The sequence below is a fragment of the Geobacillus sp. FSL W8-1251 genome (assembly GCF_038005945.1).
In the GTDB taxonomy this organism is placed as follows: domain Bacteria; phylum Bacillota; class Bacilli; order Bacillales; family Anoxybacillaceae; genus Geobacillus; species Geobacillus stearothermophilus.
On record NZ_JBBOUF010000001.1, the window covers coordinates 1,402,501 to 1,460,171 of the forward strand.

Genomic DNA, 57,671 nt, shown 5'->3' on the forward strand with positions numbered 1-57,671 from the left:
AACTACACCCGTATAGCAATTGATGAAGATATTCAAATCGGGAAGACAGGATTTGAACCTGCGACCCCATGGTCCCAAACCATGTGCTCTACCAAGCTGAGCTACTTCCCGATCATGGCGCGCTCGAGAGGATTCGAACCCCTAACCTTCTGATCCGTAGTCAGATGCTCTATCCAATTGAGCTACGAGCGCATTTTTAGCGACAAATTTTATTATAACAACTACTCATTCTTTTGTCAACATAATGTTTGGGTTTAGTGGAATGCGGTCGAGAGGACTTGAACCTCCACGGGGTCGCCCCCACTAGGCCCTCAACCTAGCGCGTCTGCCATTCCGCCACGACCGCATATGGACTAATCAGTGCGGGTGGAGGGACTTGAACCCCCACGCCGTGAGGCGCCAGATCCTAAGTCTGGTGCGTCTGCCAATTCCGCCACACCCGCTAATATGGTGAGCCATGGAGGACTCGAACCTCCGACCCTCTGATTAAAAGTCAGATGCTCTACCTACTGAGCTAATGGCTCATGGTTAGGTATACACTCACAGCGAACGATGTCCCTTCTTCTACTAGCATATTCAAAGACGCACGATGCGTCGGGACAACTCGTAGCAAACTCAGCGATGCAAAGCTCGTTGCTCTACCTACTGAGCTAATGGCTCATGGGTTCAATAACACTCCGAGACAACGATGCCCCTTCCTCTACAAGCTTATTCGAAGAAGTCAAGTGCGTCGGGGCAACTCGAAGCAAACTCGATGATGCATCGCTCGTTGCTCTACCTACTGAGCTAATAGCTCGTATTTAACACATAAAATGGCTGGGCCAGCTGGATTCGAACCAGCGCATCACGGAGTCAAAGTCCGTTGCCTTACCGCTTGGCTATGGCCCAGCGATTGGTGTAATGGCGGTCCCGACGGGACTCGAACCCGCGATCTCCTGCGTGACAGGCAGGCATGTTAACCACTACACTACGGGACCGCAATCCGCGGGAAACCCCCGCGCTGTAAGTGACCCGTACGGGATTCGAACCCGTGTTACCGCCGTGAAAGGGCGGTGTCTTAACCACTTGACCAACGGGCCATGCGACTATCGAAAGTGGCGGAGAAGGCGGGATTTGAACCCGCGCGCCGTTAAGTCACGACCTAACGGTTTAGCAAACCGTCCCCTTCAGCCACTTGGGTACTTCTCCAAACACTGGCTCCGCAAGTAGGATTCGAACCTACGACCTACCGGTTAACAGCCGGTTGCTCTACCGCTGAGCTATTGCGGAATGATGAAGAAATTATGCTATACTTTACGATGTGCTCGTTACCTCTTCCAGATAATTCAAGGAAGAAAGATGCGTCGAGACAACTTGTGGTGAATTCGATGATGCTAATGCTCGTCGTTGAACTATTGTGGAACGGCTCAGATTTCCTACACTTTCACAATCGACATTGTCTATTATATTGAGCTGTCGACTCTTTGTCAACATGTTTTTTGCTGTTTGTTTCATCGCCGTTTGGCGACGGCTTTTATAATTTAGCATATGGCCAATTTAATTGTCAACCACTTTTTTTGCAAAATGTGATACTGCTCTCTTTTCGAAGAGGACGTTCGCATATCCGGGCCGTGATACAAGAGCTCCATAAAAAGCTTCGTTTCCTTCGGGAAAGACACGGCGGATGTTCCTAATAGGGTTCGGCATAAGCAAGGAAGCGTTCAACGGCGTTGGTTCGCTAGTTTAAGCCGCCCGCGGCAGTTCCCGCAGACGTAGCGGGCGGTGTTCATGCGCTTTTTTCGAGTGTACGTCAGGCCGCAAGATGTGCAAATGTATGTATAGATCGTTTTCGACCTGTCTGTTTTTTGGCCGATTGGACGACAATAGCGAGGCGCCCCCACTTTTTGCAGCAGTTCGCGGAAGTCGCGGTCGCGATGGCGGTAGCCTTTTCCCTCAAGGTGCAAGTGGTAATGGCAAAGCTCATGTTTGATAATGGCGATCAATTCTTCCTCGCCGAACTGCTCGTAATGTTTTTGATTGAGCTCAATGTTATGCGTCTGCAACATGTAGCGCCCGCCGGTGGTGCGCAAACGAGGGTTGAAGAAAGCGGTATGGCGGAACGGCTTGCCAAATGTGCTTATGGAAATTTGTTCAACGAGCGCTTGCAAGCGTTTTTGATCCATGACAGGCGCCCCCCTTTTATGTTTTCAGCACAGGACAATGCGTAGCTACATACATTATATACTACCTTTCCGTATGTTAGGGAGGTGACTGTTTTGCCTACGTGGCTAAAAAATCAGATGAGACGAGCCTATTATGAGAAAAATCTTGATCAAATTAAGCTGTTAAACCAATGCTGGTTTTTTTATCAAAGGAAGCACTGTCCGTAACATATGTTTGAGGCTGTCCCTGCTGTTCATTGGGCAGTACGGGACAGCCTCTCCAGCTTATTCCGGCGGAAGCATCGATAATGAAATTCTTCCTTTCGCTGCATCAACCCTTTCCACCCACACTTTGACGACGTCGCCGACGGAGACGACATCAAGCGGATGGCGGACGTATTGTTTGCTTAGCTTGGAAATGTGCACGAGCCCGTCCTGTTTGACGCCGATGTCGACAAAGGCGCCGAAGTCGACGACGTTGCGCACCGTTCCTTCGAGCTCCATGCCTGGCTTTAAGTCTTCCATTTTCAAAACGTCTTTTCGCAATATCGGCTTGGGCAGCTCGTCGCGCGGGTCGCGCTCTGGGCGGCACAACGCGTCAATGATGTCGCGGAGCGTCAGTTCCCCGATGCCGAATTCGGATGCCGCTGCTTTCACATCGATGGCTTGCAGCGCTTGGCGAAGCTCATTGCTGCCGATGGCGGCGGTTGTAAATCCTAACTTTTGCAACAACTGCTTCACTTCCGCGTACCGTTCGGGATGAATCGGCGTGCGGTCAAGCGGCTCGTCGCCGTCGACAATGCGCAAAAACCCGATGCATTGCTCATACGTTTTCGCCCCAAGACGCGGGATCGTTTTCAGCTCCTCGCGGCTGCGGAATTTCCCTTGCTCTTCGCGGCGTTTGACAATGTTTTCGGAGACGGTTTTCGTCAGTCCCGAGACGTATTGGAGCAGCGAAACGGACGCCGTGTTGACGTTGACGCCGACTTGATTGACGACCGTCTCCACGACGAAACGGAGCGACTCCGCCAGCTTTTTTTGCGACACATCGTGCTGGTATTGGCCGACGCCAACCGATTTCGGGTCAATCTTCACCAGTTCGGCGAGCGGGTCTTGGACGCGGCGGGCGATTGAGACGGCGCTCCGCTCTTCAACTTGCAAGTCGGGAAACTCGGCGCGTGCAAGGTCGGAAGCCGAGTAGACGCTCGCTCCTGCTTCATTGACAATCAAATAAAAGATATCGCGTTGCACATGCTTCAGCGTGTCGGCGACAAACTGTTCAGTTTCCCGAGAGGCTGTTCCGTTGCCGATGGCGATCATATCCACATGATAGTCGTCAAGTAAACGAAGAATCTTTGTCCTCGCTTCATCCTTTTTCTCTTGCGGCGGGTGTGGGTAAATGACATCGATATGAAGCAGCTTCCCTGTTTCATCAACAACGGCAAGCTTGCATCCCGTTCGGTAGGCTGGGTCGATACCGAGCACCGTTTTTCCTTTCAATGGCGGCTGAAGAAGCAGTTTGCGTAAATTCTCGGCAAAAATATGGATCGCCCGCTCTTCCGCTTTCTCCGTCAACTCGTTGCGGATGTCGCGCTCAATGGCGGGCTCCATCAGCCGTTTGTATCCGTCTTCCACCGCTTCAGCCACGAGCCGGGCGGCCGGGGACGCCTCGTTGACGATCGTTTGCCGCTGCAAATAGCGGATGATTTCTTCGGCAGGGGCTTGGACCGAGACGCGCAGCACCTCCTCTTTTTCGCCGCGGTTCAGCGCCAAGACACGATGGGGGACGATTTTCGCCACAGGTTCTTCGTAGTCGTAATACATCTCGTATACGTTTTTTTCGTCCTTCTCCGACGCCTTCGCGGTGGACACGATCATCCCTTTCCGCCACGTCTGTTCCCGCGCCCATTGACGAAGAGCGGCATCGTCGGCCACCCGCTCGGCGATGATGTCCTTCGCCCCTTGCAGCGCCTCGTCTGCCGTTGCGACCCCTTTTTCTGTATCAATGAACGCCCGGGCCTGCTCTTCCGGAGTTGGGGCGGCAGGGCAGGAAAGAAGCCAATCGGCAAGCGGCTCAAGCCCTTTTTCTTTCGCAATCGTCGCCTTCGTGCGCCGCTTTTGCCGGTACGGGCGGTACAAATCTTCGACTTGCTGCAGTTTCGTGGCGCTGATAATCGCGTTTTTCAGCTCTTCGGTCAATTTCCCTTGCTCATCGATCAGCCGAATGACTTCTTCTTTCCGCTGCTCTAAATGCTGCAAATACTCCCAGCGCTCAAGCACCGCACGAATTTGCACTTCATCGAGCGCCCCCGTCATCTCTTTCCGGTAGCGGGCGATAAATGGAATCGTATTTCCTTCCTGATGCAGGGTGATGACGTTTTCAACTTGTTTGGCTGCCAGCCGTTGTTCATCAGCGATCGTTTGAATCAAACGCTGTTCAATCGCCAACACGTTCCCTCCTTATGCACAGCCTTGCACGTTCTCCCATCTACACTCGCTCCTGAAAATGAGCAATGTTTGCAAACAGCTGCCCGCTAGACCGTCTCTGCGTATTCCACACTTCGGCCGCCTTCCGAAGACGGCAAGCGACGTTTCTTCACGCAACATATTCCCGGCAGCACGATGTCCCAGCCGCAACCGCACCGCAATCCGGACGCACCCGCTGATCTTTTGTCCATTCGAAGCAAGAGGAAGCCATCATTCCCCGCCGGTTGCACCGAGCTTGGGCAGGGAGAGAGTTCCGGACCGGGGATGACAAAAAAAGAGCTACTTATTCGTAGCCTCTTTGTGAAAGAATACACATAAATGCCAATAGAGGGGACAGACCGTTCCATGAGCCGATCTGCCCGTTTGGCCGGTGAGCCGACATCGCTGCCATGAGACGTTGCGCACCCATGCTGCTTCCACGCGCATCGATTGATCTTCCCACAGCAACACTTGCTGTTTTGGCGTCCCTCACGCTGAAGCGGAAAGATTTCCTTGCGCTTGCTTCAAAAGTCGATCAGCCCTAAGCTGATTTGCAGCGCTTCATCGACTTTGTCCATCATCTCATCATCCAGATGGGTGATTTTGTCAGTCAGCCGCTGCTTATCAATCGTACGGATTTGTTCAAGCAAAATGACCGAGTCCCGCTCAAACCCGTAGCGCTTCGCATCGATCTCGACATGCGTCGGCAGCTTTGCCTTTTGGATTTGCGCCGTGATCGCCGCTACAATAACCGTTGGACTGAAGCGATTGCCGATATCGTTTTGGATCACCAACACGGGGCGGACGCCGCCCTGCTCTGAGCCAACAACCGGGGAAAGGTCCGCAAAATACACGTCGCCACGTTTGACAATCAAAGCATTACCCCCCGCTAACTAAGCGTTCAACGGTGTGATCGGCCTCGTATTCAGCATGAAACGCTTCAGAAGCAATAGATAAATTGATTTTCGCCATTTCCATGTAGCCACGTCTCATCGCTTCGCGAATTTGCCGCTTTTTCCGCTCCCGGATATACATTTTCGTCGCCTGGTAAATAAGTTCATTGCGATTGCCGTTCTCCTGTTTGACGAGGACGTCGAGCTCCGTCAGCAGCGACTGCGGCAAACGAACGATGATTTCCGTCGTTGCGCCAGATTCCGACACAAATATACACCTCCACGAACTGCAGCCATTCATTGCTTCCACTTCATGATACCATTAAACAACGGCGCTGCAAAGTCATTTCTCCATTTTCTATCCTTTGTCTTTTGAAGCAGATTATGCACTGCTTTCCCCGCGGCCAATGGCGTTTCTCACTTCCATTATACGCTTATGGCGGAAAAAAATACGGGGCACTCGATAACTGATCGTGCAAGGCACTTCGTAGTTGATCGTTTCCAAATGGCGAGCGACATCATCAATGGAAATTACCTCGTCCCCTTGGCGACCAATCAGTGTCACCTTCGTGCCGACCGGCAGCGGACCAGGCAGGCGGATCATGCACTGGTCCATGCAAATGCGGCCGACAATCGGCGCCTTTTGTCCGTCAACAAGGACATGAAAGTGCTGCAGGCGGCGGAGCCAGCCGTCCGCATAGCCGATCGGAATCGTCCCGATCCACTCCTCCGTCTGCGCAGTGTACGTCGCACCATAGCTCACCTTTTCGCCTGGTTGCAGTTTTTTGACGTGTACGAGGCGGCTATGGAGCGAAAATGCTTCTTTTAATGGATACGGCAGCAGCGGCTTGATGCCGGGCGACGGGGCAAGCCCATACATGGCAATGCCGAAGCGGACCATATTGAACGTCCGGTCAGGGAAACGGAGCGACGCTGCGCTGTTGGCGCAATGGACGAGCGGCGGGCGCGACGGCAGCCATTCGAGCATGTGCAAAAAACGGGTATACTGATAGGAAAAATAATCGGTGTTCACCTCATCCGCAGTCGCAAAATGCGTGTACACCCCTTCAAGCACAAAATGCGGATGGCGCTCAATCAGCGCTACGATTCGTTTCGTCTCTTCCTCGTCTTTCACTCCAAGCCGTCCCATGCCGGTGTCCATTTTCAAATGGAAATGAATAGGAAAAGGGCCGCTGTAAAGGGCGGACGCTTCTTCCAACCAGTCGGAGCGGAACACGGTCAGGGCAATGCGCTGCTGGGCGGCCAGCGCCGCATCAGCTGGACGGGAAGCCCCGAGAACTAGAATCGGCGCTTCGATTCCTTTTTCCCTTAAAGCGAGCGCCTCATCCAAAAAGGCAACCGCCAGGCGGGAGGCCCCCGCTTCGAGCGCTGTCCTTGCCACCTGCACATCCCCATGTCCATAGGCGTTCGCCTTCACGACCGCCATAATGTGCGTGTCGTCCGGCAGCAAACGGCGCAAATTCGCCACATTGTCGTAAATGGCGTCCAAATCCACTTCCGCCCACGTATCGCGATGAAAGTCGTTCATGGTTTCTCGCTGCCTTTCCTGTTGCGCAAACTTGAAAGCGCTCGAAATCATTTTTGTCCTTTTTTAGTTTACCATGCCATTGCGGAAGAAGGAATAGGGGAAAGCGTACAAAGACAGTGAAAAACGTTGGACGGGCGCTGCGGTTGGCTGCACCGGTGCGCAACTCCAATCGGGCAATAGAAAAAAGACGGCTCCCCTGCTTTCGGAAGCGGGGAGACACGCCTTTTTTTTCGGATGGCATCGTTATTTTGCCGCTTTTTCCTGCACTGTGCTGGCCACCATTATCATTTCTTGTGGAGTCAAATCGTCCGAGGCGAGCGTAAACTCCACCCCGTTGTACGACCATGTCAGCGTTCGATCGGTGAGAGCGCCGACGGTGAAGCCTAAATCGACGGGATCGCCGTTCACCAAGACGGGCATGCTCGTTGCCGGAAGCACTTCCGCTTTTTCTTGAACGAGCGTAAATGATTTTTTGCCGCCAAACGTCATAATCACTCGTTTGCCACTCTCACTTTTGACCTCTTTTTCCTCGAGCATTTTCACTCCTTCAGGCAGCCGGCTCAAATCAGGGTACATGACTTCCATCACTTGTTCTTTTCCTGCGGCCATCGTTGGCACCTCAAGACGCGCCCCGGTCATGTTTTTGGACGTGTCGAACGCATCGTCATCAAACTTTTTGTTAAATTCAACATTGGAGAATTCGACCGTCAACAATGCTTTCCGGTCGGTATCCATCACTTTGACCGAGACCGGCGCCAAATCTTTTTTGCGCAGTGTAATCTCCTGTGTTGGGACGACCTCACTGTTCGGGTAGTTCGTTTTTGTCTCGAACACGTAATAATTTTTCGTTTCCTTAAACTTTGCCTTTGGATCGCTCAAAATGTCTTTGACGAGCGATTCGTACAAATACGCTTGGCTGCTGTTTTTCGGCCAATCGCTGACAAACTTGAAGCTTTTGTTGAGGGCGGGTGTAAAGACGAATACCCCCTCATCATTGCGCAAAATCACTTGGCTTTGCCCTTTGTCGGCGTTTTTCAAGCTGACGCGGTAGTACGACGGCTGCTTATGCCACACTTCCACATGGTATACTTGCGGCTCGGCGCCGGTGTGGAACGTCATTTTCGTTTCCGCTTGGTAACCTGTCATCTCATCCATCTTTTCATTCAGCGCCTTGAACACTTCCTCCTGCGATTTGGATCCGCAGCCAGCTAACACAAATAGAAAGATGATGCCGACCAATGCCATAAGCACCTTTCTGCCCATCGCTTCAACCCCTTTGCCTCATATATCGGTTTCTGTCCATGCACTACAATATATGAGACAACACCCGGGAATATGCAGACTAGCTATGACAAAGATCGAACGGCTTGAATGGTTCCAACCGCTCGATGACGACTTGGGCAACCGCATAATCGCGGCTATGGGAAATGGAAAGATGAACGACTTCGCGGTCGCAGTCAGCAGCAATGCGCGGTTTCCCGTAGGCATCTGTGGCGATTTCAATATCCTGAAATGACAAATGCCGTCCAATTCCTGTCCCGAGCGCTTTGGCGTACGCTTCCTTCGCCGCAAACCGTCCGGCGAGAAATTCCACCTGCCGGGCAGGCGGCAACTCATCAAACTGCGCCTTCTCCCGCGGCGTTAAAATCCGCTCCGGGAGTTTGCGGCTGCGGGCAAGGATGGACCGAATGCGCTCCAATTCCACAATGTCAATGCCGATGCCGATGATCATCGCGTTCCCCCCCTGCTATCGGTTTGCCGGCCGCGGACAAATTTTTTCCGGCCGTCGCGCATAAGATGGCTTATAGCAATAACATATGTTTGGTTTCCTGCCAAGAAAGGAGGCTCGTTCATGTTTCACCGTACCGGGGACGGTCGGCCGCTGCCTCGCCTTTGCCCCGCCGTATTCATCCTGTTGCTCGTCCATGTTGGCTTATGGGGGTTGTTCACGCTTCCTCTTCCGGCGCTTGAGCCAGTCTGGCAGAGCATCGTCGGAACGAACGGCGCCATCCGCCATGGGGAGTATTGGCGGCTTGTCAGCTCGCTTTTATTGCACCTCGATTTCGATCATTTAGCCGCGAACAGCCTCTCCTTATGGTTGTTCGGCTCGTGGCTCGAGCAAGCGCTTGGGAAAAGGAAGTTTTTGCTTCTTTATATCGGGGGAGGCGTCGGCGCCAACCTTGCCACCGCCTTGCTTCTTCCGCCGATGTACAGCCATGTTGGGGCGTCGGGCGCCATTTTCTCCTTATTTGGCATGTACAGCTATCTCGCCCTTTTTCGCCGCGACCTCATCGCCCCCCGGCACGCCCAGTTGCTGTTGGCCGCTATGGCCATCAACCTGTTGCTCGGCTTGATGGAGCCGGACGGCAACCTCATCGCCCATCTGTTTGGCTTTGTCACCGGCGGGCTGCTCGCTCCGTTTTTGACCGTCCGCCCCGAGCCGCCGTCGTTTCATGTCGTCCGGCCATGAAAAAACGGCGCTTAATGCGCCGTAATCCGCCGTTTTTTCGTCCGTCCGCGCGCGGAGCCGTCCGGGCGGCCGCCCCGTTTTTTCTCCCGCTTGACCGCTAATGGCGGCTCTTCGGTCAGTTTTACCGGCGTAGTATCCGGCTCGCGCGTCAACATTTTCAAGCAGGCGGCGACAAGCGTCACCGAATCATGCTCTTCCAGCAGCTCCTCGGCGGCCCGCTTGTAAAACGACAAGTTTTCCGTTTCCGCCACATTGAGAAGCTTCTCAATGGCAATGCGCTGTTGGCCTTCCAGCGCCTCATCGAGCGTCGGCGGCTTCATCCGCTCCATTTTCCGCTTCGTCGTCCGCTCAATATGGTGAAGTTGGCCGATCTCCCTTGGCGTGACAAACGTCATCGCCACACCCATTTTCCCGGCGCGACCTGTCCGCCCGATCCGATGGACGTAGCTTTCCGGATCCTGCGGGATGTCGAAGTTATATACGTGCGTCACGCCGGAAATATCCAATCCGCGCGCGGCAACGTCGGTTGCGACTAAAATTTCGATCGATCCTTCTTTAAACTTGCGCAACACCGACAGGCGCTTCGCCTGGCTTAAATCGCCGTGGATGCCTTCCGCCGCATAACCGCGCAAGTTGAGCGCCTCGGCAAGTTCATCAACGCGCCGCTTCGTGCGGCCGAACACGATCGCAAGCTCCGGCGCCTGAATATCGAGAAGCCGCGTCAAAATGTCAAATTTCTTTTTCTCGTGCACTTCTAAGTAGTACTGTTGAATGTTCGGCACGGTCATCTCTTTCGCCTTGACCTTCACGAGCTCCGGTTCATTCATGAACCTCTCGGCGATGCGGCGGATCGGATCCGGCATCGTTGCGGAAAACAGGAGCGTCTGCCGACCGGTCGGCACATGGCTTAAAATCGCTTCAATGTCCTCGATAAACCCCATGTTGAGCATCTCGTCCGCCTCATCGAGCACGACGGTATGCACGTGCTCAAGACGCAGCGTGCCGCGGTTGATATGGTCAAGAATGCGGCCCGGCGTGCCGACGATGATGTGCGGATGTTTTTTCAAGGCGCGAATTTGCCGTTCAATATCTTGCCCTCCATAAATCGGCAGGACGCGCACCCGCTTCACCGCGCCGATTTTATACAGCTCTTCCGACACTTGAATGGCGAGCTCCCGCGTCGGCGCGACAACGAGTGCTTGAACGGCGCCGTTTTTTACGTCCACTTTTTCCACAATCGGAATACCAAACGCCGCCGTTTTCCCAGTTCCGGTTTGCGCTTGGCCAATGACATCTTTGTTTTGCAGGCTGAGCGGGATCGTTTTTGCCTGAATCGGGGTCGTTTCTTCAAATCCCATCCGCTCGACAGCTTTCATCACTTCTTGGCTTAATCCTAATTCTTGAAATGTCGTCAATGTTATCCAAACTCCTTAAATTCAAAATCGTCCCTGATTCGTGAGAAAGGTTTGACAGTTATCATACCATGTTATGCGGTGATTTGCAATGATGGGCATGGGCAGCGCGCAAAAATGTTTCCACCTCAGCAAACAGAACGTGCCGATCGATACTATGACAAACATGATGGAACGAATTGGGCAAAAGCAACAGCTTTTTTTCCGCCGATCCAATCTGCTCATATAAATAATAGGCGCTTTTTAGCGGCACGATCCCATCTTTTTCTCCTTGCACAATGAGCGCGGGTGCCGCGACGCGCGGAAGTCGGGGACGCACATCGCGGACGAGTTTGCGAAACTCCCTGACAGCTGAAAACGGCGTCGCCATCATTTTGTTTCGATAGCGGAGAAACAGTGGGTGCTCCCGCGCTCCTTTCCATCCATTGGCAAACATCTCGCGGATGTCGCGCCATAATTGGCGCGGGTTGACATAGTAAAACTCACATTTCGCACCTTGAATAAAAATTCAAAATAAACCTGATTTCATCGAATAAAAATTAGTTATTTTACAATATCTGTATAAAAGTTTATTTTTATGCGAATATTTTGGTCATTTTTTGTATATTATGCAAAGGTTGCGAAATATGAGGTAAAACGCAGCGCTTAGCAGCACGAGTTTGGCGACCGGGTATTTTTCCGCCAAGTAGACGGCGATCACTCCACCCATTGAAAACCCAATGACATACACCACACTGCAACGGTGATGGAGCGCTAAAAACGCTTGTTCCGCCGCTGCGATCCATTGGTCGTATGTAATTCCTTTCAACCGCAGTTCGCTTCCGTGGCCCGGCAAGGTCGGCGTTTCGATCATCCAATCGGTCCGCTCTCGCAAATAATCGGCCAGCGGCGCCACTTCTTCTGGACTTCCCGTAAACCCGTGAATACATAAACAGCCGATCATCATTTCCACCCCCGCCCGAATGAAAAGCGGCGCCTGTGACGCCGCTTTTAGTTTCTCTCGGGTTGCTTGATGTTACACCCAATATCGAAGCAACTCTTCCAATTTCATGCCGCGCGATGCTTTCAATAAAACAATGTCATCCGAAGTCGCGACGGAACGCACGGCCTCGGCCAACGCTGCTTTATCGTCGAACTCCCTCACCCGTCCATCATCAAAAAATGGGGCGGCCGCCGCGGCGATATGGTGCGAAAGCGGCCCGTAAGTGAACACATAGTCCACCATTCCCGGCCGCAGCACCTCCCCGATCTCTCGATGAAACGCCACTTCTTCGTCACCAAGCTCCAACATATCGCCCAATACGGCGATTTTTTGCCGGTAGCCGCCTAATTCCCCAAGCAGCGTCAAGGCGGCGCGCATCGATGTCGGGCTAGCATTGTAGGCGTCATTAATGACGGTAAAGCCATATTTCGTCTTGACGACTTCCGTACGCATGCGCGTCACTTGCAGGCGGGAGAGAGACGCATCAATGCCTTCCCAATCGACGCCAAAAAAGCGGGCTACCGCGATGGCTGCGAGCGCGTTGTATACGTGATGTTTTCCCAACACCGGCATAAAGAGCGTCCGACCCGGAAGCACGTTAATGGCAAATGACGTCCCCCCCGCTTCAATGCACACATCGGTCGGGTAGTAGTCGTTTTCCGCTCCCGCTCCAAATGTCACGACGTGGCGGGGAAGAGATAAATGCGGGACCCGCTCGGCCAACAGCGGTTCGTCGCCATGGTAGACGAACAAGCCATCGTGGTGCACCCCTTCCAAAATTTCCAATTTGGCTTTGGCGATGCCTTCCCGTGAACCAAGCTCTTGCAAATGTGATTCCCCGATGTTGGTAATGACGGCTGCATCCGGTTTGGCAATCAACGTGAGCCGCTCGATTTCGCCGAATCCGCTCATCCCCATTTCGACAACGGCAATCTCTGTGTCTTCCTCGAGCGAAAGCAGCGTCAACGGCACGCCGATATGATTGTTAAGGTTGCCTTCTGTTTTTTGCACGCGGTAGTTGGCCGCCAACAACGCAGCAATCATATCTTTTGTCGTCGTTTTGCCGTTGCTGCCGGTCACGCCAACCACTTTCAGCCCAAGCTGTTGGCGGTAACGGGCGGCAAGCCGCTGCAACGCCGAAAGGGTATCGTCAACGATAATCGCCGGAACACCTTCTGGCGGCGTCCCTTCCGCTTCCGCCCACAGCACTGCTGCCGCTCCTTTTTGCACCGCCTCGTTCACAAAGGCATGGCCGTTAAACTTCGCGCCAATAAGCGGAACGTACAAGTTGCCGGCTTGGATCGCTCTCGTGTCTGTCGATACGCCGCTGACGGCAATCGTCTCCCATTCCGACTTCACGCACCGACCGCCTGACATCTCCGCAATTTGCCGCACCGTCCGTTTCATCATCCGCTTTCACCCTCTTTATTTTTCAAATGTGTACGTGATCGTCTGCTTTTCTTGATGCCGTTCCAACGCCAGCGCAATGAGGCGCTCGATCAGTTCCGGATACGGCACGCCGCTGTGCTGCCAAAGAAGCGGAAACATGCTGTACGGGGTAAATCCCGGCATCGTATTGATTTCGTTAATATACACAGTGCCATCTTCAGCGAGGAAAAAGTCGGCACGCACGAGCCCGGACAAGTCAAGTGCTTTAAACGCGGCAATGGCCATTTCCTTAATCGTTTCATACTGCTCTGGCGTCACCTTAGCGGGAATAATCAGTTCCGTTTGTCCGTCTTCATATTTTGCCTCATAGTCGTAAAATTCCTTTTTTGGCACAATTTCTCCGACGACCGAACAAATCGGTTCATCATTGCCGATGACGCCGATCTCGATCTCCCGGCCGACGATCGCTTCTTCAATGATGATTTTCCGGTCATACTTAAACGCTTCGGCAAACGCCTTGTGCAAATCGCCGCGCTGTTTGCATTTCGAAATGCCGACGCTCGAACCGGCGTTGGCCGGCTTGACAAAGCACGGGTAGCCAAGCTCTTGTTCGATCCGGTCGTAAACGGCTTCCCCGCTTTTTTGCCAGTCATATTTGGTCACCGCCACATATTTCGCCTGGCGCAGCCCGGCTTGGGCAAACAAGTTTTTCATAATCACTTTATCCATGCCGACGGCCGAGGCAAGCACACCGTTGCCTACGTACGGGAGGTTTAACATTTCGAGCAGTCCTTGCACAGTTCCGTCTTCGCCGTTCGGCCCATGCAAAAGCGGGAAGATGACGTCAATCGTTTCCTCGCTGTCCGCAGACGACGATTCCGACGCCGGCACCTGGTTTAAAGATACCGGGATCATGGCCGTCGCTGTCGACGTGAACTGCAGCTGTTTCACTTCTTTGACCGGTCCGGTCAATCGCTTTCCTTTAATCCACTGCCCTTGTGGAGTAATGTAAATCGGAATCACATCAAACTTATGGGGATCGATGGCGTTCATCACTGCCATCGCCGTTGACAACGATACTTGATGCTCCGGCGACTTCCCGCCATACAACACTCCGACTCTCGTTTTCATCTTCGTTCCTCCTCTTTCCTTGGCCATCGTTCCTATTGTAACACGTTTCGCGCCCAACGGTCTGATATTTTATATGTACGGTGCAGCTTGTTTCGCTACTCTTGGGGCATCCACCCGGCACAAAAAAATGCTATCTAACGTCCGTTAGATGGCCCACGCTACGGGTGAAGCACACGCTGGGCGCGACGCCTCGGCATCGCCGCCACCATTTCGGCGAGCGCTTCCTGCCCCGTTTTCTCCACCCCGGCGAAATAGTCGGACACACGGCGGAAAAACCGGTTTTTCTCAACATCATCATTGAGCAGGCGCAACATGGCCCGCTCGCCGCGGTCTGGTTCAGCTAAATGGTAAATCAAGCCGTTCCGCTGCAAATATTGCAAATTGATGCGCTCCTGACCCGGCAGACAATCGATCGTAAACATCGGAATGCGTTTATGAAGCAGCTCGCTCACCGTCACTCCACCCGGCTTTGTCACCACCGCGTCCACCTCATCATACAGCCGGTTCATTTCTTCCGGGTCGGCAATGTACGGGAGCGGACGGATGTGCGGGAGATTCCAGCTGGAAATTTCGTCGTATAACTGGCGGTTGGCGCCGCATAGCACGGAATAGCGAAACAGCGTCGATGCCTGGGCCGCCCGCAAAAAGGCCATCATATTGCCAAGCCCTTGGCTTCCGCCGGCGACAAGTATATGGGCCGGCCACCTCTTTCGCCGCGTTTCCGTCGTGATCCGAAACGCATCATGAACCGGAATGCCTGTGACCACGATGCGCCCTTCGTCAATCCCGTATTTTGTGACCAGTTCCCATTTCGCCTCTGGATGGGGGACGAAGTGATAATCGATAAACCGTTTCCCCCAGACGCTGTTCATGAAAAAATCGGTATAGACGTTCACCACAGGAACAAACAACGCCTGTTTCCGCTTAAGCTGCTGCAAAATGCGAGACGGAAACGAGTGGGTGCAAACGATCAAATCCGGCCGTTCCTGCTCGAGCATTTTTTTCATTTTGCTTTCGAAATATGGCAGCCATGGCTCAAATGAAACAAACTCGAACCGCGGCGGCTCTTGATACATAAACGTTTTGTACACGCGATGATAGGAAGCGGGATGTGAACGAATCCAGCGCAAATACGCTTCTGACACCATTTTTTCCATCAGTTCATTGCAATAGCTCAAAAAATCGATTTTTTTGCTTTCGACCGCCGGAAACTGGCGCCGCAAAAAATCGATCAACGTATCCGCGACTTTATGGTGTCCCGTGTTCATTTGAAACAACGGCAAGAACAACACTTTCATCATCGATCGCACCCTTTAGCTTTCGAAAGATTTTTGCGCCTCCGCTGTCCGATCCACGCCGCAAGCAAAAACAGCAAAAACAACGCCAATCCGACAAGCGGGAAAGAAACGAGGGGAATATGGACATGCCGGCCGAGCAGCAGCCCAACGAACATCATCGGGGCGACCCATCCAGCCGTTCCAAGCGCTGCAAGCAGCAAAAACGGCCGAAACGGAAACCGGCTTACCCCCGCCATATACGGGAAGATTTGCCGGACGCCTGGCGCATAACAGCTGAACAAAATGCCCCATTTCCCATAACGGCGGAACCAAAGCTGAGCCCTCCCCCACCGCTCGTCCGTAATTCCCACGTATTTGCCGTACTTTTTCATAAACGGCGCCCCCCACCATCGTCCGGCGCCATACGCCGCCACCATGCCGGTCATCGCTCCTCCCCAGCATGACGCGAGCGACGGCCAAAGCAGCAGCTGCTCCTTGGCGACGATCAAACCGACGAAAAAAAGCAAACTTTCCTCCGGCGCTGGGATGCCGACAATGCCGCAAAATAAAAACAAAAACAGCGTCACATATCCGTACGACTGAACGTACGGCAACCATACACCTGTTTCCATGGCTCCCCCATCACATCGACGAGATTCGTTTGTTAGTTTGCGCGTTTCTCATTTCTGTAATCGTCACCCAGCGCATCTTTCTCGCTGCTTCATCTTTCAGCAGCAGCTCAAGCGCTGACAACATTTGCTCCGGCGCATGCCGGTCGGCCCCCAACGCATCGCCGTTGTCATGAAGAACAATCACAGCTCCGCCGCGCAACGCTCCTTTTAACCGGCGGAACAACTCCATTTCCCCCAGTTTGGCGTTCCAGTCGCCAACAATATGCGTCCATAACACGGTCGTATACCGTTTTTGTACGATCGGTGCCCATGCGTTAAAATGCCCCCACGGAGGGCGGTAATAAATCGGTCGTTGGCCCGTCGCCCGCTCAATCGCCGCAGCGGCGCGGCGCACCCCCCAATCGAGCCAAAACGGCGGCACAAGCCAGTTGCTTATATGGCGATAGTTGTGAATGCCGACTTCATGGCCTTCCTCCACCATGCGCCGCACAATGTCCGGATAACGTTCCGCTTTGCGGCCGACGACGAAAAACGTCGCCTTGACACCGTGTTTCTTTAATAAATCCAACAGTTTTGGCGTATAATACGGGTCAGGACCGTCATCAAACGTCAAAGCAAGGCAATCGGGCGCTGTTCCTTCCCGAAACAACAGTACCCGCTTTTTGCGAATGACGATCGTCGGCACAACCCCGTAAACGATGATTCCAGCGATCAGACAACCGAAAAGCCATGCCAACATCGTCCTCACCTCGCAATATTTTTTCCTTTAAAAAATCACAACGTGCGAACAGACTACTAAATTTATAATAAATAATATATAATACAGACTACTAAATTTATAATAATAATATTATAATTTCGATGAAAAAAAAATCAAAAGAAAAACAATGAAATTTTCATGTGACGCCCAAACGTTCCCTTTTTCTATACGAAACGTCCAGCCGATCGGTTTCCTCCATAAATGACATTGCATCTGCTATAATACATAATCGGTATGAAACTCTAGCCGCAAAGAGCAATTCATCGGCATATCCGTTCCGCCGGACGGCCGGAACGGCACGGCCGCATTGTACGTTATTCATCTTGCAAAAAGACAGGTGATCTGCATTGCGAAAGAAAATCGTCTTAACCGGCGGCGGCACGGCTGGCCATGTGATGGTCAACGTCGCCTTGATTCCGAAACTAAAAGCACAAGGCTGGGACATCATCTACATCGGCTCTCTCGAGGGAATTGAACGGGAGATCATCGGCCGCATCGACGGCGTACCGTACTATTCGGTTTCGACCGGAAAACTGCGACGCTATTTTGACTGGAAAAACTTTAAAGATCCGTTCAACGTGCTAAAAGGCGTTTGGCAGGCGTACCGCCTTATCCAAAAAGAAAGGCCGGACGTCGTGTTCTCCAAAGGCGGATTCGTCTCCGTTCCCGTCATTCTTGGCGCCTGGCTGAACGGTGTACCGTCGGTGATTCATGAATCCGACTTGACGCCCGGTCTTGCAAACAAAATCGCCATGCCCTTTGCGACGAAAATTTGCCTCACCTTTCCGGAAACGAAGCAACACGTCAGCGCCGATAAAGCGGTCTACATCGGCGCCGTCGTCCGCGAGGAACTGAAGCACGGCAGCGTTGCCCAAGGGCGGAGGATGTGCCAGTTCGACGGCAAAAAACCGGTGCTGCTGGCGATGGGCGGCAGCTTAGGCTCGAAAAGAATCAACGACGCCTTGCGCGCCAACTTATCAACGCTGCTTGCCGAATTTGACATCATCCACATTTGCGGCAAAGGAAACATCGACCCAAGCCTCGCAGACCAAAAAGGATACAAACAGTTCGAATACGTCAACGAAGAGCTGCCACACTTGTTGGCTTTGGCCGACATCGTCGTCTCTCGCGCGGGCGCAAACGCCATTTTCGAACTGCTCGCCTTGCGCAAGCCGATGCTGCTCATCCCGCTCTCGAAAGCGGCAAGCCGCGGCGACCAAATTCTCAACGCCCGCTCGTTTAAAAACGCGGGCTATGCGGAAGTGCTGATGGAAGAAGACTTGACAAACGAATCGTTCTATGCCGCCATTCGCCGCCTATATGAAAACAAAGAGCGCTACCGGAAAAACATGGAGAAAGCCGGCGGAAGCGATCCGCTGCAAACATTGCTTTCCATCATTCAAGACACCGCCCGCCGGTGAAAGCAGGCGATGCCTGACGCGGCTAACCACGGCCGTTTTTTCGGCATCGCCTTATTTTGCATAGGCATGGAAATAAGCAACTCGACTAAACGGCTTATCCGTATTATAATCCATAGTATAGAAAGCAACAACTATTTTTTTACTTTTCTTAACATTTTTTAGAAGACGGACTGGCGAAAAACAACGAATTCATGCGGTTTAGGGAGCTCGCCCAAAAGCAAATGATGATGTTTCAAGACTTTTCTATTTGAAAAACCTTGTTGAAGCACAACATTTCCCCTTAAATCCTTGGTCTTCTACAATCCATCATCTTTTGTTCCCCTAAGCGGAATGCATGCCAGCCAACAGAGTAAAAGTAGAAGATAACAAACAACCGCCCGGCGGAACACCTCCGCCAAGCGGCGCGACTAAAAGTATAACAAAGAAATAACAACGGCTAGCACGATCCGATATACCGCAAACGGCACGAGGCGGATGCGGTTGATGAGCTGCAAGAGGAAACGGATCGCCAGCAAGGCAAAGACGAAGGCGCTCAAAAAACCGGCGATGAAAAACGGGATGTCGGCAGCCGTGACGTATTGCCAGTTTTTCAACAGCGACAGCCCGCTCGCCCCAGCCATGATCGGAACAGCCATAATGAACGTGAAATCGGCGGCGGCGCGATGGCTCATGCCGACGAGCACCCCGCCGGCAATCGTCGAACCGGAGCGGGAAAAACCGGGCCATAACGATAAGCATTGCACCAATCCGACGAGAAACGCCTGTTTGTACGTAATTTCGTCGACCGTCTGCGCCCGCGCAGCTCTTTTCGCGAATTTGTCGGCGGCGATCATGAGCAGCGCGCCGAGCACAAGGCCGATGAGCACCGTTTTCGTAGAAAACAAATGTTCGTCGATGTAGTCTTCAAACAAGACGCCGAGCACCCCGGCTGGAAGCAGGCCGACGATGACGTGAAGAAGCGTCAGCCGCGGATGTCCGCCCGGATGGCGGCCGCGGAAACCAAGCAAATCGAGAAATCGGTCTTTAAACACCACAACAGCGGCCAAAATCGAGCCGAGCTGGATAACGACTTTAAACGTATTCGCCGCGTACTTGCCTAAAAACTCGGTCGATTTCAACCAAAGATCGTCCACAATGATCATATGCCCGGTCGAAGACACAGGGGCAAACTCGGTCAGCCCCTCGACCATCCCTAAAATAACCGCCTTCAACAGCTCGATCCAGTTCATTCGTTCCATCCTTTCTGCGCGGGGTCGTCCTTTTTATACATATGGGCCGGGCGGGCGAAATAACACCCTGCTTCGGCCGTGCCTGCTCTATTGTACTACAAATCATTCGTTTCTACTACCCGCACGTTTTTGGATGGGTGTGATGCCGGGAAGAGCGTCAGTCATCAGTCAGCGGGCGGAAATGGGCCTGCCCCCATCTCCCCACGCCGTTCTAGGTAGTGGTACAAAGCGCCGCACAGTTCGCATCATTTTCCAGCTCCACCGGCAGACCCGTCGCCCCGCCGAATACGTCTTTAAAGTTAGGGCCGTGAATGCACGGCAAGGCGCTGCTTCCGCCAATGACACCGATGTCGCTGTCGACGCTGCCTGCCGAACTGATCGCGATGCCAGAAAGTTCGTAACTCGCCTGCGCGTGGCGGACGACGCGAAGCAAGTCGTCGCGAAACCGTTGAAAGTCATGACGCTCCGAACGGTAGCGCCCCTTTTCCAAAAAATCACCGCGCTCGTTCATGACGGCATGTTTCACATACGTGCCGCCAATGTCGAAAACGATATAGCAACGCATCGATGGCGCCTCCTTCATTCTTTTCACTATTTCCTTGCTTTATTTTATGCTTTATGTATTCGTGATCCAATCGTCTGCACCTCCCTGCCGCAATGAAAGAAGCCGCTCCGTTGGCGGGAGCGGCTCGTTTCCATCATCGTTCATATCCCATTGACAACGCCTTTTGCGCATTACGGACATCATGATAAAGAAGCTGGGCGAGGTCGTACGCCGGATAGTAACCACGTTCATACATATAGTTGAACGCTTTTTCGTGCGTGTCAATGGCTTTGAGCAGATGTTTGACAAACGTTTTGCGCAACACCGGCGTCGCCGCCTCGGTAATGGCAGCAGCATAATTACGCACTGCCGTTTTTGAAAAGCCAAGCAAATCGCCAGCGTGCAAGGCCCGGTCGCCATCATCATGGTCGCGGCTTTCTTCCATCATCGGTGCCGCCGGAATGAAGGCAAGCAGCTCGCGCAAGTTCGTTTCCAATCCTTGAATCGTTTCCGTATAAAGCCCTTTCAACTCAGGACAGTCGATCTTGCCGACAGCCTTTTTCATTTTCATTAACGCGTTGGCCTGAAAAGCGATCAATTCATGCAGCTCCAACGTTTCATGCCATGCCAAATGGCGATGGCCGTGCATTTGCCCATGCATATGGTTCATCACGCTTCCCCCTCGTTTTTTATCAGTTCATTTCCATTTACTGTTATATGCCTATAAAAAGGAAACGGTCACCATTGTACGGGCCTTCCGTATCGGCAAAAAAGGCGTCTCGCCTCAGGCGAAACGCCTTCCTCCATCCTGTTTACAGCCAATCCCCGCCATCAAATCCATCGCCGCCGTCAAACCAGTCATCGACATCCAGACCGTCAGCCACATCATCAACTGCATCGTCGAGCAACTCCTCCGCTACCATTCCCGCCAACATGCCAGCCGCGAATCCGCCAATGGCTCCGGCCCATCCATGTCCGCCATGGTGCGAATGATGGACGGGTGAATAATGGCCTACGGGATGGCTATAGATTGGCGAATGTGGCGTTGCCAACGGATGCCCACTCAGCTGGCCGAACGCCCCAGCCGCCTGCACCGCCTCTTCGATGGCTTCTCGAAGCAGACGGGCTGCCGCCGCCGAATCGCGAAGCTGTTCGTGAGTAATCAACAGTTCCCGTTTCATTTCGCGTTCCCCGCCAAAGCCGTGGCGGACGTCGATCTCCATATACAAACGCACCCCTTCTCCCTCGACAAGGGCAAAAAACTCAACCTCCTGGACGATCCCTTGAAACTCACCCGTTGGGAAGAATGAAAATTCTTGTCCGTACGGTGTAATGCTCCCAGATGCCGGTTTCTCCCGGAATCCTAAGGCAGCCAATGCGGAAAACACTTGATCCAAGGCGGTCGGCGGCAAAATGTGAATGGCGTCTTGGTCATATGCATCCACCCCAGCGGCAATATCGAGCCGGGTGACGAACGTATAACGAACCGTGGGGCGGCTGATCGGCAAATGGTGCGGCAGTGTGTACGAAAACGGGAGCACTTTCCGCTCGCTAGGCTGAATCGTAAACGAAGACGCGACCGGGATCACCGCCGCGGTTTTGCGATATGCCTTCCCTTCCGCTTGCACTTCTAATTGCAATACGACATCTAAGTTCCGAATGTGTTGGGCGACTGAACCACCTTCCAGCAAAAATTCCCCTTCCAACGTTTCACCAAGGCGTACATGCGAGCGATGCAGCACGAGATCCACTTTGGCAGCGCTGATGCCGAGTCTCGATAAAAACTTTTTCCACATCGGACCTCTCTCCTTTTTTTCATCTTATTCACACTTGAATTACGAACAAGCCGCCAACATGGTGTCACCGAAATAATTTGATCAACCCCAAGACGATCAATACAACCCCAGGCAGCATGGTCGCCCTTTTCATGATTCTTGTTTTTGACACCATATACCCCAACGATAAGCCGAGTCTGATGAACACAAGATTGAACATACCAACCAGCAAGGCAAACGAAAGCGGCGGAAAATGCAAAAGCGACGAACTGATCCCGGCGCCAAAGGAATCCATCGAAAGAGCAATGCCGATTAATAACGCTTCTTTTTGACTGATCGTGCCTGAACGATCAAGATCGCCAAGTTCGGGGCGTTTCAATACTTGAACAGTGCCGCTGAAACGGTTAGCCCCCCCTGCTTCATCAGGCTCCATCGAAAACTCGCTCCCGTCTCCCTTTGGTTTATAGACGTTATAAATCGCCCAACCGCCAAGCGCCATGAGAATGACCGAAGCAAGCCCTCGCTCGACTTGCAACGGCAAAAAAAGCGCCAACAGGCGGCCGATGTTCATGGACGCAAACACCACCGCCCCGGACATGAATGCGATCAGCACCAACGAAACAAAGGAGAAACGGACACCTCTCATTCCATACGTCATGCCTACGCTCAAACTGTCCATGCTCACGCTGAAAGCGAGCAAAATCATGGACACCCATAACCACATAGGAATCCCCCCTGCCGTACGATATGCAATTCCGTACAGAGAGGGGACTTTCTTGCCATTCGACACGCATCGATTTCCGGGGAAATGTTTCCCCTTTTCTCGACATTATTCCCGCAAATGATACGGCAGCGTCGCAATGACCACATCTTTTTTCATGATCAAGAAAAAGCGCAAGATGATGGCGGTTTGGTTATGCAAAAATGTATGCCACCATTTTTTCACAATAAATTGCGGCAAGAGCACTGTCACCGGCGCGCGGTCTGCTTCTTTTTCCGCTTTCGTGATGTATTCTAATAATGGCGACAAAATGGTTCGGTACGGTGAATAGATGACTTCCAACGGAATGTCCGGATAAAACTTCTCCCACTTTTGCCGCAGCTTTTGTTCGTCTTTTTCGTCGAAAATAATCGACAGTGCCGTAATGTCGTCGGAAATGCTGCGAGCGTACTGAACGGATTGGGCGACCACTTTGCTGACGCCGGAAATGGGAATAATGACTTTTGGTTTCAACAGTTTCTCGCGCTGTTGCCACTCCCGTTCGTCAAGCCGCAATTGCTCGCCAATTTTTTTGTAATGCTCGTGAATTCGGATGAACATCCAGACGAACAGCGGAATCGCCACGATGACGCTCCAGGCCCCTTGCGTAAATTTAGCGATCATCGTGACGAGCGTGACGATCCCGGTGACCACCGCTCCCGTTTCGACGGTGAGCAGCACGCCGAATTTCCGTCCTTCTTCCCGATTCCATAATTTTTTAATCAACCCACTCTGACCGATCGTAAAGGAAAGAAAGACGCCAACCGCATAAAGCGGGATGAGCGAATGGGTTTTGGCATGAAACGCGATGATCAATGCGATCGCCAGCACGCTCAACAATATAATGCTATTGGAAAACACAAGGCGATCGCCCCGGGCCGCCAAGCTTCTCGGCAAAAAACCGTCCTTCGCCATAATCGACGTCAACTGCGGAAACCCGGCAAAACTCGTATTCGCCGCGAGCACTAAAATGACCATCGTCGCCAGCTGAAACAAGTAAAACAAAAGACCATTCCCAAACACATGGCGTCCGATTTGCGAAATGACCGTTTGATGCTCGGTCGGAGTAACGCCGAATCCCGCCGCCAACACGGTGATGCCTAAAAACATCACGCCAAGCAATGTGGACATCCATCCCATCGTAATGGCGGCGTTTTTTGAACTGTCTGGCCGGAACGCCGGCACGCCGTTGCTGATTGCTTCGACCCCAGTCATCGCCGAACATCCCGATGAAAAGGCGCGCAGCAAAATAAACAAACTGTAACCGGACGCAAACATGTGAGCTGTGGAAGCATGCTCATGCATCGTAAACCCATGCCATCCTTCCTGCCACAACTGACACCCGCCGACAGCGATCATCACAAGAACGAAGCCAATGAACACATACGTCGGGTAGGCGAAAACCGTTGCGGATTCGGTAATGCCGCGTAAATTGAGCACCATTAAAAGCAAGACAAGAGCGACAGCGAGCTCCACTTTCCACGGCAGCAGCCCCGGAAACGCCGATGTCAGCGCGGCGACGCCGGAGCTGATGCTGACGGCGACAGTTAAAATATAATCGATCATCAGCGCCGCCCCGGCCACTAAACTAATTTTCGTCCCCAAATGGTCGCGGGCGACGACATACGCCCCGCCGCCGGACGGAAACGCGTAAATGATTTGCCGATACGACAAGGTCACTAACAAAAGCAATACTAAAATCGCCACCGCGATCGGCAGCGAATAGAAAAAGACGCTTGTCCCTAATAAAGCAAGCACAAGCAAAATTTCTTCCGTCGCGTAGGCCACCGATGACAGGGCATCGGAAGAAAAAACGGCCAACGCTTTCCATTTCGGCAATTTTTCATGTTTGAGCCGTTTTGTCTCCATCGGTTTCCCAATCAACAAACGTTTTAACGAAGCCATGCTTCCGTTCCTCCCAAAGCATATTCGAGTTGATTCAAAAAGAAAAAACCGCTGAGGACGCGCTCAACGGCTACGTTTGGTTCAAAACCATACTCGTCCTCCCCAAAGCGCTTGCGAGGTTAGCTGTCGGGTTCGGGCTTGGAGAGATGCCCGTCCTTTCGGATTCACCCCTAGCAACGAGCGTTGCAACAAGTGGGTCCCCCGCTCCATGACGGATTCAGCGCTAAATATTCAGTTGTTTCTGCTTCCATATATTACTCCTCCTCCTTTTCTCCGTAAACAGTGAAAAAGCGGAAAAAACAACAATTTTCTGGCTCTTCACCACAAGTTGTACTTGATCATTGAAGATCGGTGTGCATAGAGAAAATAGAGGGTACAAAAAATGCGAATTTTCCTGTATGGTAAAGGTGTCCAAACCAAACCATTGGAGGAAAATTCGCATGTACGCTCAGTTTATCAAAGAACTCATCGATTTACCAGATGTTTTGATTCAAAAGGTGCGAAAAGAAGAAGAACGTTGGATTTTCGAACTTTCTCTTCCTGAACAATGCCCGTTATGTCCTGTTTGCTTGAAACGCACGATCAAAATGACAGGAAAAAAGAAGCAATGGATGCATGGGTATGCTCAACGGATCGGCATCTTTTGGGTGGAACTCCCTGTGGAGCGTAGACGTTGTTGTACATGTGGCATGACATTCAGCACGTCTTATCCCGGAATTTCCCCTCGAAGTGCAGCGACGGATGCGTTTCAGCAATGGGTGGCGCAATCTTGCATCGGAACATCCATTCAGGCGGTGGCTCGTATGCTCAAGCTTCCGTACACGACCGTTGAACGCTGGTTTTATACCCATGCCCCTTCCTTCCTATCGAATGACATCCAACCAAAGGCAGTTTGTGTCGATGAGTTTGCGTTTCGAAAAGGACATGATTACGGAGTGGCAGTCATGGATGCCGAAACGGGAGAAGTGTATGCCGTTGAAGCAGGAAAGAACGAGGAAGCCATTGGACGTGTGTTGGCTCCTGTGTCTGGTTCTGTTCAGTATGTCGTGAGTGATTTGGCTCCAGCGATGAAAAAAGCCATTCAAGAGGTGTGTCCGGAAGCGAAGCATGTGGTCGATTATTTTCATGTGATTCAATTGTTTACGGAAGCGTTGGATCGATGCCGCAAATCCTTCGGAAAAGGGAACAAGAAACATGGGCATGTTCGGCATGTTTGCCGCTTATTGACCCAGTGCCCCGAGAAACTCACCGAGGAGGAGCGCCAAACGGTGCGGGAGTGGCAGAAAGAGAGCGATTCCTTGCAGGCTGTCTATCAATCCCTTCAACATTTTCGTTATGTATCCAAAAGCCAAAGCGAGCGACAAGCGAAACGTCGTTTGAACGCCTGGGTTCATCGGTATTTGTTTTGTCCTTGTTCTGCTGTTCGCGCCATCGCAAAATCACTCGTCAAACGAACAGACGAAATCATATCGTGCATTTTATCCCCTTATTCAAATGGGAAAATGGAGGGAACAAATAACAAGATCAAGCTGATGAAACGTCGGGGATACGGATACAGAAATATCCAGCGTTTTGCATTGCGGGTTCGGCTAGAAACAGCTAACATACTTTCATGACAGGTGCAAGTACAACTTTTGGTGATGAACCAATTTTCTCTGCCTTTGAGCCGCTTTTTCGCATAAACCGTCCTTATCTTTACACTTTCTTTCTTTTTCCTGTCTTGCCTCTATCCAATCATAATTTTCCCTTTCGGATAGCGGAACGGATCAGGCTGACGGCGCAGCGTGACCGCGTACGCGATCGTCAGCGGACCGACGCGGCCGGCAAACATCGTCAAGATAATGACCGTCTTTCCAAGCGGAGACAACTCTGGAGTCAGTCCCATCGACAGTCCGACGGTCCCAAACGCCGACGTCGCTTCGAATAAAATCATGAGAAAGTCTTTTCCGCTTTCGGTGATCGTCAACACCATCGTTACAAACATGACGATAAACAGCCCGCTCATGGTCACGGTCAGCGACTTGTATACCGTATCATAGACAATTCGTTTTCGGAACAAAATGACGTCTTCCTTCCCGCGAATTTGCGACCAAACCGCGCCGAGCAACGTCGTAAAGGTCGTTGTTTTGATTCCGCCGCCCGTCGAACCCGGGGAAGCGCCGACAAACATGAGAAACACGATCAAAAACAGCGTCGGCTGCGTCAAATCCGGGATGTTAAGCGTATTCGAGCCCGCCGTTCTCGGAGTGACCGCCTGGTAAAACGCGGACAGAAACTTGCCTGAGAGCGACAGCGGCCCCATCGTCTTCGGATTGTTCCACTCCAGCAGCAATATCAGCGCCATGCTGGCTACTAGCAGCCATGCCGTCGTAATGGCGACGACCTTCGTATGAAGGGAAAGGCGGCGCATCTGCCTATACTCGTACACTTCATTCATGACAATAAAGCCGATTCCACCTAAAATAATCAAAATCGGCACAACAAGGCTGACGACCGGATCGTCCACATAGCCGGTCAAGCTGCGGAACTCACCCATTAAATCAAACCCGGCGTTGTTAAAATTCGAAATCGCATGGAAAAAGCCAAAGTAAATCGCCCGGCCGAGCGGCATGTCAAAGGCAAAGCGGATTGAGAGCAACACCCCGCCGATCCCTTCAATCACAACAGTAAAAAGGAAAATGCGTTTGACGAGCCGAACGATGCCCTCGATCGTCAAATTATTGAGCGCCTCTTGGAGGATGAGCCGTTCTTTCAACGAAATGCGTTTGCCAAACAAAAAGGCAAACAGCGTCGCAAACGTCATAAATCCGAGCCCACCGACTTGAATGAGCGCCAAAATGACAAGCTGGCCAAACAGGGTAAACGTCGTCCCGGTGTCGACGACAACAAGTCCAGTTACGCACGTCGCGGAAGTCGCTGTAAACAGCGCGTCTAAAAACGGCAACCCCTTTCCATCCACGGTCGCAACAGGAAGCATCAACAGCAGCGCTCCAATCAAAATAATGAGCGCAAATCCGGACACGAGAATTTTCGGCGGATCAAAAAATTTGCCTTTCGGATTCATTGGCATGGCTTACCTCTTTCCCTTCATCCAGTTCTTCCTTATAGTTTGTGGATAATGCATAGAAAAAATATACCAAAAACAAGCCGATTCCGGTACAGCCAATAATTTTTATCATAATGTCCTCGTTGTCTAATAAAATGGGTAAAGGGCATGGCCACGCGCATCGGGACGTTTTCAGAAGGGCAGTTGAAACCTTTTCGATTTCCATTCGTCATATATGAGTGGCAGTCCATCGCCATACAGGGAAACGAGGTGGCAAGGAGGGAGGCGCCCGTCAATCCTTAAAAAACATTCCATTGACTTTTGGCAAAAGACGTATTATGCTACTTGACATGGAGACGTTCCGATGTAAAATGATGTCAGGACAAAATGCTGGCTGCTATGCGCGGAAGCTGTTCATAGAAGAATAGAAATAGAAATGGATCTTTCGAGAATACGAGACAAAGGAGGAGAAGAGAACGTGAAAACGATTGGAAAGAAATTGTTGACAAAATGCCGTTCTCTCCCTAACCAATATATTGGTTTTTTTATTTTGGCGGTGCTCTTGTTTTGGCTGAAGACGTATGTCGCCTATCTAGCGGAATTTAACCTTGGCATCAGCAACTCCATGCAGGAGTTTTTGCTGTTGATCAATCCGATCAGCTCGGCGGTGTTTTTCTTTGGCTTAGCCCTATTGGGCAGAGAAACACGGGTATATAGGCGGCTCGTTACTATTAATCTCATTTTGTCGTTCATTTTATACGCCAATATCGTCTATTATCGCTTTTTCAGCGATTTTATTACATTGCCGACGTTGACGCAAACGAAAAACTTTGGCGATCTCGGCGGCAGCATTTTGGAATTGCTCAGATGGTATGACCCGCTTTATTTCTTGGACACGATCATTTTGGCAGTGATCGTGTTCTCGAAACGGTTCCCGCTTCCGCCGGTGCGGGCCGGTCGCGTCAAAAAAGGCGTTATTTTTGCTTCGGCCATTTTAATGTTCAGCGTCAACTTGGCGCTCGCGGAAGCCGACCGCCCGCAGCTGTTGACTAGAACGTTTGACCGCAACTATATCGTCAAATATTTAGGGGTATACAACTACTTGATCTATGACACGATCCAAAGCATGAAATCGTCGACACAACGGGCGTTCGCGAACAAAAGCGACATCACAACCGTATTGAACCATGTGCAGGCGACATATGCCGAGCCGAATCCGAAGTATTTCGGCGTCGCCAAAGGAATGAACGTCATCTATATTCACTTGGAGTCATTCCAAAACTTTTTAATCAACTACAAACTGAATGGCCAGGAAGTGACGCCGTTTTTAAACTCGCTCACCCGCGATCCGAACACATTCTATTTCGATAACTTCTTCCATCAAACGGGTCAAGGGAAAACATCGGACGCAGAGTTTATGCTCGAAAACTCGCTCTATGGCCTGCCGCAAGGGGCCGTCTTCACGACGAAAGGGCAAAATACGTACCATGCGGCTCCTGCCATTTTGCGCCAATACGGTTACACAAGCGCGGTTTTCCACGGCAACTACAAATCGTTCTGGAACCGCGATGAAATTTACAAATCGTTCGGGTTCGATCATTTCTTTGACGCCAGCTACTATGATATGAACGACGAGGACGTCTTGAACTACGGGTTGAAAGACAAACCGTTCTTCCGGGAGTCGATCCCGCTGTTGGAAACGTTGAAAGAGCCGTTCTATGTGAAATTTATTACACTGTCGAACCACTTCCCGTACCCGATCAGCGAGGAAGATGCCACAATCCCGCCGGCAACGACGGGAGACGGAACGGTCGACCGTTACTTCCAAACGGCCCGCTACTTGGATGAGGCCATCAAAGAGTTCTTTGATTACTTGAAAAAATCCGGTCTGTACGACCGCTCGGTCATTATTTTGTACGGCGACCATTATGGCATTTCGGAAAATCACAACAAGGCCATGTCGCAAATTTTAGGCAAGGAAATCACGCCGTATGAACACGCCCAGTTACAACGAGTGCCGCTGTTCATCCATGTCCCAGGCATAAAAGGCGGCGTCATTCATGAATTCGGCGGCCAAATCGACTTGTTGCCGACTTTGCTGCATTTGCTTGGCATCGACACGAAAAATTACGTCCACTTCGGAACGGACTTGTTGTCGCCGGACCATCAAGAAATCATCCCGTTCCGCAACGGTGACTTCGTAACGCCAACCGTGACAGCGGTCAACGGCAAGTACTATGATACGAAAACGGGCGAGCCGCTTGAAGAAACGCCGGAGATTCAACGTCTCGAACAAATCGTCCGCACGAAGCTCGACCTGTCGGATAAGGTTGTTTACGGCGATTTGCTCCGGTTCTATACCCCAAAAGGCTTCGAACCGGTCGATCCGTCGAAATACGATTACAACAAACGCGAAAATGAAGAGGGAAGCGCACAATAAGCGCTTCCCTCTTTTTTTCTAGAAGGCCGGTGAAAAACGGTGACTTTCGCTTAATCAGTGTTTGGGGACGCGAGAGAAGGCCTGGTTTTAAAAGGCTTCTCAACTTGAGAACACCGTGTTTTTCGTGTTTTTTTCACTCCATCACTACCCTTCTAGGACAAACGGACAAAAAAACGCTCGCCCAGCTGAAACTAGGCAAGCGTTCCCGTCATTCCCCGACTTGTTCAAGCACAATCCGCTTCGCTCTTCCTAAATAACGCTCCACTTGACGCAGCACATTTTCCTTCTCCGCAAATGCCTCGACTTGCGTTCCATCCACTGTCACACGCGTTAAAAAGAGGTTTGATTTTTTGTCAGATCCAATGCCCGTGCCATTCCATTCACATGCCCACGGGCGACTGTTCGCAAAAACTGGGTGTCATTCAATTTTTCTGCATCCTCTTTTCGATCAATAAATCCATTCTCCGTGAGCACCGCCGGCATCACTGTTTCGCGCAGCACATGGAAGTTTGCTTTCTTTTTCCCACGGTCGCGAAATCCTGTAGCCTTGACGACTTCTTCATGAATGGCATCGCGGATGCGGGCTGTTACCGAATCGTCATCAAGCCGATTATAAATATAATCTTCATACCCCGTGCCGCCACCGGCATTCACATGAATCGACACGTATAAATCCGCCCCCCATTGATTGGCCCGATCGGTCCGCTCCTCAAGCGGCACCGTTTCATCTTTTGTCCGACTCAGCTGCACCAACACTCCTTCATACTCATTTTGCAGCAGACGGTTGATTTCAAGAGCGATAAACAACGTAATGTCTTTCTCCAACAACCCGTTGCCGATCGCTCCGGTATCTCTTCCCCCATGACCGGGGTCAATAAAAATTTTCGGCATCGTCGTTTTCTCCCCTTCCTTACATGTCCGGCGTTTTTCACGAAGACAATATAGGGACATCCACTCCACATTTTTCCTTATTTTATTAATAGAATAAGCATTTGAAAGGAAAAGGTGACAGGCAAAGGACCAAAACAAGGAGAAACACTAGCCGCCAACATTTCCTCTATTTGTGGTATAATAGGACGAGGAAATAAATTCCAAAGGAGGAATACGCATGTCCCGCGCACAACAATGGGTGCAATATTTCCTTTCCCACCGCCATGTCACGATGGAATTGATCCACAAAATCGACGAGGCGCATTATGATTACAAACCGACGCCGACCTCGATGACAGCAAAGCAGCTGGCGACACATATGCTGTTCAGCTTCTACAATTTCGCCAACACGGCGAAACACGGCGATCCATCGCTGTTCCGGCAAAAAATCGAGGAATCGGAGACGAATTTGGCCAAGCTGGCGGAGTCGTATACGGAAAAAACGAAGCAGCTCATCGAATCGATGCGCGATGACGACTTCGACCGAACGCTCGATTTAACATCGATTTTCGGCATTCAAATTCCAACCAAACAGTTGTTGCAAATGGCAATGGATCATGAAATTCATCATAAAGGCCAGCTGTTCGTCTACGTCCGCGGCATGGGGCATACGGACTTGCCGCTGTTTGTGAAGCGCGGTTAATCTTCTCTCCCATTGTTTCATTATGGGGCTTCGCAAAAAAGCCGGCTAGGCATCCCTAACCGGCTTTTCCTTTTGATTTATTTTCTTAAATAGAGCACCCTTCGTCGGTGCACGTCCCGCCTTGATCAGTCGACAGCGGCTGCAGCGGCCGCGATTGTTCTTCCTCCCATACCTTCTCCAGCGCCCGCCGGAACACCTCAACCGGCTGGGCGCCGGAAATCGCATACTTCCGGTTCAGAACGAAAAACGGCACGCCGCGGACGCCCAACGCCGCCGCTTCTTCCTCATCGCGGCGCACCTCTTGTGTGTAGCGGTCGCTAGCCAACACTTCTTCCGCTTCCGTCCGGTCAAGCCCGGCTGCTTCGGCGATCGCAAGCAGCACATTGCGGTCGCTGATTCGCTTCGACTCCGTAAAATAGGCGTAAAACAACCGCTCGACGACATCTTGAAGCTTTCCTTTTTCATTCGCATATTGAGCCAACCGGTGGGCGTCAAACGTATTCGTCGGCTTCATCGTGTCAAAGCGGAACGTCAAACCGACCGCCTCCGCCTGCCGGCCGATATCGGCGTTCGCCCGCTTCGCTTCCTCGAGCGAAATGCCGTATTTGTTGGCGATGATTTCATGAATCGTCAATGGGGTCTCGTTTGGTGCGTTTGGATCGAGTTCAAAGCTGCGGAATACGATTTCAACGTCTTCCCGGTGCGGAAATGGCTCAAGCGCCTGTTCCAATCGGCGTTTGCCGATATAGCAAAACGGGCAGACAAAATCGGACCATACTTCAATTTTCATGGCCATCCTCCTCTACTTTTGACGCGCTTCCCCTCCATTGTAACCCATCGCTAGTCAAATGGCGAACGAAAGGCACGGGGGCGGACCCACCCGCATACATTGTACTACCATGCTGTTGGGACAAGGAGGGAGAATCTCATGCATTCCCAGGAATTCGGCGCCTTTCTGTTGCGGATTGTCACCGGGTTCATCTTTTTCGCCCATGGCTGGGTGAAATGGCAGCGGGGGCTTGAGGCGGCGGCCGATTCGTTTGCGGCGATGGGGCTTCCCGGCTGGCTCGCCTACATCGTGACGATGGTGGAGCTTGCCGGCGGCTGGGCGATGATGCTTGGCCTTGGCACACGGCCGATTGCGGCGGCGTTCGAGCCGGCGCTCGGCTCGGTTAAGGCAAAGGCGCCGATCCATTCGCCTGTCGCCATTTTTGGCAAGTAGCGCCGCTTTTGTTCCTCGGTGCCGAGCTCGACGATGCCGACCGTACCGATGCCGGTATGAGCGCCGATTAATGTCGTATAGCCGTTATGCGTTTTCCCGAGTTCTTCATAAATGGCGCATTTGCCGACCATCGACAAGCCAAGGCCGCCGTATTCTTCCAGGATGCTTAAGCCGAACAGCCCCATGGCTTTCGATTTTTCAATAATATCTTCTGGAATGTGGTCGTTTTCTTCAATGTCCATGGCCACCGGTTCCACGACTTCTTTCACAAATTTACGGACGTTTTCTTTTAAAAATTCAATCTCGGCTGGCAACGTAAAATCCATCTTCTTCCCCTCCCCGTGATTCGATTCCATATTTTTGCGCCTTGCGCACAAGGGTCGACGCATCGACACCCAACAGCTTCGCCGCCCGCCGATACGTGCGCGCATGATGAAGCGCTTTGATGATGAGCTGGCGCTCGACGTCCGCCACCGCTTGTTTGAGCGGAACGACCTCGCTGACTGACACCGGATCGGCAGCCGTCGGCGGCTCAAGATGAAGCCATTTCGCCACGTGATCTTCGTCGACGACGGGCGCGGCAGACGTTACAAACATGCGCTCAATGGCGTTGACGAGCTCGCGGACGTTGCCAGGCCAATGGTAGTCCATCATCATCGCAAGCGCCCTGTCGGTGAACACGAGCTGTTTTTGATACTTTTTAGCAAACCGCTTTCGATAATGGTCGACCAACAGCGGGATGTCTTCCTTCCGGTCGCGCAACGGCGGAATGGCGATCGGCATGACGTTCAGCCGGTAAAACAAATCAGCTCTGAACCGCCCGGCGGCGACCAGCTCTTCAAGCGGTTTGTTCGTTGCGGCGATGATGCGGACATCGATCCGTTTGGGCGCCTCAGCCCCCAAGCGCATAATTTCCATCGACTGAAGCACACGAAGGAGTTTTACTTGCAGGTGGAGCGGGATTTCGCTAATTTCATCGAGAAAAATCGTCCTGCCATCCGCCTGTTCAAAGTAACCCTTTTTTCCTTTTTTCGCCGCACCGGTGAACGCCCCGGGCTCATAGCCGAACAGCTCGGACTCCATCATCGTCTCCGGAATCGCCCCGCAGTTTACCTTCACAAACGGACGGCCGCTGCGCGCGCTCTGCTTCCAGATGAAGTTCGCTAACTCTTCCTTTCCGACGCCCGACTCTCCGGTCAAAAGCACGGTGACATCCACGGCCGCCGCCTGGCGGGCAATGGCGATCACATGCGCCATCGCCGGCGCCCGGTAAATAAAACTTGTTTTTTCGATGAGAAAATTCATTGTCTTTTTTAAGAATTTCGTTATAATAAAGATTGTTAATGATAGTGATTTTCATTTTCTTAGTCCAAAAGGAGGTGGCCGCATGGTTCGCTTGTATGCCGAGGAGCTCACCGTCCGCTATGACGACCGGACGATTTTTGAACGATTGTCCGTCCGCATTCCCGATCGGCAAATCACTGCCATTATCGGGCCGAACGGGTGCGGCAAGTCGACGCTGCTCAAGACGTTGACGCGCATCATTTCCCCACAATCGGGCGCGGTCATTTTAGACGGTCAAGCCATTTCCCAGCAACCGACGAAAGAGCTGGCGAAAAAAATGGCCATTTTGCCGCAGACGCCGGAAGCGACAAGCGGATTAACGGTCGCTGAGCTCGTCTCGTACGGCCGCTTTCCGTATCAAAAAGGATTCGGACGGCTGACAAAGCGGGATTATGAAGCGATTGACTGGGCGCTTGACGTCACCAAAACGGCCGACTTAAAGCACCGGCCGGTCGATGCGCTCTCGGGCGGGCAGCGGCAGCGCGTCTGGATCGCCATGGCGCTCGCTCAAGAGACCGACATCATCTTTTTGGATGAACCGACGACGTATTTGGACATCGCCCATCAGCTTGAGGTGCTCGAGCTGCTTGAGCGGCTGAACCAAGAAGAAGGGCGGACGATCGTCATGGTGCTTCATGACATCAACCAGGCGGCCCGCTTTGCCGACTATATCATCGCTATGAAAGCAGGAGCCATCATCAAGTCCGGGCGGAGCGAAGACGTTATCTGCCGCGAAGTGCTCCGCGACGTGTTCGGCATCGACGCCGACATCGGCCGCGACCCGCGGACGAACAAACCAATTTGCTTCACTTATCAATTGCTCAGGGAGGTTTATTCATCATGAGGAAAACATGGCTTGCATTGTTGCTGATGTTCGCGCTTGTGCTAAGCGCATGCGGCAACGCGGCGGACGATCAAAAGAACAACAGCGCTTCACCAAAAGAAAAAAAGACAGAAACGATTACATACCAATCGGAAAACGGACCGGTGGAAGTGCCGGCTAATCCGAAGCGCGTCGTCGTCTTATCGACGTTTGCCGGACATGTGCTGGCCTTGGACGTCCCCGTTGTTGGCGTGGATTCGTGGTCGAAAATGAGCCCGCTTTTTCAAGAAAAACTGAAAGATGCCGAAGTCGTGACCGATGAAGACATTGAAAAAATTATGGCGTTAAAACCGGACTTAATCATCGGATTATCCAATACGAAAAACGTCCACAAATTAAGCAAAATCGCGCCGACCGTCACCTTTACATACGGCAAAGTCGATTATTTGACACAGTTTTTGGAAATCGGGAAACTGTTGAATAAAGAAAAAGAAGCGAAAGCGTGGATCGACGATTTCAAACAACGGGCGCAACAAGCCGGGGAAGAAATCCGGGCCAAAATTGGCGAAAACGCGACCGTCACTGTAGTCGAAAACTTTGATAAGCAGCTGTATGTGTTCGGCAACAACTGGGCGCGCGGCACTGAGATTTTGTATCAAGAAATGAAGCTGAAAATGCCAAAAGCTGTAGAAGAACAGGCGCTCAAACCGGGCTACTATGCCGTTTCCCTTGAGGCGCTCCCGCAGTTTGTCGGCGATTATCTCATCTTAAGCAAAAACGACGACGGCGACACATCGTTTATGGAAACGAACACGTTCAAAAACATCCCTGCTGTCAAAAACGGCCATATGTTTGTCGCCGATGCGAAGGCATTTTATTTCAACGACCCGATTACGTTAGACTACCAACTCGATTTCTTTAAAAAACATTTTTTAGGCCAATAACGACGAGACGGGGCGTTCATGGGCAGTGAATGTCCCGTCCTTCTTTGTGTCAAAGGGGGAGTCACCAATGGACGCAGACCGCCGGCGTTGGCCGTTTCGTTATATGTTTTTTCTGTCGCTTGGCCTGCTTGTCGCCGTTTGGTTTGGCTCGATGCGAGTCGGCGTCGCCGATACGACATGGAGCGACGTATGGCGGGCGTTGTTTTCCGATCAACAAAGCAAACAGCTTGATCTCATTCGCGAGCTCCGTCTGCCGCGCGAAACAGCGGCCGCCTTTGTCGGCGCCGGCCTTGCCGTCGCCGGAGCGATCATGCAGGGGGTGACGCGCAATCCGCTTGCCGACCCCGGTCTCCTTGGCCTCACCGCCGGCGCAAACGCAGCGTTGGCCATGACAATGGCCTTTTTCCCTTCCGCCCATTATCTTTTGATCACGGTCGCCTGTTTGCTTGGTGCGGCCGCCGGGGCAGGGGCCGTCTTTGGCATCGGCGCCGCCCGCAAAGGAGGGTTTTCACCGCTTCGCATCGTCTTGGCCGGCTCGGCGGTTTCGACGCTTTTATTCGCCATCGCCGAAGGAATCGGACTGTATTTCCACATTTCCAAAGACGTCTCGATGTGGACGTCAGGCGGGGTGGCCGGAGCTTCATGGAAACAATTGTCGGTCGTCATCCCGCTCATCACGACCGGGCTCGCTATTGCCGCATGGTATTCACGGCAGCTGACGATCCTTAGTTTGAGTGAAGACGTCGCGGTTGGCGTTGGGCAAAAAACAACGACCGTCAAAACATGGCTGTTTTTCGCTGTGTTTTTATTAACAGGAGCGTCGGTCGCCATCGCCGGCAATATCACCTTTATCGGCTTAATGGTTCCTCACCTCGTGAGGGCAATAGCCGGCGCCGACTACCGGTTTGTCATCCCGCTGTCAGCGACTGTCGGCGCCAGCGCCATGGTGCTGGCCGACACGGCGGCGCGCACGGTCAATGCCCCGTTTGAAACGCCGGTGGCCGCCATCATCGCCGTCATCGGCTTGCCGTTTTTCCTCTTCGTCGTGCGGAAACAAGGGAGGGGCTTTTCATGAGAAAAAAAAGTTTTTCGCTCTTTGCCGTGCTTGCGTTGCTCATTGCCGCAACAGCGGCCGTCGCCTTAAGCACCGGCGATGCGCCGCTCTCATATAACCGCATCGTCCCGACACTATTGGGCTACGGTTCGATGGAAGAGGAATTCATTTTGTTTTCCCTTCGCCTGCCGCGCCTTTTCATCACCTTGTTGGCCGGCATGGCGCTCGCCTTATCCGGGGCCGTATTGCAAGGCCTCACGTGCAATGACCTCGCCGACCCGGGCGTGCTTGGGATCAACGCCGGCGCAGGCGCGGGCGTCGCCTTGTTCTTTTTGTTTTTTCCGATTGAGGCCGGAACATTTCTTTACGCCTTGCCGCTCGTTGCCTTCACCGGGGCGATTCTGACAGCAGTTGCCATCTATGCCATCTCCTACAAGAAAACAACCGGGCTGCAGCCGGTGCCGTTTATCTTAACCGGCGTCGGCATGTCGATGGCGCTATCTGGGCTGATGATCGTCCTCATTTCCGCCGCCGACCGGACAAAAGTCGATTTTATCGCCCGCTGGCTTTCCGGCAACATTTGGGGCGATGATTGGCCGTTTATTTGGGCCGTGCTGCCGTGGTTGGCTGCGGGCACACTGGTGGCGCTATATCGGGCGAAGCATCTCAATATTTTGCACTTAGGCGACCCTGTTTCGATCGGGGTCGGCGTCCACGTCCGCCGCGAGCGGCTCGTGCTTATGACAACAGCTATTGCCGTCGCGGCCGCCGCCGTCTCTGTAACCGGGAGCATCTCCTTTATCGGCTTAATGGCGCCGCATATCGCCAAGTCGATCGTTGGCCCACGCCATGAGCGGGTCATTCCGGCCTCCATGCTCATTGGCGGCTGGCTGCTGCTTGCAGCTGACACGATCGGGCGCAACGTTCTCGCCGAGCCGCTTCCCGCCGGCGTCATCGTCTCCTTGATCGGCGCGCCGTATTTCATTTACTTGTTGTTAAAGCGTTGACATCCGCTGCCCGTTATGAGAACGGGTTCGAGCGATGACACCCGCCAAACAAAGACGCCGGTTCATAAAACCCGGCGTCTTTTCCAAAAGCGGACAACCGCAACCACAATGACAATCGCGATGATGATATAGACAACATCAGCGTACGCGCCAATCACATCGGATACTTTTCCCCACGACTGGCCGAGCGCCGCGCCGACGGAGATTAAAATCGTATTCCAAATGAGCGTCCCCAATACCGACAGCCAGACAAACAGCCCGATATTCATCTTCGCCATGCCCGCTGGAATGGAAATCAAGCTGCGTACAAGCGGAATCATGCGTCCGAAAAAAACGGCCCACACCCCGTAGCGATGAAACGTCCGGTTCGCCTTGGCAATGTCTTCCGGCTTCACCCGCAGCCATCCGCCCCAGCGGTCAACGATCCGCTCAAGCCGCTCAACGGACAACAGCCGGCCGATCCCATACAGCACGATCGCCCCAACGATCGATCCCGCTGTCGCTGCCACAATGACGCCTGGCACCGTCAAAGACGTGTACGTCGTCATGAACCCGCCAAACGGCAAAATGACTTCCGACGGAATCGGCGGGAAAATATTTTCAAGCGCGATCATCAAAAAAATACCGATATATCCGAATTGCTCCATAAAATCAGTGATCCAAGCCTGCACGCGTTCTTCCTCCATTCACTCGTCCTTCGCTTATGTAGGATGTTTATGCAGCGTCAATGCAATCCTTTCCCTATCTTAACAGAAAACCGCCATTCCCCGCAAAACAAAAAGGCGCCCCGCTGTACTTTCGGGACACCTTTTTTCCACTTTTTTAAACCGCAGCCGGTTGGGACAGCACCTTTACAATCCGCTCAATCGCCCAGTCGAGCTCTTCTTTCGTAATAATGAGCGGCGGCGCAAAACGGATGACCGTCTCATGCGTCTCCTTGCAAAGCAGCCCTTGTTCTTTCAGCGTTTCGCAATACGGACGCGCCGGTCCATGCAGCTCGACGCCGATAAACAAGCCGCGGCCGCGGATTTCTTTAATGTCCTTGTTTTCGATTTGCTTTAACTTTGCCAAAAAATATTCGCCAAGCTCAAGCGACCGCTCCGCCAGCCGCTCTTCTTCGATCACCTCAAGCGCCGCGATCGACACCGCGCAAGCGAGCGGATTGCCGCCGAACGTCGACCCGTGCGAGCCCGGTTCAAACACCAACAAAATGTCGCGGTTGGCGACGACGCACGAAATCGGGAACACCCCGCCGCCCAATGCTTTCCCTAAAATATACATATCAGGCACAACATTTTCCCAGTCGCAAGCAAACAACTTCCCCGTCCGTCCTAGCCCGGTTTGGATTTCATCGGCGATGAACAACACGTTGTGTTCTTTGCACACGTCATAGGCCGCTTTTAAAAAGCCTTGCGGCGGGATGCGGATGCCGGCTTCCCCTTGGATTGGTTCGACAAGAAACGCCGCCGTATTCGGTGTCATCGCTGCCTTGAGCGCTTCGATATCCCCGTACGGGATGATTTTCACCCCGGGCAAAAGCGGACCAAAACCGCGTTTATAAGCCGGTTCGGACGACAACGACACCGCGGCGAGCGTCCGGCCATGGAAATTGCCTTCACAAACGATGATTTCCGCCTGATTGTCAGGGACGCCTTTCACGTCATACGCCCAGCGGCGCGCCGCCTTGAGCGCCGTTTCTACCGCCTCGGCGCCGGTGTTCATCGGCAGCACCATCTCTTTTTTCGTCAGCCGGCACACTTTTTCGTACCATGGGCCGAGCTGGTCGTTATGGAAGGCGCGCGATGTGAGCGTGACGCGGTCAGCTTGCCGCTTCAACGCCTCCACAATTTTCGGATGACGATGTCCTTGGTTGACGGCCGAATAGGCGCTTAACATGTCCATATAGCGGTTGCCTTCCGGGTCTTTCACCCATACCCCTTCCGCTTCCGAAATGACAATCGGCAATGGATGATAATTTCGTGCTCCGTATCGCTCCGTCTGTTCAATGAGCTGTTCGGACTTCGTAGCCATCATCAACCGCTCCTTTCCTTATCTGCGTTTCTTCGCTATAAAAGGGCGGACGCCGCCGCCCTTTTTTGGTTTAAAACATTTCCGATACGGTTTTCGCTTGCATATGGAGGATCAAATAGTCCGGGCCGCCCGCTTTCGAGTCAGTGCCTGACATGTTGAAGCCGCCAAACGGATGATACCCGACGATCGCCCCTGTGCAGCCGCGGTTGAAGTACAAGTTGCCGACATGGAACTCGTGCCGCGCTTTTTCAAGATTCGCCCGATTGCGCGAGATGACGGCTCCTGTCAGACCGTATTCGGTGTTGTTCGCAATCTCAAGCGCATGGTCAAAGTCGCGCGCTTTCGCAAACGCCACGACCGGTCCGAAAATTTCCTCCTGCATGATGCGCGCGTTCGGGTCGACATCCGCAAACACGGTCGGCTGGATGAAGAACCCTTTCGAGTCGTCTCCTTCCCCGCCGGTCATGAGACGGCCTTCCTGCTTGCCGATTTCGATATACTCCATAATTTTGTTGTACGCCCCTTGGTCGATGACAGGTCCCATAAACGTCGCTTGCTCCGCCGGATCGCCGACGTTGAGCTGCTTCGTCAGCTCGACAACGCGATTCAACACTTGGTCATACACATCTTCGACGATAATGGCGCGCGAGCACGCCGAACATTTTTGCCCAGAGTAGCCAAACGCCGACGCCACGATCGATTGCGCCGCCAGTTCGAGGTCCGCTTCTTTATCGACAATGATGCCGTCTTTGCCGCCCATTTCCGCGATGACGCGTTTCAGCCAAATTTGCCCTGGGTGCACTTTCGCCGCCCGCTCATAAATGCGGATGCCGACATCCCGCGATCCGGTGAAGCTGATAAATCGTGTGCGCGGATGGTCGACGAGATAATCCCCGACTTCGGCTCCGCTGCCCGGAATATAGTTCAACACACCAGCCGGAAGCCCCGCTTCTTCCAACACTTCCACAAATTTATACGCCACGACCGGCGTTGCGCTTGCCGGTTTCAACAGCACCGTATTGCCCGTGACAAGCGAAGCGACCGTCGTTCCGGCCATAATGGCAAACGGGAAGTTCCACGGCGAAATGACAACCCCGACGCCAAGCGGAATGTAGAAAAACCGGTTCGTTTCCCCCGGACGGCTCTCAACCGGAATGCCGTCTTTCAGCTTCAGCATTTGCCGTCCGTAATATTCCATAAAGTCGATCGCTTCCGCGGTATCGGCGTCCGCTTCACGCCACGGTTTGCCCGCTTCTTTCACCAGCCAAGCGGAAAACTCGTGCTTGCGCCGGCGCACGATCGCCGCCGCCCGGAACAAAATATCGGCCCGCGCTTCCGGGCTCGTCCGGCTCCAAGTGCGAAACGCCTCATCAGCGGTTTTCATCGCCCGCTCCGCCAGCTCTTTGGTCGCTTTCGCCACCCGGCCGATGACTTCCGCTTTGTTCGCTGGATTGATCGACGTGATTTTGTCTTCCGTCATCACCCGCTCGCCGCCGATCACAAGCGGATAATCGCGCCCAAGCTCCGATTCCACTTTTTTGAGCGCTGCTAAAAACGCCTCGCGGTTTGCTTCCACGGTAAAATCTGTGAGCGGTTCGTGTCTGTACGGCTGCACCATTTCGTCATCCTCCTTTTTAAAGGCAAAAAAATTTTTCGTTATAAAACGGTTTCATAGTTATATTATGCAAATGATTATGGCTTTTTTCAATGATTTTTACTTGGCGCCTTGAGCTCCCCTTTTTCTGCGGCTAGGGGCTGAACCCGTTTTTTCGCCACAAGGTGGTAGTCACGTAGCAAGCGAGCAAAAACGGAATGCCGCAGTAAAGAGCGATCCGTTGATCTGTATAGATGCAATTTGAAGATTTACCATTTGCAGCTTTTATCGACTGTCAGGCGACCGAACAACGCCGCTTCACAGACCCATATATGGGTCTGTGAAGCAGGTGGTTGTTCGGTCTTCCGTCACGCCTTGGCGTGACGGGGCAAGCCTATGGCTTGCCTTCGACAGTCGAAAATGGACAAACCGCTTTTCCGTCAAGGATATGTTAAACTTCTTCGTTGCATCTATATGGAATAAACGCCAGCCCGATGATCGTCGCCATATTCAACACAAACGCCGCGAGCGGCACGAACGGATACAACGGCGTCCGGTATTTCAGATCGCGCACATCGCCGCCTTCACGCAAAAACGCTTTTCGTCCAAAATAGCTGGACAGCGCGATGGAAGCCCACACCGTGACGGCGCCAAATCCCGCGATCGCCGTCAGCCAAACGTACACTGTATCTTCAGCGTAAATGCTGCACAAAAGCGACAAGCAGCCGATGGCAATGCTGGCAATAAGTGCGTTGATCGGCACACCGCGTTTCGATAGCTTGCTGAAAAACGGACTGACCATGCCTTGGCGCGACATCGACCAGAGGACGCGCGACGTCGCGTATAACCCTGAGTTGGCCACCGACAGCACCGCGGTAATGATGACAAAATTCATGATATCGGCTGCATACGGAATGCCAATGTTGTCAAACACCTCAACAAACGGGCTTTCCACAACGCCGGCTTTCTCCCACGGAAACTAACCACCCAGCACAAAAATGGCCAAAATAAAGAAGATCAAAATGCGCCATACGGTGTTGCGCAACGCAACCGGCACCGTTTTTTCCGGCTCGCGGCTTTCCCCTGCCGCCACGCCGACCAATTCCGTCCCCTGGAACGAAAAGTTCACGAGGATCATCGTCGTAAAGATGGCCCAAAACCCGTTTGGAAACAATCCGCCATGATCAGTAAAATTCGGGAAAAACGGATCGGGCTGTATACGCAACGACGGCCCCGCCTGGCCCCGCCTCATGAATCGTATAACCCGATCCTAAAAACAAACCGGTGCCGATCACCCCACCTAGCGCGATCATAAATCAATGCCTGCTTTTTAGCTCTCGTTTCAGTTCTTGCACGGGTTGCACCCGAAAACTCTCCCCTCTCTATGATCGATTTCGCAACCGCTTACATTCCGAGAAAGGGAACAGAACCTCCCTTACTGCAAATCTATTTGTCAATTTATAATAAACTATAACTTTATTATGGAACTATTTTTGTCTATTTTCAATATATTTAGCAAAAAAATTTTTCACATCTTTCTTTCCTTCCTGTCTCCCGTCCGCCTTATGCTATAATACAAAAAAGAGAGGTGCTGATCGTGAACCGGGATATGGAAACGCTTTTATCAATGTATGAGCAAATTCTCGAACTGATTGACCTTGGCGTCCATGCCGTCGATCAACATGGGAAAACCGTCATTTACAACCGAAAAATGCGGGACATCGAGGGTATGAACATCGAGGACGTGCTCGATAAAAACATTTTGGACGTCTTCCGCTTCAACCCGGAGCAGCCGAGCACATTGCTTGAAGCGCTGCGCACCGGTGAAAGCATTCTGAACAAGCAGCAAACCTATTTCAATAACAAAGGACAAGCCGTGACAACGGTCAATCAAACACACCCGCTGCAAAAAGACGGGCGCATCATCGGCGCCGTGGAAATCGCCAAAGACATCACGAAGTTCCGCAAACTGATCCAAGAACACCACCAACGCAAGGAAGCCAGCCGCACGTTTGCCGATATCATCAGCCAAAGCGAAGCGATGCAAAAGGCCATCCGCCTTGCGCGTCATGCCGCCCGCTCGGAAGCGCCTGTGCTGCTCATTGGGGAGAAAGGGACAGGAAAAGACTTGCTCGCTTCCTGCATTCACCATGAAAGCGAACGGCGGGCCAAGCCGTTTTTTGCGCAAACGTGCCTGTCGCTTCCGGACGATTGGATGGAAACGATGCTGTTTGGCAGCGAAGAAGGCGGCGAGATCCAGCCCGGCTTGTTTGAACAAGCGGACGGCGGCACCGTCCTGCTTGACGATATTGACTCGTTAAGCCTGCCGCTTCAACAAAAACTCGCCCGTTTCCTGCAAGAAAAACAGTTTGTCCGCGCCCATGGCCAAGAACCGGTTCGTGCGGACGTTCGCCTCATCGCCTCGACAAGCGGCGACCCGATTGACGCGGTCCAAAACGGAGAATTGATCAAATCGCTTTACTACCAAATTGCCGTCCACTGCATCGTCCTGCCGCCGTTGCGCGAACGGAAAGAGGACATTTTGCCGCTCGCTATCCATTTCATCCGTCAAGGCAACGAGCGCTATGGCCTACATGTCGAAGGACTCGGCGATGACGTGCAAGAGGCGTTTCTTGCTTACAGCTGGCCCGGCAACGTGCGCGAGCTTGAGGCCGTCATGTTGGAAACGATGGCGACGATGGAACAAGAACAAACCATCACCCTCGCCCATCTGCCTGCCCCTTTTCGAGCCAAGCTGGCGCCCGACGAAACGAAAACGGACTTTTTATTTGATACGGAAGACATTTTGCCTCTTGACAAATACATGGAAGAAGTCGAAATTTACTACATCCGCAAGGCGCTGCAGCATCACGGCTTCAACATCACCAAAACGGCCAAAGCGCTCGGCTTAAGCCGACAAAACTTGCAATACCGCATCCGCAAGTACCAGATTGATAAGGAATGGGGATAAGCTGCAGTTGGCGATCGTACGGCCAAAAGGACAGGGGAGGTCGCTGTGGATGATCGACGCTCATATTCATCTCGACCAGTACACGGACATCGATGAACAAATCAACCGTTGGCAAGAAGCGGGCATCACCGGCGTCGTCGCCGTATCCACCGATTTGCGCTCCAGCTGCCGAACGCTCGAGTTGAAACAGCGATTCCCTTCCTTCGTCTACGCCGCCATCGGTTTTCATCCCGAGCAACCGCTGCCAAGCGAAGCCGATTGGAACGAATGGACAGAGCTTGTCAAGCAAGAGCGGCCGCTGCTCGCCGCCATCGGCGAAGTCGGGCTGCCATACTATTCAGCGGAAGCATGCGCCAAGCTGCCCGCGTATCAAGAACGATTAACCGAAATCGCGGCCATCGCCGCGGATGCTTCCTTGCCGCTCGCCCTTCACGCCGTCTACGACCGCGCCGAAACCGCCTTGGCCATCTTGCAGCAAGCTGGCGTACGACACGCCCATTTCCACTGGCTGAAGGCCGAGCCTGCCGTGGTCAAACAAATCGTCCAATGCGGCTACTACATCTCCGTCACGCCGGAAGTGTGCTACCGCGAGCGCGACAAGCAGCTGTTATCCCTCGTTCCCATCGAGCAGCTGCTCCTTGAAACCGATGGCCCATGGCCGTTTGCAGGCCCGTTTGCCGGAAAACTGACGACGCCGTTATGGCTATTGGACTCCGCGCGAGCCGTGGCGGCACACTATGGCCGAGATATCGAACAAGTCAAAACCATGATCACGGCGAACACAAAACGGCTTTACGGTTGATCTTCCTTATCGTACGATGAACAAGGCTCCACGCCTTCGCCTGGTTTGGATATTGCCAAGCGCCAAAAAAGGTGGCGATGTTTTCCGCGATCCAGATGAAAAATCCGATCAGCAAAAACGACAAAACAAACGGCATCCGGTAGCGGATTCCCCCGACCTCATACGTCACCCATGACCGCCAAAAGACAAGCATGACGAGGCTTGAGAGCCACCAACGAACGTCCACCCAATAATGGTGGGTGAAAAAATTCAAGTAAATCGCCGAAGCGAGAGGAACGACCATCCAAAACGGCGGCCATTGCACCAACTCCACCTTCAGCCTTCGCCACGCCTGGCAAAGATAGCTGGCGACGCTCGCATACATAAAGCCGCTGTACAAGGGCACGCCAAAGATTTTCGTATACCCCTCTTCCGGATACGACCACGAACCCATGCGCACTTTAAACAGCTCGAGCGCAAGTCCAATGACGTGGAACAAGGTGATCACTTTGAGTTCATCCCGCGTTTCCATCCCTGACCGCACCATCCACCATTGCATGAGCAGGCAAATAACAAGCAGCCAATCATACCGCGGCAATAGCGGAAGCGGCGCGATCTTCGTCAGCGCCAATGAGGCAAAAATGACAACCGGAAACACGCAAGATTGCGCCTGCGCCCAACCGAAGCGAACAAGCTGCACAAACGCTTTGATCAGCCGCGACGTTCTGCCAAACGAACCCCTAAATGTTGCAGGCGGCACCCCTCGTTTGAAAGCAAAAACCGCAGAACACCCCTGACGAAGGGCTCTGCGGCTACTTTTTCCCATAATCAATTGAAAACCTGACATAACTCTGGTTTCCAACGAAACTGCCAAATCAGTCACCGATCATCGGCCATGGCCTCGGCTTTCGTCCTGTGAACCGTGCCAAACGGATGCTCGGGCGGAGCATAAATGGAATATAGCTTCAAGGGAACATGCCCTATATTGGTCACATTATGCCACGTCCCAGCTGGAATCATGATCGCGTCATCTTCGGACACTCTTCTTTCAAAATCCAGACGGTCTTTTCGTTCCCCCATCTGCACAAGACCCTGTCCTTGTTCAATACGAATAAACTGGTCCACATTCGGATGAACTTCCAGTCCGATATCTCCTCCTACCTCAATGCTCATCAACGTCACTTGCAAATGTTTTCCTGTCCATAATGCGGTTCGGAAATTTTGATTTTGCTCGGCGGCTCTCTCAATATTGACAACGAACGGTTTTCCGCCGTAATCTCTCAATTTGATGGAAGGAAACCTGTCGTTCCTTGCATGTTGTAGCATACCATAAGCATACGGTGACCAGCTCCACCAGCCATAATGAGGGGGGAAGTAACTGGACATCGGGTAGGGCCACTGAGTGCTAATATACGGATGGACGTAATTCGGATTCAATTGCCTGTTCACTCTCCTCACACTTGGAATCTGCCACTATCTTATGCAATGGCTCAGTCTGGCGTGACAAGAGCACACGGGCAAACGGAAACATCGCGAGGAAAAGAAACCCTCAAAAAGCGGTGGCCATTCGCCGCCATGAAACCCGAACAGGTTAGATCCTTATAGATATTATGTTGCATTCAACAATTCCCTACAAAACTAGAAAAACCCCTTGAATATAAAGGGGTTTTTCCTTTTTCTCGACTTCGGAAGGAGTTTCAATGCAACATATTGAATTCATTTTTTGTAAATTATACCATATTTTTTATCTTAATAAACCCCCTTATATGTAAAATTTTTGTTTCGATTCTAATTTATCTCTTTGCTAAGCCTTGCTTGATCAATTAACTAACATTCACGATCCATTTCTCCTCTTTTGGCTCCAAATAAAAAATCGAGAAAAGCACCTTTAGGTACCTTTCTCGATTCCCTTCAATCCTATTTCCTTCTCCCTAATTGGAATCCCATCCTCGTTGCCAATCAAACTGAATTGAATTTGTTTCGCTTCGATACGATCGCGAGTATAAGGCTTTTTTTGTCACTCAACAACAGCTGTTAGTGAAAAATAAAGTTGGTAACCAATAGTTCTTTTATTCCAAGGTTTCTTTACTTTGTTAAAGTAGTACGTCTTTTATTAAAGTTGGTAACTGATCATTAAGCATTGTAATTTCGAATAAAAAATAAAGTTGGTAACCGAACATCATGGTTGTAACAATGATTTTTCGTGATCATAATCAATTCTGTATGTACAAATTAAAAACGACCTTTGAATAGGTCGTTAAACTTCTTCGTTACTCAATAATTTTTTAAATCAAACCAAAGGTTGTTCCGAGTGTTAATAATGATGCGGAATTTGTTAATATTTTCTCCAACCAGCCATATAATTTCTTTGCTTTTTCAATATCATTTTTTTCGATGGCGACTTTCAGTTCATTGGCGAAATGCTCAGCCTGTTCGCGTTGCATCTCGTCAGCAATATTTTTAATTTCAGATAATAATTCCTTAAAAATTTGTTCTGTTAAACCATAGTTTATGGTTTTCTCTTGTTTTACATTGTCCCCAAAATTGACATTGTCTCCATGAAATTGTGCTCCATTGAAACCTGAAATATTTCTTTTATATTGCTGTAAACTAGCACATTATTTCAGAATCCCTTTTTCAAATTATTTCAGGCGGATTCGGAAATAATGTGCAAAATTTTTGCGGATTGTTCCGGATTTTGCACATTCTTTCGGAACGTTTGCACGCTCTTTCAGATGAAGATTTCCAGCGCGCCTGATGGACCTATGGAAAAGAGAAAGCACAAAAGAGGCCGATTCGGCCCCTTTCGTGCTAATACCCCATTTCCTCTGCGGCCATGCGCACCACTTCTTCGTCAATGGCGTCCTTTTTCAGCTGATACCCGTATAACAGGCACGTCGTGGCCAACGTGTTGATCACCCGAGGCCATCCCCGCGACTGCAGGGCAATCGCCTCTAACGCCGATGGGGTGAAGATCGGATGCTTCGCCCCGGCCTGTTTCATCCGATGTTCGATGTAGCCCGCCACCTCTTCCTTCTCCAGCGGCCCCATCCGGTATCGCATGATGATCCGCTGGTCGAGAGGGCGGTGCTGATTGAGCCGCAGCTTCCCCTGTAAATGGGGCAGCCCGGCCAAAATCAAGACAAATGGGTTGGTCGAATCCATCTCAAAGTTGAACAAGATCGCGATGTCCTGTAAAAATGCATCCTTCGCTAAATGCATCTCATCCAAAATGAACACCGGCGTGATCCGCCGTTCATGATACAATCGCTCGATCGCCTGCTGGATTTGGCGGAAGAGGTCTACCTTGCGGTACTTCGGTTCCTCTCCTAATCCCAAGGCCAGTCCACGGTAAAAATCCATCACGCCTCCGGTGGATAACGGAAAGTAGACGACATGATACAATGATGGATTCAATGACTCTTTCAGCGCCCGAAGGGCGAACGTCTTGCCCGCCCCCGGCTCTCCGATCAACAGCCCGATCCCCCGGGTTCGTTTCACGTACTCCAGCGCCCGCAACGCTTCCTGAAATGACGCCCCTTGATACGCCTCGGACGGGTCTGTTTCTTTCGCAAACGGCTCCCGCGAAAGGGAGTAAAACGATTTATACACCGTGTTCTCCCTCCTTCGCCGGAATCGCCGCAAACGGGGACCGATGGCGTTTTACATAGGCATTGTCCTCCAAACGCACCCGAATGGCTTCCGCCACCCGTTTGCCCTCTTCGTACACATAGACGCCTCGTTCGTCATAGCGGAGCTCAATCGATTGCCCAATGAACCGAGGCGGCACTTCGTATAGCTGTTTATTCAGGGTGATTGTGCCATCGGCTTTCACCTTGCGGTGCTCCCGTTTCAGAAAAATCGCATCCAGCCAATCGCCATCTTCGATGAACGACACGAGATGCACTTGCGATTGAAACACCTCATGCGGCGTTTTTCCGTCCAGTGAGGCGTGCGGTTTTCGATGATACTCCTCTTCAAGCCACTTCCAAAAACGCTCGTTCAACTCGTCAAGCGATTTCGGCGGATTCAGCTCCAACAGTGGATAAAACCGTGTCTGTACGGTGCGGAAGAACCGTTCGATTTTTCCCTTGCTTTGCGGGTCATACGGCTGGGTGTGGATGAGTGTAATCCCCATCTCGGCGCACGCATACTGCAGCACCTCGGACCGATAAATTTTCCCGTTGTCCGAGTAAATGCGTTTCGGCTTCCCGCAACGAAGCACCGCTTCCTTCGTGACGATCCGCAGCCCGTCAAACTTCTCCGAAGGGAAAAATTGGGCATATGGCACTAACCGCGAGCAGTCATCGATATACGCGATCAAAAACGTTTTCTGGGCTTTCCCATGGACGCGAATCGTGGGTCCATGGGATAAGTCCCCTTGCCATAGCTCATTGATCTGGTCATACGCAAAACGCTTTCGCTCCGGCATCGGCAAGATTTCTTTTCCCACCAGGTTGTGTTTTTTCAACAATCGGTATATAGTAAAGTAAGAGGTATGATTTTCTGGGATTTCCCCCTGCTCGATCAGGTGTTCGTAGAACACCGTCACGGGCATGGTGGGATGTTCTTTTCTTAGGGCTAAAATATGATCCTCATCATCGGGCGACAGACGCCTTGAGTGGCCGCGGTCCGAACGGCGCTTCGGCTTTAAGGCGTCAAAGCCCCCTTTTTTGTATCGGGTGCACCAATCGAGGATCGTCTTGGCTGCGATTCGTTTGTCTCCCTGGTGGGGAACATGGTGCACTCGCTCGCTCACCTCTTTCAGATACGTCTTCGGTTCCACCTGCCCATTCACCAACGGAGCGATTAGCCCGTACCGAAACAGGGCAATGTCGTGTCTCATCGACTCATTCATTCAAATCTCCTCCTTGTCTCACTTGGAATCAGGACCGTTCCGGTCCGTCTGCCCTTATCGTACCGAATTGCTTTTTCTCCGTCGATAGGAAAGGTTTGTGGGAACCGAAACTATTTCCAATTTAGGGTATGTATGTAAAATCAGGATCCCATTTAATTCGCAAAAGGGTGTCGGAATCCGCCCTCCCACATCTCTCTGATGGCCGAATCAAGACCGTGTTCCTCTAACGTCTGGATCCACCAAGAAGCCCGTTCCTTTTCTTTTTTCACGATAGGGCCTATGATCCTCCACCGCCTCGCAAAAAAGCTGTGAAGGCTTGATAGGTTTCGGTAGAACCGTCGGACATAAAAGATGATGCCGTCCTTTGTCGGGAGAAACGGAGCCTGGTTCGTCCTTTCGGTCAATCCCAACTGCTCTTTCACGACTTGCCATATGGCGGACAACGTATACTGAAAATACGGGAGGAGAAAGGAAGGCAGCACACTCACCGTCTTCAAGCATTCCCGACAGCGATACCGGACAATCCAAATGCGATAATCACCATGTGGGGTCAATGCGTTTCGCTCATAGTAACCGTGGCGGTGCAACGGGCGCTTGGCCCGGCAATGCGGACACTTTTTCAGAAGAGGGAAGTCGTTTTCTTTTCCACGCTCTGCATACGTTTGGACGTCAATGCCAAAGTCATGAAATTGGATCACGTCCTCCTCCCCCTCCTATGAACCGATGGATTTTCTCTTCCGAAATAATTCACAAAAAATTTAGCACATTCTTTCAGAAAAGGGGAGAGGGCTTTCTGAAGGAATGTGCAAAAAAATGTCTCTTTTGTTCCGAAATAAAGTGATAATTTACATCAAGCACAAATGTATCGTGTTTTTCAGGATGTGTACGATTTAATCGCGATAGCGTTTGTACCGCTTTGACGCCTGATAATTTTTTATCAACGTACATTGTATGAAGAAGTGGTTGATCAAAACCTGTTTGGTATTTGTCCGCCACAATCATGATTTTATAATCATCTTCTTCAAATTTAGACTTCGTTTGGGATTCAGGGAACCCGTTCATTTCTGATTCCGTTTTTGTTTCGCCTAATTCTTCATCATGTACTTTTCCTGAAAAAGCAACTAATACATATAAATCTTTATAATTCTTTTTCTTTAGATACTCTTGGAATGCATCCATGTATCGTTTCGCATGAAGACGTGAGCTTGTGACAACCATCGCTTTTGCTTTACCGCCAATTTTATGGCGAGTAAAGTTTCGAAAATGTTCAATGATTATTTCTGCCTTTTGAGATAAGTTAGTCGGATGCAATGATACAAAACGAGCAATTCCCTTCATGGTCGTTTTCTTTTCTACTTCTGGATCATCATTGATTGCTTTGCATATTTTAAAATATGTTTCGTATGTAACGTAATTTTTTAACACATCTAAAATAAAACCTTCTTCAATAGCTTGGCGCATGGAATACAGATGGAATGGTTCAGGTTTTCCTTCTTCATTTATTTGCCCAAACATCTCTAATGTTTTTTTCTTTGGTGTCGCTGTAAATGCGAATAAGCTTAAGTTTTGTTTTCTTTTATAAGCCGATAAAATGCTAGCAATCTGATCATCAATATCCGGCTCATCGCTTTCTTCAAGAGCATCTGCTTCGGCTGCTTGGTTTAAATTTTTGTAGGATAGAATATCCTTCATTTTTCTGGCAGTTATCCCTGTTTGAGAACTATGAGCTTCATCCATAATGATGGCATATGTTGCATCTTCAGGCATCGATTGAATTTTCTCGATCACAAACGGGAATTTTTGAAGGGTTGTTACAATAATTTTAGATCCTTTACTTAAAGCTTCAGCTAACTGGTTAGAATCTTTATCGATATAAGCAACAAAGCCTGGAGTGGAATCAAATTGGCGAATAGTATCTTGAATTTGTTCATCTAAAACAACTCGATCGGTAATTACAATAACCGTATTAAAAATGACATTACCTTTGGCGTCTGCTAGTGATGCTAGTCGATAGGAAAGCCATGCGATCGTGTTACTCTTTCCGCTTCCTGCAGAATGTTGAATTAAATAGCGTTTTCCTGGACCATTTGCTAATACATCATCTACAATTTTCCTTACAGCATCCAATTGATGAAAACGAGGGAAAATTAATTGTTTTTTATTTTTTTTCTTATTCTTTTTGTCTTTTTCAATTTTTAGCTCGATAAAGTTTTGTAAAACATCAAATAAGCTATCTTTTTGTAAAATTTCTTCCCAAAGATACGAAGTTTTATATCCAGATGGGTGTGGCGGATTTCCTTTACCGTATTCATATCCTTTATTGAATGGTAAAAAGTACGTCTTTTCTTTTTTTAATTCTGTTGTCATATGAACTTCATCTGGGTCGACTGCAAAATGAACGAGAGAGCGCTGATTAAACAAAAAGATCGGCTCGTTTGGATCTCGGTCTTTGTATTGTTCAATAGCATCTTCATAGGATTGACCAGTTAAATGATTTTTTAATTCCATTGTGATAATTGGAAATCCATTCAAATCAATTACCACATCAATGGATTCATTACTTTTTGTGCTGTATTTCACTTGTCGTGTAATCGTTAATCGATTTTTATGATAATTAGCTACTGCATCTGGATTTAAATCATTGTCTGGTTTTAAAAAGAATAATCTTATTGGAATACCGCGGTCTTTATATTTACCCTTAGCACTATCACGCAATAAACCAATTAATCCTTTTGGATGCGTTTTAATTGCTCTTGTAAGGGATGTAAGAAAACTATTTTCAACATTTGCCCCATAAATCGTTTCAAGCGCTTCCCAAGCCTTTGGCTGTGTATCTTTAATAAAATTGATTAATCTGGTTGGAAATAGCCCTAAATAAGGATTAAATTCAGCAGGATTACCTTTCAGATAACCCTGCTGAAGTAATACATGTTCTATCGCTGATTCAAAAGCCACTTCACGATGATCGACGGTCATGTTTATTCCCCCTTTCGAAATCCACGAACATCGATTTTTCCGGTAACGGCTTCATAAATTAAAGATTCTCGAAATTCATGCAACTTCTTTATTTGATTATTTATTGCTTCAATTAAATTTTCATATTCTGTATATATTCTTTCAACATAGTTTACAATTTGTACTTGTTCATCATAAGGTGGTTTTACTACAAAAATTGATTTAAATTGTTCTGGATATATTCGCCATCTCATCATCATAATTCCTTTTCCAAACCTATAGCAATCACCTTTGAAATAATGAGATCTAAAATAATAGTGATAAAATCTTGGTTCAATTTCTTCATCTATTTTTCTGTAAACATCATAATCTGGGCTACAAACCCCTTCGTAATCTGAAATTGAAATTGCCCCCATCCATGCTAATAATTTATTAACAACAATGTCATTCTTCTTAACAATTTTGTAATCAATAACGGTTTGTGCTTTATTTCCCTTCTGTTCTAGTTCTTTTCTTGGTTTGACACCTATATCAGTATAAAGAGATAATAATTCAGCGTCTTCCGAATTATTTCTCTCATCAATCTGCTTAAATAAATATTTTATTTTTTTGATTTCCCAATGCTCAGGTACTTCTCCAAGCCATTCAATCCCTGAATCCTTCATCTTAGTTGTTTCTGGCGATAATCCTTTCGTGACTGCTTCGGTGATGATGGCTTGGCGCTGTTCTTGAAGGAGCTCAATGAGTCGTTCTTTTCCTTTGATGATAACGTCAATTTGAGATGTTTTATAATCCAAGAAATCTGCAATTAACCTCTGTTCATCTAATGGCGGGACTGGGATTTTCGTCTTTGATATTATTGCTGGTTCTACCCTTTGATGGCTATTAGTTGCTGATTTTACAAACGAATTATAATAATCAGCTAATTTACTATTGCTTAGAATATAATACAGGTATTTGCCCATTATTTTTTTCGGATAAAATGGGACAAATTCAGTTGAACAAACTATATCTTGTTTTCACGAGTGTTGATTATCCAAAATTATACATACGCCTTCCATAAATTTGGGCATACTCAAACAAAGCAGCGGCCATCCCGGATTTCCAATCGAGAGGAAGCTGCCCAGAGAAAAAACGGCGAACGAACGAAATGAAGGAAAGAGAGACGTTCGTCTGTTTTTTGGTTTGATCATACAGCCATCGCAGCAACACATACGCGATGAACGCCGCAAACAGTTGGTTGTATACCGCATTTTCCGTCGTGCCAAACAAGGTCGGGACATTCAGATATTGCTTCACCCAACGGAAAAAGACCTCAACAGTCCAACGTTGTTGGTACATGTCGGCAATGGTTTCCGCAGACGCATGGAAGAGGTTCGTCACGACCCGAATGTCGCGGCCATTCGCATCTCGAAAGATCACCACCCGGTGACGCTTGGTGGAGCGGCATTGTTTCGTTCCCAACTGGCACGTGAAGTCGGCTTGAACCGATGAGGATGTGCTGGAAAGGCGTTTCAAGCTTTTTTTCTGATGAAGTTCGATGTTGTCCTTCATCCGAATGACAAAGAGCTGATGCTGCTCCACAAATCGATCGAGGCGTTCGATTTTGAAATACGCCCGGTCTTCCACGAGCACTTGTTGAGCGTTCGTCAACTGTTCTCCCACCGGGCCATCATGACGCAGTCCGATGGTTTCCACCACGTCTGCCGGCAACGAGGATTCCGGCGAATACGCGACGTGCAGCTTCACTCCGGCGCGTTCGCCGTGATACGGAGCCCATGGGAGGCGGTTTTTCCCGACCGTGACGGTCGTCGAATCCACCACCCGAAGCGGTTTGGGAAACCGAAGCGAACGGCGGGTTTGGCGGTTGCACTTGGAAATGATCAACGCCAACAAGCGTTTCATGATGTCATAGGGAACTTCTTTCGCTTTCTTGGATACTGTGGAATAATGGAATCGCGGCAATCCATACAGAGGCCCCACATCGGCTCCGTGGCGAAAGCTTTTCCATTGATGCATGGCGGCCAGCAGGAAGAAGTGAATCAACTCGCGCAACGTAAAGGTTCGAGACGAATCACGATACCCAACCGCTTCGGCAATCAGTTGAATCTCTTCATCCGAAACAAGTTTTTGCATCAAATTCGGGAGTGTGGTATGCTTGTTCATAGAGAGCACCTCCTGGGTTTGTTTGTGTCGTTACTCACATTCTACAGGAAAGGTGCTCTTTTTTCTATACCCTTTGGATTTTATTGGATAATCAACACGCCTGTCTTGTTTTTTCTTTTCTGTTAATACCACTGTTTTTTTTCTTGGATTTAATTTGGAAATTAATACTTCTCCACCTTTTAATTTATATTTGTTACTTTCTATGTTATCTCCATTTTCTAATCTGCCATCATTAACACTTTGTACTGTTGGTATATCATAGTAAAATAATTCTTTTCCTTTCATATCTTTGGTGTCTATTGAATTTAGTGTTTTATTAGCAACATATTCTATTCTCGACACCTTCCAATGTTCAGGTATCTTACCTAACCACTCAATTCCTGAATCTTTATATTTCGTATAAGATGTGTATTGTTCTATCTGTTTTAAATCTTTCATGCCAACAACCCCCGAATCTTCTCCACAATACTTGCTTCAAGCTCTTGAATTTCTTTGGCAATTTCGGAGGATGGACGAAGTTTTTCGAATTTGTAAAAGTATCGAGTAAACGGAATCTCATAGCCAACTTTTCCAACGAATCCATCTTTATCATCGGTTATCGTTTCATTAATCCAGGCATCCGGAACATAAGGTTTTACTTCTTGTTCAAAATACTCGTAAATATCTTGTTTTAACGGTACATTTTCATAATCGCGAAGTTCTGGATCTGGTTCTGGATTTCCGTCTTTGTCTAAACAAATATCCGCATGTTCATCTCGTTCGGATAGTGCAGTTAAAATCGCTTTCATGACCGATGCTTTTATGGATAACCCCGCTTTTTTTATTACTTTTTTAAGTTCCTTTTCAAATTCGTCCCGATTTCGGAAAAGTTTTGAATCATCAATATCTCTGATTGCATTAATAATTGCCTCTTGTTCTTCTTTTGTTAGTTTTGTAAATGATTTTTGCTCATAAAGTCTTTCTATTCGCTCTTTGCTCGTTTGGAAATTCAAACGTAATGGTCGTTCAATGGTAATACGTCGATAGCCAAAGTCTTCGTTATCAAAAATTTTGCTGTATTCATTTTCCTCGAAGAAACTGTATAGCTCTACGATTTTTTGAATATGTTCTTCAGTAAGTTCATTTCTTTTATTTCCTAAGCTCTTACGCATTTTTTGGTAAAAATCTACGGCATTAATCAGCTGGATCTTTCCTTGTCTTTCTGGACTTTTATGGTTGCTTAAGATCCACACATAGGTTGCAATACCGGTGTTATAGAAAAGATCTGTCGGAAGAGCAATAATCGCTTCAAGCCAGTCGTTTTCAATAATCCATCTCCGTATTTCGCTTTCCCCTGAACCAGCTCCACCAGTGAACAACGGACTTCCGTTTAAAACAATAGCAATACGACTTTCTCCTGGTTTCATTTTAGAAATCATATGTTGTAAGAATAATAATGATCCATCACTTACGCGAGGAAGACCTGCCCCAAATCTTCCTGAGTAACCCAGCTCTTTATGTTCTTTTTCAATTTCTTTTTGAACTTTTTTCCAATCAACTCCAAATGGCGGATTAGAAAGGAAATAATGGAATTGTTCATTCTCTAATCCATCTTGAGTAAAGCTATTTCCAAACTTTATATTAGACGCATTAAGCCCTTTGATAAGCATATCTGCTTTACAAATGGCATAGGATTCCGGATTTAACTCCTGTCCGAAAACTTCGATATTCATCGTAGGATTTAACTTTCGTAGATACTCATGAGCTACTGCAAGCATTCCTCCTGTTCCACAAGCTGGATCATAAATTTTACGAACAACTTTTTCTCCGGTTAACGCTTCTTTATCGGCATCAAACAAGATATTTACCATTAATTTGATTACTTCTCGTGGAGTAAAATGTTCTCCGGCAGTTTCGTTGGATTGTTCAGAGAAACGACGGATAAGCTCCTCAAATATGTACCCCATTTCAATGTTGCTTACGACATCCGGATGAAGATTAATTTTTAAGAATTCATCTAATACTAAATACAACAAATTTGATTCGCTTAATCTCTGAATATGCACGTCAAAATCAAAATGTCGGAGAATTTCCCGGACGTTTTCGGAAAATCCGTTCAAATATGTACGAAAGTTATCTGCTAACAA

Annotated in this window: 47 protein-coding genes, 10 tRNA genes, 7 pseudogenes and 1 riboswitch (1 of these 65 running past the window's edge); of the genes and pseudogenes, 13 read left to right on the forward strand and 51 right to left on the reverse strand. The window is 50.4% G+C overall.

Going from position 1 to position 57,671, the window contains the following annotated elements:
• Nucleotides 1-37: 37 nt before the first annotated feature.
• From NSS88_RS07315 to NSS88_RS07365, 11 genes are all read right to left on the reverse strand, one after another.
• A tRNA-Pro gene (locus NSS88_RS07315) sits at nt 38-111 on the reverse strand.
• Between the two features lie 4 nt (nt 112-115).
• Nucleotides 116-192: transfer RNA gene (locus NSS88_RS07320), tRNA-Arg, on the reverse strand.
• Between the two features lie 71 nt (nt 193-263).
• Nucleotides 264-346, reverse strand: a tRNA-Leu gene (locus tag NSS88_RS07325).
• 15 nt (nt 347-361) lie between these two features.
• Nucleotides 362-443 (reverse strand) — tRNA-Leu (locus NSS88_RS07330).
• A gap of 5 nt (nt 444-448) precedes the next feature.
• Nucleotides 449-524: transfer RNA gene (locus NSS88_RS07335), tRNA-Lys, on the reverse strand.
• A 289-nt stretch (nt 525-813) separates the two neighbouring features.
• A tRNA-Gln gene (locus NSS88_RS07340) sits at nt 814-888 on the reverse strand.
• Between the two features lie 13 nt (nt 889-901).
• Nucleotides 902-977: transfer RNA gene (locus NSS88_RS07345), tRNA-Asp, on the reverse strand.
• A 30-nt stretch (nt 978-1,007) separates the two neighbouring features.
• Nucleotides 1,008-1,079: transfer RNA gene (locus NSS88_RS07350), tRNA-Glu, on the reverse strand.
• Nucleotides 1,080-1,095: 16 nt separating this feature from the next.
• Nucleotides 1,096-1,188: transfer RNA gene (locus NSS88_RS07355), tRNA-Ser, on the reverse strand.
• Between the two features lie 6 nt (nt 1,189-1,194).
• Nucleotides 1,195-1,269: transfer RNA gene (locus tag NSS88_RS07360), tRNA-Asn, on the reverse strand.
• Nucleotides 1,270-1,700: 431 nt separating this feature from the next.
• Complete coding sequence (locus NSS88_RS07365) at nt 1,701-2,162, reverse strand: SprT family protein (protein WP_033016555.1); 462 nt, start codon at nt 2,160-2,162, stop codon at nt 1,701-1,703.
• 93 nt (nt 2,163-2,255) lie between these two features.
• Here NSS88_RS07365 and cmpA point away from each other — a divergent pair, with 93 nt between their 5' ends.
• A complete protein-coding gene (gene cmpA / locus NSS88_RS07370) occupies nt 2,256-2,369 on the forward strand; it encodes a cortex morphogenetic protein CmpA (RefSeq protein WP_121625977.1) in 114 nt (37 codons plus the stop codon).
• Between the two features lie 57 nt (nt 2,370-2,426).
• On the opposite strand, the gene NSS88_RS07375 is transcribed toward cmpA, so the two are convergent.
• The 6 genes from NSS88_RS07375 to acpS form a co-directional block, all read right to left on the reverse strand.
• The gene (locus NSS88_RS07375; RefSeq protein ID WP_061580987.1) at nt 2,427-4,589 is read right to left on the reverse strand and encodes a Tex family protein; all 2,163 of its coding nucleotides are present in this window, start codon (nt 4,587-4,589) and stop codon (nt 2,427-2,429) included.
• Between the two features lie 542 nt (nt 4,590-5,131).
• Nucleotides 5,132-5,482, reverse strand: coding sequence for a type II toxin-antitoxin system endoribonuclease NdoA (gene ndoA / locus NSS88_RS07380; protein WP_003253417.1), 351 nt, complete (start codon nt 5,480-5,482; stop codon nt 5,132-5,134).
• A gap of 4 nt (nt 5,483-5,486) precedes the next feature.
• On the reverse strand, nt 5,487-5,768 hold the full coding sequence (locus NSS88_RS07385; protein ID WP_033010302.1) for a CopG family ribbon-helix-helix protein: 282 nt from the start codon (nt 5,766-5,768) through the stop codon (nt 5,487-5,489).
• 114 nt (nt 5,769-5,882) lie between these two features.
• A complete protein-coding gene (gene alr, locus NSS88_RS07390) occupies nt 5,883-7,049 on the reverse strand; it encodes an alanine racemase (protein ID WP_033016557.1) in 1,167 nt (388 codons plus the stop codon).
• A gap of 243 nt (nt 7,050-7,292) precedes the next feature.
• The gene (locus tag NSS88_RS07395; RefSeq protein WP_033016553.1) at nt 7,293-8,312 is read right to left on the reverse strand and encodes a LolA family protein; all 1,020 of its coding nucleotides are present in this window, start codon (nt 8,310-8,312) and stop codon (nt 7,293-7,295) included.
• Between the two features lie 79 nt (nt 8,313-8,391).
• Nucleotides 8,392-8,781, reverse strand: a complete 390-nt coding sequence (acpS, locus tag NSS88_RS07400) for a holo-ACP synthase (protein ID WP_033010299.1) — start codon at nt 8,779-8,781, stop codon at nt 8,392-8,394.
• A gap of 120 nt (nt 8,782-8,901) precedes the next feature.
• Here acpS and NSS88_RS07405 point away from each other — a divergent pair, with 120 nt between their 5' ends.
• A complete protein-coding gene (locus tag NSS88_RS07405) occupies nt 8,902-9,519 on the forward strand; it encodes a rhomboid family intramembrane serine protease (RefSeq protein ID WP_049624464.1) in 618 nt (205 codons plus the stop codon).
• Between the two features lie 11 nt (nt 9,520-9,530).
• Here NSS88_RS07405 and NSS88_RS07410 read toward each other — a convergent pair whose 3' ends face one another.
• From NSS88_RS07410 to NSS88_RS07445, 8 genes and pseudogenes are all read right to left on the reverse strand, one after another.
• The gene (locus NSS88_RS07410) at nt 9,531-10,934 is read right to left on the reverse strand and encodes a DEAD/DEAH box helicase (protein ID WP_049626557.1); all 1,404 of its coding nucleotides are present in this window, start codon (nt 10,932-10,934) and stop codon (nt 9,531-9,533) included.
• Nucleotides 10,935-10,995: 61 nt separating this feature from the next.
• Nucleotides 10,996-11,412 (reverse strand): annotated as a pseudogene (locus NSS88_RS07415) (alpha/beta hydrolase); the annotation flags it as partial.
• Between the two features lie 156 nt (nt 11,413-11,568).
• Nucleotides 11,569-11,874, reverse strand: a pseudogene (locus NSS88_RS07420) (alpha/beta hydrolase); the annotation flags it as partial.
• 72 nt (nt 11,875-11,946) lie between these two features.
• Nucleotides 11,947-13,323 carry a UDP-N-acetylmuramoyl-tripeptide--D-alanyl-D-alanine ligase gene (locus tag NSS88_RS07425; RefSeq protein WP_033016545.1) on the reverse strand — a complete coding sequence of 459 codons (1,377 nt, stop codon included), beginning with the start codon at nt 13,321-13,323 and terminating at the stop codon, nt 11,947-11,949.
• A 15-nt stretch (nt 13,324-13,338) separates the two neighbouring features.
• Nucleotides 13,339-14,433 (reverse strand): D-alanine--D-alanine ligase, encoded by a 1,095-nt coding sequence (locus NSS88_RS07430; RefSeq protein ID WP_033010295.1) that lies wholly within the window; start codon nt 14,431-14,433, stop codon nt 13,339-13,341.
• Nucleotides 14,434-14,591: 158 nt separating this feature from the next.
• Nucleotides 14,592-15,734 (reverse strand): MGDG synthase family glycosyltransferase, encoded by a 1,143-nt coding sequence (locus NSS88_RS07435; protein ID WP_049624465.1) that lies wholly within the window; start codon nt 15,732-15,734, stop codon nt 14,592-14,594.
• Nucleotides 15,731-16,342, reverse strand: a complete 612-nt coding sequence (locus tag NSS88_RS07440; RefSeq protein ID WP_049624466.1) for a DedA family protein — start codon at nt 16,340-16,342, stop codon at nt 15,731-15,733. Before NSS88_RS07440 ends, NSS88_RS07435 begins: the two co-directional genes overlap by 4 nt.
• Nucleotides 16,343-16,352: 10 nt before the next feature.
• Nucleotides 16,353-17,081: a polysaccharide deacetylase family protein gene (locus tag NSS88_RS07445; protein WP_049624467.1), complete on the reverse strand. Its 729-nt coding sequence runs from the start codon at nt 17,079-17,081 to the stop codon at nt 16,353-16,355.
• A 368-nt stretch (nt 17,082-17,449) separates the two neighbouring features.
• On the opposite strand from NSS88_RS07445, the gene NSS88_RS07450 reads away from it, so the two are divergent.
• Nucleotides 17,450-18,523, forward strand: a complete 1,074-nt coding sequence (locus NSS88_RS07450) for an undecaprenyldiphospho-muramoylpentapeptide beta-N-acetylglucosaminyltransferase (protein ID WP_049626556.1) — start codon at nt 17,450-17,452, stop codon at nt 18,521-18,523.
• A 407-nt stretch (nt 18,524-18,930) separates the two neighbouring features.
• Here the strand turns inward: NSS88_RS07450 and NSS88_RS07455 are convergent, their stop codons facing one another.
• The 6 genes and pseudogenes from NSS88_RS07455 to NSS88_RS07480 form a co-directional block, all read right to left on the reverse strand.
• A complete protein-coding gene (locus NSS88_RS07455) occupies nt 18,931-19,752 on the reverse strand; it encodes an undecaprenyl-diphosphate phosphatase (protein WP_033016517.1) in 822 nt (273 codons plus the stop codon).
• A gap of 226 nt (nt 19,753-19,978) precedes the next feature.
• Nucleotides 19,979-20,317 (reverse strand): annotated as a pseudogene (locus NSS88_RS07460) (ROK family protein); the annotation flags it as partial.
• A gap of 133 nt (nt 20,318-20,450) precedes the next feature.
• On the reverse strand, nt 20,451-20,957 hold the full coding sequence (locus tag NSS88_RS07465; RefSeq protein WP_080706550.1) for a spore coat protein: 507 nt from the start codon (nt 20,955-20,957) through the stop codon (nt 20,451-20,453).
• 151 nt (nt 20,958-21,108) lie between these two features.
• Nucleotides 21,109-22,092, reverse strand: a complete 984-nt coding sequence (locus NSS88_RS07470; protein ID WP_049626555.1) for a sporulation protein — start codon at nt 22,090-22,092, stop codon at nt 21,109-21,111.
• Nucleotides 22,093-22,156: 64 nt separating this feature from the next.
• A complete protein-coding gene (gene ytaF / locus NSS88_RS07475) occupies nt 22,157-22,795 on the reverse strand; it encodes a sporulation membrane protein YtaF (protein WP_049624469.1) in 639 nt (212 codons plus the stop codon).
• Nucleotides 22,796-22,900: 105 nt separating this feature from the next.
• Entirely contained in the window at nt 22,901-24,736 is a 1,836-nt protein-coding gene (locus tag NSS88_RS07480) for an APC family permease (protein WP_049626554.1), read from the reverse strand.
• 93 nt (nt 24,737-24,829) lie between these two features.
• A riboswitch (cyclic di-AMP (ydaO/yuaA leader) is annotated at nt 24,830-24,969 on the reverse strand.
• A 207-nt stretch (nt 24,970-25,176) separates the two neighbouring features.
• Here NSS88_RS07480 and NSS88_RS07485 point away from each other — a divergent pair.
• On the forward strand, nt 25,177-26,352 hold the full coding sequence (locus NSS88_RS07485; protein ID WP_341083693.1) for an ISL3 family transposase: 1,176 nt from the start codon (nt 25,177-25,179) through the stop codon (nt 26,350-26,352).
• A 110-nt stretch (nt 26,353-26,462) separates the two neighbouring features.
• Here the strand turns inward: NSS88_RS07485 and NSS88_RS07490 are convergent, their stop codons facing one another.
• Nucleotides 26,463-27,800 carry a TrkH family potassium uptake protein gene (locus NSS88_RS07490; protein ID WP_033016513.1) on the reverse strand — a complete coding sequence of 446 codons (1,338 nt, stop codon included), beginning with the start codon at nt 27,798-27,800 and terminating at the stop codon, nt 26,463-26,465.
• A gap of 418 nt (nt 27,801-28,218) precedes the next feature.
• On the opposite strand from NSS88_RS07490, the gene NSS88_RS07495 reads away from it, so the two are divergent.
• Nucleotides 28,219-30,222, forward strand: a complete 2,004-nt coding sequence (locus tag NSS88_RS07495; RefSeq protein ID WP_230847090.1) for an LTA synthase family protein — start codon at nt 28,219-28,221, stop codon at nt 30,220-30,222.
• A gap of 208 nt (nt 30,223-30,430) precedes the next feature.
• On the opposite strand, the pseudogene NSS88_RS07500 reads toward NSS88_RS07495, so the two are convergent.
• Nucleotides 30,431-31,113, reverse strand: a pseudogene (locus NSS88_RS07500) (N-acetylmuramoyl-L-alanine amidase family protein).
• A 217-nt stretch (nt 31,114-31,330) separates the two neighbouring features.
• On the opposite strand from NSS88_RS07500, the gene NSS88_RS07505 reads away from it, so the two are divergent.
• Nucleotides 31,331-31,795, forward strand: coding sequence for a DinB family protein (locus NSS88_RS07505; protein ID WP_015373774.1), 465 nt, complete (start codon nt 31,331-31,333; stop codon nt 31,793-31,795).
• Between the two features lie 85 nt (nt 31,796-31,880).
• On the opposite strand, the gene NSS88_RS07510 is transcribed toward NSS88_RS07505, so the two are convergent.
• Nucleotides 31,881-32,585 (reverse strand): DsbA family oxidoreductase, encoded by a 705-nt coding sequence (locus NSS88_RS07510; protein ID WP_121678237.1) that lies wholly within the window; start codon nt 32,583-32,585, stop codon nt 31,881-31,883.
• 138 nt (nt 32,586-32,723) lie between these two features.
• Between NSS88_RS07510 and NSS88_RS07515 the strand changes: the two genes are divergently transcribed.
• A complete protein-coding gene (locus tag NSS88_RS07515; RefSeq protein ID WP_230847172.1) occupies nt 32,724-33,017 on the forward strand; it encodes a DoxX family protein in 294 nt (97 codons plus the stop codon).
• Here NSS88_RS07515 and NSS88_RS07520 read toward each other — a convergent pair.
• Together NSS88_RS07520 and NSS88_RS07525 are read right to left on the reverse strand one after the other, a co-directional pair.
• Nucleotides 32,933-33,343 (reverse strand): annotated as a pseudogene (locus tag NSS88_RS07520) (acyl-CoA dehydrogenase family protein); the annotation flags it as partial. The gene NSS88_RS07515 and the pseudogene NSS88_RS07520 sit on opposite strands and share 85 nt — an antisense overlap.
• Nucleotides 33,315-34,307: pseudogene (locus NSS88_RS07525) on the reverse strand (sigma-54 interaction domain-containing protein); the annotation flags it as partial. The pseudogenes NSS88_RS07525 and NSS88_RS07520, both read right to left, overlap by 29 nt.
• Before the next feature lie 97 nt (nt 34,308-34,404).
• Between NSS88_RS07525 and NSS88_RS07530 the strand changes: the two are divergent.
• The 4 genes from NSS88_RS07530 to NSS88_RS07545 all read left to right on the forward strand — a co-directional run bounded on the left by NSS88_RS07530 (nt 34,405) and on the right by NSS88_RS07545 (nt 38,189).
• Complete coding sequence (locus tag NSS88_RS07530) at nt 34,405-35,205, forward strand: ABC transporter ATP-binding protein (protein ID WP_033016509.1); 801 nt, start codon at nt 34,405-34,407, stop codon at nt 35,203-35,205.
• Complete coding sequence (locus NSS88_RS07535) at nt 35,202-36,128, forward strand: iron-hydroxamate ABC transporter substrate-binding protein (RefSeq protein WP_049625083.1); 927 nt, start codon at nt 35,202-35,204, stop codon at nt 36,126-36,128. The genes NSS88_RS07530 and NSS88_RS07535 overlap by 4 nt, the downstream gene beginning before the upstream one ends.
• A gap of 67 nt (nt 36,129-36,195) precedes the next feature.
• On the forward strand, nt 36,196-37,203 hold the full coding sequence (locus tag NSS88_RS07540) for a FecCD family ABC transporter permease (protein ID WP_033016506.1): 1,008 nt from the start codon (nt 36,196-36,198) through the stop codon (nt 37,201-37,203).
• Entirely contained in the window at nt 37,200-38,189 is a 990-nt protein-coding gene (locus tag NSS88_RS07545; protein ID WP_121678235.1) for a FecCD family ABC transporter permease, read from the forward strand. Before NSS88_RS07540 ends, NSS88_RS07545 begins: the two co-directional genes overlap by 4 nt.
• A 62-nt stretch (nt 38,190-38,251) precedes the next feature.
• On the opposite strand, the gene NSS88_RS07550 is transcribed toward NSS88_RS07545, so the two are convergent.
• The 4 genes and pseudogenes from NSS88_RS07550 to NSS88_RS07565 all read right to left on the reverse strand — a co-directional run.
• Nucleotides 38,252-38,860: a DedA family protein gene (locus NSS88_RS07550; RefSeq protein ID WP_033016526.1), complete on the reverse strand. Its 609-nt coding sequence runs from the start codon at nt 38,858-38,860 to the stop codon at nt 38,252-38,254.
• Nucleotides 38,861-39,011: 151 nt separating this feature from the next.
• Nucleotides 39,012-40,220 carry an ornithine--oxo-acid transaminase gene (locus tag NSS88_RS07555; RefSeq protein ID WP_121678234.1) on the reverse strand — a complete coding sequence of 403 codons (1,209 nt, stop codon included), beginning with the start codon at nt 40,218-40,220 and terminating at the stop codon, nt 39,012-39,014.
• Between the two features lie 70 nt (nt 40,221-40,290).
• A complete protein-coding gene (gene pruA, locus NSS88_RS07560) occupies nt 40,291-41,838 on the reverse strand; it encodes an L-glutamate gamma-semialdehyde dehydrogenase (RefSeq protein ID WP_033016502.1) in 1,548 nt (515 codons plus the stop codon).
• A gap of 451 nt (nt 41,839-42,289) precedes the next feature.
• Nucleotides 42,290-43,127: pseudogene (locus NSS88_RS07565) on the reverse strand (amino acid permease); the annotation flags it as partial.
• A 284-nt stretch (nt 43,128-43,411) separates the two neighbouring features.
• On the opposite strand from NSS88_RS07565, the gene NSS88_RS07570 reads away from it, so the two are divergent.
• Both NSS88_RS07570 and NSS88_RS07575 read left to right on the forward strand, forming a co-directional pair.
• Nucleotides 43,412-44,785: a sigma-54 interaction domain-containing protein gene (locus NSS88_RS07570; RefSeq protein WP_341083868.1), complete on the forward strand. Its 1,374-nt coding sequence runs from the start codon at nt 43,412-43,414 to the stop codon at nt 44,783-44,785.
• 49 nt (nt 44,786-44,834) lie between these two features.
• Nucleotides 44,835-45,587 (forward strand): TatD family hydrolase, encoded by a 753-nt coding sequence (locus NSS88_RS07575; RefSeq protein WP_049625085.1) that lies wholly within the window; start codon nt 44,835-44,837, stop codon nt 45,585-45,587.
• Here NSS88_RS07575 and NSS88_RS07580 read toward each other — a convergent pair.
• The 11 genes from NSS88_RS07580 to NSS88_RS07630 form a co-directional block, all read right to left on the reverse strand.
• A complete protein-coding gene (locus NSS88_RS07580) occupies nt 45,556-46,278 on the reverse strand; it encodes a DUF817 domain-containing protein (RefSeq protein WP_049625087.1) in 723 nt (240 codons plus the stop codon). The genes NSS88_RS07575 and NSS88_RS07580 overlap by 32 nt on opposite strands.
• Nucleotides 46,279-46,445: 167 nt before the next feature.
• Nucleotides 46,446-47,003, reverse strand: a complete 558-nt coding sequence (locus NSS88_RS07585) for a cupin domain-containing protein (protein WP_049625088.1) — start codon at nt 47,001-47,003, stop codon at nt 46,446-46,448.
• 848 nt (nt 47,004-47,851) lie between these two features.
• A complete protein-coding gene (locus tag NSS88_RS07590; RefSeq protein WP_155734043.1) occupies nt 47,852-48,010 on the reverse strand; it encodes a hypothetical protein in 159 nt (52 codons plus the stop codon).
• A 367-nt stretch (nt 48,011-48,377) separates the two neighbouring features.
• Nucleotides 48,378-49,178 (reverse strand): ExeA family protein, encoded by an 801-nt coding sequence (locus NSS88_RS07595; protein WP_064213564.1) that lies wholly within the window; start codon nt 49,176-49,178, stop codon nt 48,378-48,380.
• Nucleotides 49,171-50,424, reverse strand: coding sequence for an IS481 family transposase (locus NSS88_RS07600; protein ID WP_094239815.1), 1,254 nt, complete (start codon nt 50,422-50,424; stop codon nt 49,171-49,173). The genes NSS88_RS07595 and NSS88_RS07600 overlap by 8 nt, the downstream gene beginning before the upstream one ends.
• 152 nt (nt 50,425-50,576) lie before the next feature.
• Nucleotides 50,577-51,122, reverse strand: a complete 546-nt coding sequence (locus NSS88_RS07605; protein ID WP_033011705.1) for a DUF6431 domain-containing protein — start codon at nt 51,120-51,122, stop codon at nt 50,577-50,579.
• Nucleotides 51,123-51,195: 73 nt separating this feature from the next.
• Complete coding sequence (locus tag NSS88_RS07610; RefSeq protein ID WP_339239948.1) at nt 51,196-53,400, reverse strand: type I restriction endonuclease subunit R; 2,205 nt, start codon at nt 53,398-53,400, stop codon at nt 51,196-51,198.
• A 2-nt stretch (nt 53,401-53,402) separates the two neighbouring features.
• On the reverse strand, nt 53,403-54,344 hold the full coding sequence (locus tag NSS88_RS07615; protein ID WP_445297960.1) for a restriction endonuclease subunit S: 942 nt from the start codon (nt 54,342-54,344) through the stop codon (nt 53,403-53,405).
• Nucleotides 54,345-54,411: 67 nt separating this feature from the next.
• Nucleotides 54,412-55,545: an IS4-like element IS5377 family transposase gene (locus tag NSS88_RS07620; protein WP_015375695.1), complete on the reverse strand. Its 1,134-nt coding sequence runs from the start codon at nt 55,543-55,545 to the stop codon at nt 54,412-54,414.
• A 30-nt stretch (nt 55,546-55,575) separates the two neighbouring features.
• Nucleotides 55,576-55,983, reverse strand: a complete 408-nt coding sequence (locus tag NSS88_RS07625) for a hypothetical protein (RefSeq protein WP_341083871.1) — start codon at nt 55,981-55,983, stop codon at nt 55,576-55,578.
• Nucleotides 55,980-57,671 carry the 3' portion of a type I restriction-modification system subunit M gene (locus NSS88_RS07630; protein ID WP_049625735.1) on the reverse strand. It continues 279 nt past the right edge of the window, so the window shows 1,692 of its 1,971 coding nt (coding positions 280-1,971); the start codon falls outside the window, past its right edge; its stop codon occupies nt 55,980-55,982. Before NSS88_RS07630 ends, NSS88_RS07625 begins: the two co-directional genes overlap by 4 nt.

Bases quoted from the DNA above. Each gene is read 5' to 3' on its own strand.
- NSS88_RS07365 (WP_033016555.1), bottom strand. From the start codon at position 2,162: ATGGATCAAAAACGCTTGCAAGCGCTCGTTGAACAAATTTCCATAAGC.
- alr (WP_033016557.1), bottom strand. From the start codon at position 7,049: ATGAACGACTTTCATCGCGATACGTGGGCGGAAGTGGATTTGGACGCC.
- NSS88_RS07395 (WP_033016553.1), bottom strand. From the start codon at position 8,312: ATGGGCAGAAAGGTGCTTATGGCATTGGTCGGCATCATCTTTCTATTT.
- acpS (WP_033010299.1), bottom strand. From the start codon at position 8,781: ATGATCATCGGCATCGGCATTGACATTGTGGAATTGGAGCGCATTCGG.
- NSS88_RS07405 (WP_049624464.1), top strand. From the start codon at position 8,902: ATGTTTCACCGTACCGGGGACGGTCGGCCGCTGCCTCGCCTTTGCCCC.
- NSS88_RS07425 (WP_033016545.1), bottom strand. From the start codon at position 13,323: ATGATGAAACGGACGGTGCGGCAAATTGCGGAGATGTCAGGCGGTCGG.
- NSS88_RS07430 (WP_033010295.1), bottom strand. From the start codon at position 14,433: ATGAAAACGAGAGTCGGAGTGTTGTATGGCGGGAAGTCGCCGGAGCAT.
- NSS88_RS07435 (WP_049624465.1), bottom strand. From the start codon at position 15,734: ATGATGAAAGTGTTGTTCTTGCCGTTGTTTCAAATGAACACGGGACAC.
- NSS88_RS07440 (WP_049624466.1), bottom strand. From the start codon at position 16,342: ATGGAAACAGGTGTATGGTTGCCGTACGTTCAGTCGTACGGATATGTG.
- NSS88_RS07445 (WP_049624467.1), bottom strand. From the start codon at position 17,081: ATGTTGGCATGGCTTTTCGGTTGTCTGATCGCTGGAATCATCGTTTAC.
- NSS88_RS07455 (WP_033016517.1), bottom strand. From the start codon at position 19,752: ATGAACTGGATCGAGCTGTTGAAGGCGGTTATTTTAGGGATGGTCGAG.
- NSS88_RS07465 (WP_080706550.1), bottom strand. From the start codon at position 20,957: ATGCATGGGCAAATGCACGGCCATCGCCATTTGGCATGGCATGAAACG.
- NSS88_RS07470 (WP_049626555.1), bottom strand. From the start codon at position 22,092: ATGTGGAAAAAGTTTTTATCGAGACTCGGCATCAGCGCTGCCAAAGTG.
- ytaF (WP_049624469.1), bottom strand. From the start codon at position 22,795: ATGTGGTTATGGGTGTCCATGATTTTGCTCGCTTTCAGCGTGAGCATG.
- NSS88_RS07480 (WP_049626554.1), bottom strand. From the start codon at position 24,736: ATGGCTTCGTTAAAACGTTTGTTGATTGGGAAACCGATGGAGACAAAA.
- NSS88_RS07485 (WP_341083693.1), top strand. From the start codon at position 25,177: ATGTACGCTCAGTTTATCAAAGAACTCATCGATTTACCAGATGTTTTG.
- NSS88_RS07490 (WP_033016513.1), bottom strand. From the start codon at position 27,800: ATGAATCCGAAAGGCAAATTTTTTGATCCGCCGAAAATTCTCGTGTCC.
- NSS88_RS07495 (WP_230847090.1), top strand. From the start codon at position 28,219: ATGGATCTTTCGAGAATACGAGACAAAGGAGGAGAAGAGAACGTGAAA.
- NSS88_RS07505 (WP_015373774.1), top strand. From the start codon at position 31,331: ATGTCCCGCGCACAACAATGGGTGCAATATTTCCTTTCCCACCGCCAT.
- NSS88_RS07510 (WP_121678237.1), bottom strand. From the start codon at position 32,585: ATGAAAATTGAAGTATGGTCCGATTTTGTCTGCCCGTTTTGCTATATC.
- NSS88_RS07515 (WP_230847172.1), top strand. From the start codon at position 32,724: ATGCATTCCCAGGAATTCGGCGCCTTTCTGTTGCGGATTGTCACCGGG.
- NSS88_RS07530 (WP_033016509.1), top strand. From the start codon at position 34,405: ATGGTTCGCTTGTATGCCGAGGAGCTCACCGTCCGCTATGACGACCGG.
- NSS88_RS07535 (WP_049625083.1), top strand. From the start codon at position 35,202: ATGAGGAAAACATGGCTTGCATTGTTGCTGATGTTCGCGCTTGTGCTA.
- NSS88_RS07540 (WP_033016506.1), top strand. From the start codon at position 36,196: ATGGACGCAGACCGCCGGCGTTGGCCGTTTCGTTATATGTTTTTTCTG.
- NSS88_RS07545 (WP_121678235.1), top strand. From the start codon at position 37,200: ATGAGAAAAAAAAGTTTTTCGCTCTTTGCCGTGCTTGCGTTGCTCATT.
- NSS88_RS07555 (WP_121678234.1), bottom strand. From the start codon at position 40,220: ATGGCTACGAAGTCCGAACAGCTCATTGAACAGACGGAGCGATACGGA.
- pruA (WP_033016502.1), bottom strand. From the start codon at position 41,838: ATGGTGCAGCCGTACAGACACGAACCGCTCACAGATTTTACCGTGGAA.
- NSS88_RS07575 (WP_049625085.1), top strand. From the start codon at position 44,835: ATGATCGACGCTCATATTCATCTCGACCAGTACACGGACATCGATGAA.
- NSS88_RS07590 (WP_155734043.1), bottom strand. From the start codon at position 48,010: ATGCAACGCGAACAGGCTGAGCATTTCGCCAATGAACTGAAAGTCGCC.
- NSS88_RS07600 (WP_094239815.1), bottom strand. From the start codon at position 50,424: ATGAATGAGTCGATGAGACACGACATTGCCCTGTTTCGGTACGGGCTA.
- NSS88_RS07610 (WP_339239948.1), bottom strand. From the start codon at position 53,400: ATGACCGTCGATCATCGTGAAGTGGCTTTTGAATCAGCGATAGAACAT.
- NSS88_RS07615 (WP_445297960.1), bottom strand. From the start codon at position 54,344: ATGGGCAAATACCTGTATTATATTCTAAGCAATAGTAAATTAGCTGAT.
- NSS88_RS07620 (WP_015375695.1), bottom strand. From the start codon at position 55,545: ATGAACAAGCATACCACACTCCCGAATTTGATGCAAAAACTTGTTTCG.
- NSS88_RS07625 (WP_341083871.1), bottom strand. From the start codon at position 55,983: ATGAAAGATTTAAAACAGATAGAACAATACACATCTTATACGAAATAT.